Consider the following 57,671-nt stretch of genomic DNA (forward strand, 5'->3'; position numbering starts at 1 on the left):
GGCAAACTGGCCAAACAGGTATACCGATTATCGATGCAGGTATGCGTCAGCTACAAAAAACAGGATGGATGCATAATCGTGTCCGTATGATTACCGCTATGTTTTTGTGTAAAAACTTACTCATCGATTGGCGAATAGGTGAACAATGGTTTATGCAGCATTTAATTGATGGTGATTTAGCAGCGAATAATGGTGGTTGGCAATGGTGTGCATCGACTGGAACTGATGCTGTACCCTATTTCCGAATTTTTAACCCTATTGCTCAATCTAAGAAATTTGACCCAAATGGTGACTATATTCGTCAATGGGTGGATGAGTTAGCTCATCTAGACAATAAAATGATTCATGAACCCTACTCAACCAAAACAACTCTTCAGTTGAATTATCCAAAGCCAATTGTTGATTTAAAAGAAACTCGTATGAAAGCAATTGAAACATACAAGAACATTTAGATGCCACTTCAGTCTTTTATGTTTATTTTTGATTAAAAAAATACGAGAAATTTGACTATATTGTGACTTTAATCTAAATATAATTCTAAAGGGATTTATAAAAGGACAAACACAACAATAATTTCAAAAGTCATCACAGTTCATTATAAAAGTATAAAAATTAACATTACAAAATAGGCGCATATCTCGCATGCAACAAAAAAACCCGGGAAGAACACTCATCTTATGGATTATCGCAGCTCATCTATTTATGGGCATGGTGGCATATGAGTGGTTGCCTGTGAGTTTTAGAGGAAGCTGGATTTTTATTCTCATTCTTTTAATTTCTGGCGCTTTTTTAGAAGTCGGTGCTTCTTTAATTGTAGGTTTAATCGCTTTTGTAGGCGTTGCAGTATATTTTCTACTAGATTTAGGTGCACAAACCCATATTGAACGGCAGCTTCTTTTACTTTTTATTATTCCTCTGATTCCTCTTTTTCTTAGTGCTGTACGCCACAATATTGAAATTAATGTCCAAAAATACCGTGATATTCAAAGTTATGACCGTAATTACCGCCGTGATATTTTTCCACTTAGCGCACTAAAGTATTTTCAACGTAGTTTCTTTAAACTTCTGGATCATCATCAAATACAAGATTATGAAGTCTTTGAAATTAGGATTCTCAATCGAAGCTTAATTAAAGAAATGTTAGGCGATGATGTATGGAAAACCACTCAAAATGAAATGATTAAAATTTTGAGTCAGCATCTTCCACAAGAAATTATTTTCCAGTTTGCTGATGATGATCTTGAAAAGATATACAGTATTGTCATTCGTAAACAAAAAACGGAAGAAGAACCCGATTTTATTAAAAAGCTAAGAGAAATTACGACGTTACGGCTTGAGGTAGAATATAAGATTATTCAGATTCCACCTGAAGAGGAGACTACTTAATGTCTAACCTTCTTAATATTTGTGGAATTATTATTGCCTCTAGCCAATATCCGGATGGCACTTTACAGCAGTTCTATCGTCAATATTATCATTGTGAAATTAAATCTGAACAAACAAAAACCGAGGTTCAGAGTATTAACGACCTTTCCATGTTTTTCCCCTCGCAGGACACATGGTGGCCGATTTTTACAATTGACCAAATTAGTTCGGACAGCTTTCAAAGGCTTATTCATAAAGGGATAAAGCCCGGTATTATACTACCGGATGAAGTTTTTAGCTTTTCTCATTATTTCTTATTAAAAGAAGCAGTCAGTCAAGGTGCAATTCCTATTGCGCATTTTAAATCGGAACAACCCCAATATTTTGCGGCCAAAGCGACTTTCTCGACTGCAATTGGATTACGGCCTATGGCCGCTTTTGTTTCTACAGGTTGGGATGAAAACTTAATTTCACAAACCGCTGGCAGCTATATTATTCAGTTTAATCCACTAGAACTTCCTCTACCCTCTAGAGAGATTAAACAAAAGCAGCACTTATTTTATTCAGCTAAAAGTTTGAATGGTCATGTTTCGGGTTATGAAATTATTATTAACCCTCCTGCTGATCTACCAACCACAAATATTCGATATCCTCAACTCGGTATTTCTTGGAAATTTAACAATATTAATTACATAAGCACACCTGAACATGTAAAAACTAGTTTTCTTGGGTATCTTTTTATTGGTTTAAGCACAGTCGTGGTTCCACTCGATCTGATTTTAACCACGACCTATCCTGACCTTCTGGGTACCTTCGGCAGCTATATTTCATGGTTCTCGTTGGTCATCGGGGTGATTTTATTGTTATTGCTGATCTCATCTATTATTAGGAGGGTTAAATCAAATGGCTCCCATTGATATTCTCTTCCTATTTGGATTTTTAGGAATCTGGATTCCTCAAGCATTTTGGGCATGGTTAAGTTATCAGGCTTGGAAATATTCAAAAACAGCTGAGAAAGAGTTACAGAACCTGCCTGTGCCAGATAGATGGCCCGTTTTGAGTGTATTAATTCCTGCCTATAATGAAGGCATAGTCATTGAAGATACTTTACATGCAATCGCTCAACAGGATTATCCTGCCGAAGCATATGAGGTTTTACTTATTAATGACGGCTCTAAAGATAACACCCTAGAAATAGCCGAAAATCTAGCGCAGATTTACCCTTGTATAAAAATTGTCAATGTTCCTAAAGGAATGGGAGGCAAAGGTAAGTCTAGAACACTTAATAATGGCCTACCCCATGCCACAGGTGAACTCATTGTCGTCTATGATGCAGACAGTACACCTGAACCCGATTGCGTAAGGTTATTAGCTCAAACCTTACTTGCCGATAAAAAATTAGTGGCTGTAAATGGCAAAGTCAGAACCCGTAATTGGCAAGATAGTATTTTGACTCGATTTATTGCCATCGAATTCATCTTTTTCCAATGGATTTTCCAAGGGGGTCGTTGGCAACGATTTGAGCTCTCCACATTAATGGGTACTAACTATGTTATTTGGCGAGATGCATTAGAAACCTTAGGTGGTTTTGATGAGAAGTCATTGGTCGATGACACTGAAATGAGCTTTCGGATTTTTATCGGCCAAAAACGAATTAAGTGGGTTCCCTATGCAATTGGTTGGCAGCAAGATCCACCATCGTTGAGTGTATTTGTTAAACAACGCTCACGTTGGACTCAAGGAAATTTCTATGTGACTCGTAAATATTTACCTGTCGCGTTAAGAACACCTTTTCCAATTGGCATTGAAATTCTAAATAATATTATGTGCTACATACTTTTCGTACCCGCTTTATTCTGGAGTCATATTACTTTAACGCTCGGGTTACTGGGTATAGCCGGCATTTCAGTTCCGGGTCCATTTACCACCTTGTGGGGTCTCTCATTTTGCCTGTACGTTGCGCAAATGTGGTTTACTCTTTCTTTAGAAAAGGTCAAACCAGAACTCTACTTTTACTCTGTTTTATCTTATGTAAGTTACTCACAAATTTTTCTATTTATTGTTTTTAAAGCCGCATATGACATGCTTAAAAATAAAATACAGGGCAACTCCCTTCAATGGTACAAAACGGAACGTAGCAAGGAGAAAAAATAAATGAAATACCCTTCAAATTTCTACCAAATGGTTCAAGTACTCCTTGCCAGCACCAGTTTTATATTTATTGCTCCTAGTTATGCAAATACATGGAAACTGGATGATATTAGTACCTCAACCAAATATACGGTCGAGCCACATTTTTTCTATATTGGAAAAGGTGCCCAATGGGAAAAAACGCAGTTTTCAAGTGATTATTCGACTGAAAGTGATACAACCTTATTAGTTAAATATGATGATAAGCTCATCTATAACACAACGCTGAGTGGCGATGGTCAATTTAAATTTGATATTCCCCCAAGTCAAAGTGGTTTCCACCGTCTAGATTTTATTATTCAGCAATATTCTAAGCCTACCTCTTTAAATCAAACCAAAGAAACATTCTGTACAGAAGATATTGATCATTTAACTTATTTAAGTAACTCTCAAATCGATTTTACGCCTATTCGCAACGAATACCGCTTAAAAGACTTACCCGATGCCTTATTTAACCCGCAAGCAAGGCGACCTACCCCATTTGTTGGCATCTTAAAATATAATCGTAAAGAAATTACAGAAGCTTCCATGCTTGCTAGGCTAGCTAGTTCGTGGAGTTCTATAACACCAATAGAATGGGTCGATTCAGGACAAATCAACTTAAATCCTGAAACCAATTTTATTATTGAAGTGAACCACTCAGCTACTCCACTCAAAGGAGGTGCTTTAGTCCAAATTGCAAAACCAGCAGACGGCGTGGCAACTCTTTCAATTACTTACCACACCCAACAAGAACTCACTGCTGCCATAAATGGATTAATTAATCCTTCTTATGTCCAGCAACTTAATACAGGAAGTGCAATTTTCCCTACAACAATCTCTAATCCAGCTTGGGCCCAATTTAAAAAAATTAATACACTTGCAGACTTAGGTATTGAAGATTTCAGATTAAATCACGCTGAAAAGAACTTATTTCTTGATTTCCCAGCAGTATGGCAACCCACCGATATCTTGCAAGGACAAATTGCACTTCGAATTCAAAGTGGTTTATTGCAAGGTTCGAATATTACGGCTTGGATTGATGGCGGTCTCGCAGGAAGTATGAAAACAGCCGACCTTGCTTCAGATCCGGTAAACCGTCAATTCAATATTTTTGCCAAAGCGATTTCAAATACGACTAATTTTAGTCTAAAGCTTGAGAATTCAGTCATTGCTAACTCTCAGTGTTTACCCAATGCCCATGGGTCACTCTGGATTGATACAGCCAAATCTACTTTAAAACTACCGCATAAACTCAAAAATGGCGTAGCTGCAATTTCAATGACTTTGGCAACAACCCCAACCATCGCGATTGATGATCAATCTGGTGCCTTAAATATTGCTATTGTGTTAGGACAAGTTGCTAAAAAAATGCTTTTAACACAAGCACCAATGCCTTTGAATCTAGTTCGTTATACACCCAATGCCCCACAATCAATAAATGTTCGAGTGAATAAAGATATTTATAAACAGCAAGTACTAATGCATCAAGATATTATTTATGCACCTGCCGCTGTGAATGGGTTTATTGTGAGTTATAACAATAACCGTTTTGATGTTATTACCGATTCAGAAGGTGGTGCACAAAGCTTTATGCATCTTTGGGAAAAAATACAGCATAAAATTCCAAATAATGTGACCAAAATGTTGGTTTCAGAAAATGGCAATATTTATGTTTTACAAAAACTCATTGTCGGCAATCAAAAAGCACCTTTAGTTCAACAATCTTCGTTCTTCTTATTGGTTGTGATTATATCTGCCATTATGATAATAATTATCTTCTTGTGGTACTGGTTAAGACGAAATAATGAAAAAACAGATACCAATTAAAATAGCTGCTTTTATTATTTTAATTATATGTAGTGTCATGGTTTACGCGGGGTTGTTCAAACATCAAGGACAAGCCCCGCGTATTGAAGGAATTTTTTGGCAGCCTGACAATAACACTAGTCCACCAGAGGGAAACTGGCATTACTTGGGTGTCAATACATTTGTTCCTCAGTGGTCTGTTGTTGAGTCTAAATCATGGTGGAAAGAATCAAACTTTCCTCAATGGGAAAAAGCCATTAATTTAGAAAAAATTAAACAAGAGCCATGGGCTAAAAATGTAATTTTGGGCTTAGCAGGCGAATATAACGAACCTAAAGCTCGAGCAAATGTAACTGAATTAGGGGAAAAATCTGCTCAAATTATAAAAGAGCAGAAAACAGCGTTTAAAGGTTATTATTTTCCAGTAGAGGCAGATCCAACTTGGTTAAGAGTAAGTGCTTTAGGTCAGGTTTTAACCACGCTCCCAGTACCAGTTTGGGTGAGTATTTATAGTGGTGAAAGCGAACCCGAACATTATGATTTATGGGTTAAAAGCTGGTTACCGGAACATAACGGCGTTTTCTTCCAAGATGGGGTTGGCGTAGGTGTAAGATCACCTAAGCAAGCCAAACATATTTTAGACCAACTTGAACAAAGGCTTGGAAAAGATAAAGTCATTATAGTGCTAGAAGCTTTTAGAGTGAAAAATAATGGGCAATTTAGAGCCGCATATCCTTGGGAGATTATTTCTCAACTAAAAGCATATGAAGGTAAAACCGTCTATATTTTTGATGGTCCACACTACATGAATCGCTGGTGCGTTAATATTGTGAGCTTGTGGTACCGACTCACTTATGGGGGTAAAAGCACCTCCATAAATGAGAATAAATCCTTAGCTCACAATTATGCTAATTCATAAGATTTAGCAATTTGATCGAGAATACGCCGAGCAGCTTGCCCATCACCAAATGGATTTTCTACATGTGCCATTTTTTCATAGTGCTGCTGATCGGTGAGTAACTTTTCAGCTTCTTCAATAATTTTTTGCTGGTCTGTACCCACCAAAACACCTGCTCCAACTTCAACAACTTCAGGTCGTTCTGTAGTGTCTCGCAAGATTAAAACTGGCTTATTAAATGATGGACTCTCTTCTTGTAAACCACCTGAATCCGTCAATATAAAAGTAGATCGATCTATCACTGCCAATAAACTTGGATAATCTAATGGTTTAACAAGATGGATTTGAGGATGATCTTTAAACTTATTATGGACAACATCATGTACTGCTGGATTTAAATGGACTGGCCAAATAAAATGTAAATTAGAATGATTGTTAGCTAAATGCTCAACCGCATTACAAATATTTTGAATTCCTTCCCCAAAGTTTTCACGGCGATGAGCCGTAATAAGTACAACTTTGTCATTTTGTTTTAACTGAATTCCATAGGGTTCAAGCTGATTTTTCAAACCCGATTTTTCAGAAATTAATTTGCGTCCTAAATATACGGCATCAACAACGGTATTGCCTGTAACAGTAATGAGCTCTGATGGAATTTGTTCATTAAGTAAATTTCTTTTTGATTGTTCAGTCGGGGCAAAATGCCATTTGGTAATACGAGAAACTAACTGACGATTTCCCTCTTCTGGAAAAGGATGATCTAAATCATAAGAACGTAAACCAGCTTCGACATGCGCAACAGGAACTTTCATTGAAAACGCAACTAAACCTGCCGCTAAAACAGTTGTTGTATCTCCCTGAATAACAATTGCATCTCTTTTTTGCCCATCAGTGTATACATTCTCGATTTGGCTCAAACCATGTATTAATAGCTGATTTAAACTTTGTCCAGCATTCATAATTTTAAGACGGTGATCAATTTCAACCCCAAAGAAATCTATCGCATCTCTTACCAATTCGTCATGTTGCCCAGTAAAAATGACTTCAACTTGAAAGCGAGGGTCTTGTTTTGCCAATAAAATAACAGGAGCAAGTTTGATTAATTCAGGGCGGGTTCCAAATACAATAGATATAAAAACTTTCTTCATTTTAGAAATCCTTATAAAAGACGAGTTCTACTCGAGTATTGTTGTAATGATCTTTTGTATTTACTGGCACATCTTTAAAGTAATTGCCATATAGTCGTTCTACACGTAATTTTATAGGTTGATAATTAAAAGGCTGCCATGAAATGCCTGGGCCATATTCGAATAAGTTATTGTAATATTCATCTTTACTGTCAGCCAAGCCATGCAACTTCACATAAGCCTGTACATTTCCATTTTCGCCTTTATAGACATTTAAACCCGTACGTAAGCGCAAATCGCCAATAACGTTATAATCTTCTCTAGAATAAGTCGCTGCATTGCCATATAAATCGGTGAAGTAATCATTAAAGCAAAGTGACTGATTACAATTATTTTGAGAATACCATTCTTGATAACCTGTCACCCCACCGACAACACTTTCACGAAATTTATCTCTATTTCGATCAATCAGATCGTAGCTTCCCCCTACTTCTAGATACATGCGCACAGGTATAGATGTCCAAGGCTGATAATTAGCACCCACACCTAGAGTTACTGCATTTTCATCAATAATTTCAGGTCGTACCCCACCTTGAGACTGGGTATCACGGTTTAGGTTTAAAAAGCCATACACCTGTGCTCGACCATTATCAAGATTCTTACCATAACGGGCTTTCAGTGGGAAAATCACATCGTCATAACGCGACTCATATGAAGGTGCAAAATAAATATCGCGGAAATAAGTTTTGACCTCCCCACCACTCAGATTTTTTACAGCTTGTGTCGCCTTATTGGCAATATCAGCATCTTTAGATTGCGTAAGCTCCTTAAAAACTACTAAAGCTTCTTTATTATTTTTCTGAGAATTAAGCAGATACGCTTCTTGTAATTTCAAATTATCGTCAGCTGGGTCTAATGCCTCTGCTTTTCTTAAACTTTGTAAAGCGGCTTCTTGTTTCCCTATTCTAATCTGTAAATAAGTTAAACTTTTCCATACCTTAATATCTTGTGGAGTCATATCTCCGATTTCTAATAATAATTTCTCAGCATTTTCCGGTTGAGTCTTCTCAATTTTATAAAATTGATCCCATTTATCATAAATTGGATTACCTGGTTTATATTCTTGATTAACAATCTCTTGGGCAAATGTAGTCTCCATATTTAAGAGGCCTAAAGCTGGACAGATTGAACCGATAACGATAAAGGAACGGGTTAGAGATTTTATTGTTTTGCTATTCATCGAGACCTCTAGAGTAAATTGGATAGAATCTAAGCGTAGAAATAAAGTTAAAATTTAATCAATAAATATTATAGTCAAGCTCATAAATTACACGATTTAGGTAAATGGATGAGTCCCATAAGTTAGACATTTTATCTCCTTTTATATTATGTTTTAAAAGTACTTATCTGATTGTTTTTCCTATAATGACACATTTTTTAATCGTATTATTGTAAATAATCTTATAGGATAAGATAAAAAGTTATAACTACAATTAGGTAAAATCATGTCCTTTTCTCAACATCCAGAACATCATTTTATTCACCGCTCAGGTTGGTTAAGGGCAGCCGTTTTAGGGGCTAATGATGGAATTATTTCCGTTACTAGTTTAATTATGGGAATGGCTGCAAGTGGTGCTTCTGCTCATACTCTTTTTATTGCCTGTATTGCAGGTTTAATTTCTGGTGCAACCTCCATGGCCGCCGGAGAGTATATTTCTGTAAAATCCCAAGAAGATATTGAAAAAGCTGACTTAAAATTTGAAGCACAAGAATTAAAAAAACATCCTCAACGTGAACTAGATGAACTCACTCAAATTTATATAGCCAGAGGGTTAGCACCTGATTTAGCTCGACAGGTTGCTACTGAACTTACAAATCATGATGCCTTAGGTGCTCACGCACGTGATGAAATTGGTATTCATGAAAATACTGCAGCAAATCCTGTTCAAGCCGCACTAGCTTCAGCTGGCTCATTTTCATTTGGGGCCTTGTTTCCTATGCTCGCTATTTTACTCAGCCCAGATATTTGGGTTGAAAAAATGGTCTTACTATTTGGCATTATCTCATTAGCTTTTTTAGGAGCGCTATCAAGCCATTTCGCGGGCACTTCTAAGCTTAAAGGAAGTTTACGCATTACCTTGTGGGGAATTTTAGCAATGGCTTTTTCAAGCTGGATCGGCTCTTTGTTTCATGTTACTCCACTTTAAAAAACCAGAACTTTGAATTATTTAAGAAATAAATATTTAAAAACTAAATGCCCAATATTATTTGCTCTTGGTTCAGATTTCACGTTATGGTGAAGAGAAAGAAATGAGGTGAATAAAATGACCCTGTTACAACAACTTGAAATTAAACATCCGATTTTTCTTGCCCCAATGGCGGGCGTATCTACACCTGAACTTGCTGCAGAAGTTTCTAATCAAGGTGGACTTGGGTCGTTAGGACTCGGCGCAAACACGGCACAAAGTGCTCGAGAACAGGTTTTAAAAACCCAAACACTTACAGAGAAATCATTTCAGGTTAATTTTTTCTGCCATCAACCCGAGCAACTTAATCCTCAAACTTCCGCACAGTGGATTGAATATTTACGACCACAATTTGAAAAGTTCGGTGAACAGCCTCCTCAAAATTTAAACTGTATTTACCCAAGTTTTCTTGATAATGATGACTTTTTAAATGTTGTATTAGAAACCAAGCCTAAAGCTGTTAGTTTTCATTTTGGCATTCCCCATCCCCATCAAATTCAGGCATTAAAAGATGCCGGAATTATAACGATGGTTTCTGCTACCAATTTGGTTGAAGCACAAGCCATTGAAGCAGCGGGTATCGATATTATTATTGCTCAAGGGATTGAAGCAGGTGGACACCGTGGAATCTTTAACGAGACCTTTGATGCAGCAATTAAAACCAGCGATTTAGTACATCTTATTGTGAAACATTGCAAACTGCCTGTGGTGGCTGCTGGCGGTATTATGAATGGTGCACAAGCACGACATATGTTGAGCGTAGGAGCTACAGCTGTTCAACTCGGAACTGCTTTCGTTCAATGTCCATCTTCGAACGCATCGAGTGAATATCGCAAAGCTCTATTTAATGAGCCAGTAACACAAATCAGTGCTAGTCTTTCTGGACGTCCGGCCCGTGGATTGCTCAACCATTGGCACACACAAATTGATTTACCTAATCGCCCTCCTCAACCAGAATATCCATATACTTATGATTTGGCTAAGCAACTCAATGCAATTGCAAGCAAAAATAAAGACTATGGCTTCGGTGCTTTTTGGGCGGGTAGTAATGTCTCACAAATACGTGAATTAGCTGCTGCCGATTTAGTTAATCAGTTAGTGGTAGAAATGCTAGAAGATGAGTAAATTTAAAAAAGCCAGTAAACATTTACTGGCTTTAATGAGTTTCTAATAAGTTAACTTGCTCGACTTGCACATCACTCATCAAATTGCCTTCAGCTAATAGCTGATTAAAATAGTTTTCGACCACTAATGCTTGTTCAGCAGTACTTTCAACTTTATACATATTTTGGCGGAATTCGTTACTTGAGCGTAATCCTTTTGTGTACCAAGCAATGTGTTTACGGGCAATACGGCAACCTGAATATTCACCATAAAATTGATATAGTTCTGATAAATGTCCAAGCAGCACATGCTTCACCTCTTCAATATTAGGTGCGGCTAAGTGCTCTCCAGTTTTTAAATAATGAGCAATTTCACGGAAAATCCATGGTCGACCTTGAGCAGCGCGACCAATCATGATTGCATCAGCACCTGTATAATCGAGCACATATTTTGCCTTTTCAGGACTATCAATATCACCATTCGCAATAAGTGGAATATTAATCAACTCTTTGACATGTTTGATCAAATCATAACGTGCTGTATTTAAATACATGTCTTCACGGGTGCGACCATGTAAAGCCAATGCAGCAATTCCCGCTTCTTCTGCTCTTTTTGCGACTCTTAAAATATTTTCTTGACCATTTAAAAAGCCCAAACGGGTTTTTAATGTCACAGGAACATCAACAGCAGTGACCACCGCATCAAGAATTCGTGCCACTAAATCTTCATCTTGTAATAATGCTGAACCAGCAAGTTTATTACATACTTTTTTGGCAGGACATCCCATATTGATATCAACAATTTGTGCGCCATTTGCCACTTGATAACGTGCAGCTTCTGCTAATTGCTCAGGATCAGAACCTGCAATTTGAGCAGAAATTGGAGCGAGTTCGCCATCAAAATTTGCACGGTAAAGGCTTTTTTTACTCATCCGCAAAGTCTTATCGGCAGTCATCATTTCACTGACTGCATGGCCTGCGCCAAAATACTTGCAGAGCGTTCTAAATGGACGGTCAGTGACCCCAGCCATAGGAGCAACGATTAAATTATTTGACAGTTGATAGGGACCAATATACATATATATTCATACAATTGATGATCAACATAGTATACTTCATCCGCTTAATCGGCTCATCTTTTTATGCAGGTGCTTTCCTCGCCATGAACAAACCGTTGTCTTCCCGTTTTTTATTAAAATCATTCGGTATGGTCGCCGTGTGCATGAGTTTAGCTGCTTGTGGTGATAAAGCTTGGTGGTCAAACAATGATGAGCCTGAACTAGAAAACCAACAAATTAAACGACTGATCCCATCGCGTGTGCATGACCGTGAGTCATGGGCTAAAGATATTGACGACATTATGAAAGACTTGGATATTCCTAAAACCAAGAAAAATGTTTGTAGTATTGTGGCAGTAGTTGATCAGGAATCTAACTTTGTAGCTAATCCTCAAGTACCGGGATTAGGCCAAAAAGCAGTTGAAGAAGTTAGTACCCGTTTAAATGAAAAATTTGAAGATAAGCTTGGCAAAACTATTGGTGGAACAATTGCTGGTTATTTTGAAGAAGTGCTAAAAACCCAGCCCTCTCCTGATAACAACTATATGAGTCAAATGCGTAAGGTTAAAACCGAGAAAGACCTCGACTTACTTTATCGAGAAATTTTCGATTTTATGGCTAAGCATTACCATGTGAGTGCATTAACAGGTGCAGCCAAATTAGTTGGTCAAGATATTGGCGAGAAAATGAACCCTATTACGACCTTGGGTTCTATGCAGGTTCACATTAATTATGCGAAAGCCAATAAACGCTCAAGCATGAGTACTGCTGCTCTTCGTGATGATCTATATACCGAATATGGCGGCTTATATTACGGCATACATCGTTTAATGGTTTATCCAGCTAATTATGACAAAGCTATTTATCGATTTGCAGACTATAACTCAGGCATGTATTCTAGCCGTAATGCTGCTTTTCAAAGCATGTTAAATGACTTAACCGATACAGGAATAAGTCTTGATGGTGATCTACTTCTTTACACAAAAGATGGTGATCCACGCCCGACTCAAAGCCAGTCAGAAAGAGAGCTCATTACGGTATTTGCAAAAAATAATGTATTAGTTACCCCAAGACAAATTCGTGATGATCTTAAATTAGAAAAAGAGAAAAAGTTTGAAAGTACACAAACCTATATTGCCCTGACTAAACTTTATAAAGCGAAGAAAGGTAAAGAACCGATCTACGCCATTATGCCGCAAGTCGTTATTTCTGGGCCAAAATTAAGTCGTGACTATAATACTAACTGGTATGCAACCCGCGTAAACGGACGATATGAATCATGTATGCAACGAGCGAAACGAATAAGACTATAAAGAGTCTCGCCCTGTTCGATTTTGATGGAACCTTGTGTAGCAAAGACAGTTTTACAGGGTTTATCTTTTATGCTTTATCTAAGCGCCACATTGTTAAACAAGGCTTAAAAATTCTGCCATGGATTCAAGCCTACTATCTTAATTTTTATCCAGCCCATGCTATGCGCGCCAAGTTATTTCGCAGCATGTTCAAAGATACCCCCGCAATTGAATTGCAAAGATTAGGTGAAGAATATGCACAAGAGTTAGTCTCTGCGCTTTCACCTGAACTTTTCGCACAGTTACAACACCACCAGTTACGTGGTGATCGGGTGGTACTGGTTTCGGCTTCAATTGATGTTTACCTTGCCCCACTTTGCAAGTTACTAGATATCGAATTAATTTGTACCGAAACTCAAATTAAAAACGGTTTGATGACGGGTTACTACTCCACCCCAGATTGTAGTAGTGAACAAAAAAAGTTAAGAATACATCAGCAATATACGCTACAGCATTACCATCAAGTTTATGCCTATGGTAATAGCTCAGAAGACCTAGATATGCTGAGTCTTGCGACACATCCATATATGGTGGGTGAAGATCGTGTTCTACCTCGTTTAACGCCAGAAAAAAAGCTCGCATAAAGCGAGCTTTTTTAATTTCACAACAAACTAGTAAATCGCCATATGATCACGATGAATCATCTCAAGTGAACGAGCTTCACCAAGTACTTGATAAACCTTATCAGAGGCTAAACCTTTAATAATTTCAGCAGATCGCGAGCTAAAGTTCACTCGCCCCACTGCAATACGTTTACCTTGTTTATCTACACATTCAACTACATCGCCACGATCAAAATGTCCTTCAACAGTCTTAACTCCAACAGGGAGTAAACTGCGATGTTTCAATTTAATCGCTTCAATAGCGCCATCATCAATCACAAGACGACCTGCTGTCTGCAAATGGGCAGCAAGCCACTGTTGATGAGCAGTCATACGGTCTTTATCTGTAGTAAACAATGTACCTAGCATTTCACCTGCCATAGCACGTGACAAGACATTATCACTTTCACCACTCGCAATGAGTGTTGGACAACCTGATTTAGCTGCTAAACGTGCGGCACGAACTTTAGTGACCATACCACCACGCCCGAGTAAACCGCCGCCACCGGCCATTTCGAATAAATCATCATCCATGGCACGAACAGTAGAGAGTAATTTAGCATCAGGGTTATGACGTGGATCTGAATCAAACATCCCTTGCTGATCCGTTAAAATGATCAGCAATTCTGCATGAACCTGACCTGCGACCATCGCAGCTAAAGTATCATTATCGCCAAAGCGAATCTCATCGGTAGATACCGTATCATTTTCATTAATGACTGGAATTACACGCCAATCAATCAAGTTTTGCAAAGCATCACATGAGTTTAAATAACGACGGCGATCTGCCAAATCATCATGTGTCAGTAAAACCTGAGCAGTACGAATGCCATGTTTTTCAAGCACACTAGACCAAGTATGAATTAAACCCATCTGCCCAATCGCAGCACAGGCTTGTAGACTGGGTAGATCGGTGGGTCGACTCGCAAGCTTCATACGAACCATACCTTCTGCTACAGCTCCAGAAGACACTAAAATAATTTCGTGTCCAGCATTGTGTAGATCTGCAATCTGTTTCGCCCAAAGCGAAATAGCATCCAAATCTAAACCTTGCCCATTGGCTGTGAGTAAAGATGATCCGATTTTAACAACGATTCGTTTACACTCACTGAGCTGACGTTGCCCATCGACCACTTCTATCATGTTTTCCTCGGTTTTCTAGTCACGAACGTAGATGATTTCTACATCATTGTCGTCGTCTTCATCATCGTCAAAATCATCATCATCGCCCAACATGCCTTCAAGACGTTGTGCTCGACGCATAGCACGATATGCTTCTTTTGCCGCAATGGTTTGTTCACGTGTTTCAACTTCAAGTTGTTCACGGAAAGCTTTTACTTCTGCTGCATATTCAGGATCTTCAACTTCGCGTTCACGTTGTTGTTCAATCTGATCCATGAGGTAATACACAACCTCTTTTGTTCCTTCACTTAATAAGCCTGATGTCTTAAAGACAGGTCCAGTCCACTCTAGTTCATCTAGAATATGCTGACACCACTCTTCACGACTTTCTTCAGCAATCTGATCAAGTTTATTGAGTACTAAAACAATCGGTAGTTTCGCCAAAGTAGGTGAAAACTTAGCTAACTCGTTCATAATTGCTTTGGCATTATGAGCAGGATCTGAACCATCAATTGGTTGCACATCAATAATGTGTAAAAGGATACGCGTACGTGCCAAATGCTTAAGGAAACGAATTCCCAAACCAGCACCTTCTGCTGCACCTTCAATCAACCCAGGAATATCGGCCATTACAAATGAACGATGACGGTCAGCATCTACAACACCAAGGTTCGGAACCATAGTTGTAAATGGATAATCTGCTACTTTTGGTTTTGCAGCACTTACAGCACGAATAAAGGTTGATTTACCAGCATTTGGCATGCCCAATAAACCAACATCTGCTAATACTTTTAATTCAAGGCGAATTTCACGGAATTCACCTTTGATGCCTGTCGTACATTTACGCGGAGCACGGTTAGTTGATGATTTAAAGTGGGTATTCCCCAAACCACCGTCACCACCACCTGCAACCAGAATTCTTTGGCCGTCTTCAACCAAATCGCCAATAATATCGCCTGAATCTGTATCAACAATTGTTGTACCAACGGGTACTTTTAAAACCACATCTTCACCACCACGTCCGGTACAGTTAGCGCCTGCACCATTCTTTCCGCGCTCAGCACGGAACTTACGTGTGTAACGGTAATCGACTAGCGTACTCGTATCATCATCAGCTTGAATATAGATACTTCCACCACGTCCGCCATCACCACCATCTGGGCCACCAAATGGTACAAATTTTTCACGGCGAAAACTGGCTACGCCATTGCCACCGTCGCCAGCCTCTACGGTAATGACTGCTTCATCAACAAAGCGCATCTGCCAATCCTCTAAAAACTCTAAAACCGCCTATTCTGCCATATTTTCATAAAATTCTCGAATAGAAAATGGGACAATTCCCATATATAACGAACTGTTTTTATCTTTAAGTCATCAAAAGCATTTTAGATTCACAAATATGAGCTTTACCCAAAATAAAATGCAGTATGACTATTTAATTTTTAAGGATGAACATTGCGTAAAGGTAAAGTCATTTGCATATCAAGATTCGCTTTTGTTTTTGGAACCGAATTATACATAATGGCATTAAATGAAGAGATATTTCCCATTTCCATAGGGTCATTCACTTCTAGGCTTGGTTTAAACTGATGTTTAACCGATAAATTTACTGGCTCATCAAATTCAAAATAAACAGGACCATCAAAAACAATTTTAACTGGAATGGTATAACTACGTTTTAAATTAAAAGGAACGTCCAACTTGATAGGAATATCCAGTTTAAGTGGAAATTTTGGTAAAAATTTACTTTGATAGATCAAATCAGTCGTTGTTTCGAGAGGCATAACCTGATCAATCTTTAGATTCGTTGAATAATCAACACTTACCGTAATGGGCGTCTCTACAGCAAAACTTAAATCTGCTAGATATTTCCCTTTTAAAGGTAAAGTCAGTTGGCGATCTATATCTAATGTTGTATCAAGTTTACCAATAGACTGAACCTGCAGAGTATTGCCAACTTGGATTTTTGTTTCTAAAGAGTCAGGTAAACTAATATCTGCATTATGAGCCGACACGACTAAATTAGCTTGAATATTGAGGTATACCCAAAACATAACAGCAGCAAGTATCATCATTAAAAAGAAACTGATGAGCATACTTTTGAGTGAACGAAACATTAGCATCCACCCTATTGATCAGTTGTTGTCTGCGGTGTTTCTGAACCTACTACCCGATTTAACCGCATAGTGGAGAGAGGAATCTTTAACTCACCATTTGCAATCTTCACAGGCAATGTATTTTTCACATCAACCGAAGCATTTAGTGCTGTTTTAACAGGAACATTTAAATTACCCTCAATTGGAATATTAGTATCTAATCTTGCCTTTAGAGGAATATGTAAATTTTCTTTTAATACTGTCCGTACTGGTGCATCGAATTTTAAATGAACCTTTTGTTCAAGCGGAACATTAATATCAATCGGAACATCAAGTTTTAAGGGTATTGATCCCTTTAACGGCAACGTAATGTCACGCCCTAAAACTCTTACCTGAACCTTCGTATCGATTGGTAAATTTTGCTCAACTTTTAGTGTTTCTTTAACCGGAATTGTTGTGCTAATTGGCACCATATTATCGAAATAAACACGCGGAGTTAATGTTTGTGTTAATGGAATATTCAGTTTCTCATCAATTGGAATACTGGCATTTACCCGCCCTTTTACATCCACATTTAAAGCATCTTGCACTTTAACCTTAACTTGTAGAGGCTCTTGCAAGTCAATAGCAACTGCTTGATTTTTCAATGGAATATAAATATTGAAATGCTTAAATACCCATATTGCAATGAGTACACCACATAGATTGGCAATAATGATGAATATAAAAACGACCAATAAACGTTTAAACTGCGACAATTCCTATCCCTTACTATATTCTTTTTTTCCTTAATTCCTATTCTCATTTATTTACAAAAAATAGTCAGCATATATTTTGTACGGTTGTAAAAAAACCCAGTCTAAACTGGGTCTTTTTGTGAAAATCTTTTATCGATCGTTAAATGATCTTAAGCATTCAATTCTGCTGGGATTTTTTTGTAGCTTACGCCGCACATTTGTTCAGCAATACGTAATACCTGACAGCTATAACCAACTTCGTTATCGTACCAAACATAAGCAGTTAAACGGTTACCAGAAGTAATCGTTGCTTGAGCATCGTATACCCCTGCTGTACGAGAACCGATAAAGTCACTCGATACAACTTCAGTCGAGTTGGTATAACCAATTTGACCTTGAAGGTTAGAGTTAATCGAAATTTGACGAATGTATTCATTCACTTCTTCACGATCAACTTCTTTATCAAGCGTTAAGTTCAAGATTGCAAGAGATACGTTTGGAGTAGGAACACGTACAGAGTTACCAGTTAACTTACCTTTTAATGCAGGTAATGCTTTAGCAACTGCTTTAGCTGCACCAGTTTCTGTAATTACCATGTTTAAAGTAGCAGCACGACCACGACGATCTGCTTTATGGTAGTTATCGATCAAGTTCTGATCATTTGTAAATGAGTGAACAGTTTCAACATGACCGTTAAGAACTTTATATTTGTCATCCAATACTTTAAGAATTGGAGTAATCGCATTTGTTGTACAACTTGCAGCAGAGATGATTTTGTCTTCATCTAAGATGTCTGAGTTGTTTACGCCAAATACAACGTTTTTCATTTCGCCTTTACTTGGTGCAGTCAATACAACACGTGCAACGCCTGGGCATTTCAAATGTTGGCTTAGACCTTCAGCATCACGCCATTTACCAGTGTTGTCGATTAAAAGTGCATTTTCAATACCGTATTCAGTATAGTCAACTTCACTTGGGCTAGACGCATAAATCACTTTAATGAAGTTACCGTTAGCAATAATTGCTTCATTTTCTTCATCAACAGAAATTGTACCAGCGAAAGTACCGTGAATAGAGTCACGACGAAGTAAAGAAGCACGTTTTGCTAAGTCACCGTCAGAAGACTTACGTACAACGATTGCTTTAAGGCTTAAACCACGACCTAAACCTGATTGGCTAATGATTAAACGAGCCAAGATACGGCCAATACGACCAAAACCGTAAAGAACTACATCTTTAGGTTGTTCAGAAGTTGCGCTTCCTTTGATTGACTCAACAGATTGAGCAACAAAAGCGTCAATATCACCGCCTTTTTCTTTATATTCAACAGCAAGTTTACCAATATCAACTTCTGCAGAACCAATATTTTCAACTTTTGCTAAAGCTTCTAAAATTGGGAATGTATTTACAACAGAAAGCTCAACGTCTACAACACGTGTACGGCGGTGAGTTTTCAAAATTTGGATAACAGAACGGTTAATTAAAGAGCGACCGTAAACAGATACGACAATATTTTTTTCACGGTATAATTGACCGATTAATGCAATCATACGTTCCGCGATTTCTTCACGGTTTTTCCAACGGCCTTGGTGTTCAGCATGCAGGGCGATGATAGTGTCTTTGCTCACAGATACGTCCTCTAATTAATTATATCTAGGCGTGATTTTTTAAACCCCGTAATTGTAATGGAATTATTAGCAAGAATGAATCAAAAGCTGACGTTAGTGATTAGATTTTCCTAAAATTCATCATAAATTCATAAAATACCTATAATTATTTTTTATTATCTTATTGTTTAAAGCAGCTAAATTTTTGCTTTTTCTTACTTTTTAGATTCTGATGCTCTAATTCTAAGCATCATTTTTTAATCTTTTTTGATATTTTGCGATATTTAGCTGCAAATTCTTGGCTTTTTGACGTTGTTGATAAAGGTGAACTGCGCCTTCTAAAACCAACACAAATACTGCGCACCAGATCGGAATATAAGTGAACCACTCTTCTTGACCAATACTCTCCCCTAAAACTAGAGAAGCTAAAGCAAGTAAGACAGGTTCTAAATATCCTAAAAGACCAAACACGACTAAGGGTAAAAAGCGGCTTGCCAGGATATAACTTCCTAAACCAATAGCACTTAAAATTCCAAGCCCAATAATGACGAATGTAAGACTCGGTTGGTCCATAAATTTGCTATAAGGGAGTAAACCTGTATGGGTCAAATAAATTGCAATCGGCAGAATAATGACCAAATCCCACCAGAAGCCGCCTAAATTGTCTGTTTTAATTGTTTTACGTAATAAAAAGTAGGCAGAATAGCCAACCGCAACCAGTGCTGTTTCCCAAGCAATACTTCCTAAACGCCAGATTTCATGACCCACGCCAATAACAGCAAGAATAATGGCGACCCATTGAAATTTTGATATTTTTTCGCCATACAACACACTTCCAGCCAAGACAAGAACAAGTGGCAATAGAAAATATCCTAAAGATACTTGTAGGCCTCTCCCATGCATAGGTCCCCATAAAAAAAGCCAAAGTTGGACTGAAGTTAAAACGGAGGTTGTGATTAACAACAATAATAAAGATGGCTTAGCCAAAATACGCTGATAGATAGTTTTGATATACGCTAAATCACCACTCCACCACATAAACAAAGTTAGAAATGGGATTGTTGCAATAATCCGCCAGCCAAAAGTCTGTTCACTATCAAGCTGACTTAACAATTGAGTATAAAAATAAAGTACACCAAAAGTGACAGATGCCATGACAGACAAGCTCACGCCCTTAAACATCATCACCCTCTTAGACTTTAGTAAAAACAGCTCATCACAATACTTGATTTATCCACTATAAAAAAGAAAAAACCATGTGAAAACATGGTTTTTTCTTAATCAGACGTATACAGTTATTCTGTATGCTCTGTACGGATAACATCACGAATATCAAAACCTAATGTTTTTGCATAATTTAGATATTCGTCAACCACTTCTTGTTCAGGATGAGGCGTTCTTGATAAAACCCAAAGATATTTACGAGAAGGTTCCCCGACTAAAACAGTTTGATAGTCTTCATCTATTTTTAAAATCCAGTAATCTCCACGAATAACTGGAATCCATCTCACAGCTTCCGGTAAGAAACTCACCTTCAATTTCGTATTATAGGGTGGGTTAACCACGAAGGCTTCACCGATAGATTGCTGTAATTGTTTTCTATTGTCATAGCAGCGATTATCTACAACAACATTTCCATTTTCATTTAGGGTGTAAGTTGCAGATACGTTATAAGCACATTTTTTTTGGAAAAATGCAGGCTTACGGGCGGCTTCATACCAGACACCTAAATATCGGTCCAGTTCAACTTTATAAACAGTTTGCAAGGGTTTCGGCTGAGCATAGACATAGGTTCCAACAGCTAAACCAGCCAAAACGACACCGCCCAACGCAATTTTAGCCAAACGCCAACTGGCTTGCGGAACATTATTTCGAAATGCCATTGTTGCCCTCAACGATTAGTTGTGAATACAAAAGAACTCAAACATCTACAGTAGCTTGTTTTTTAAACACATTATGTAGCGTTATGTATTCGTTTATTGCAACATTTGCGCTTTTAATCGAATGATTTCATCACGTATCCGCGCTGCTTGCTCGAACTGTAAATCTTTCGAGGCCTTTAACATATCTTTTTCAAGCTTAGTGATATGTTTACTAAACAATTTTGGATCTGAAAGAATATGTCTTTCATCGGCACTCAATGCTTGTGCTTGTTCAAGTACTTTTTCATCAATCTCGTCGTCTGAAAGTACCTCACCCGAGTCAATTTCTTTGATAGCCTGACGAACAGCACTACGTGGTGTAATACCATGCAGCTCATTAAATTCGATTTGTTTGGCTCTACGGCGATCAGTTTCATCTATTGCTTTTTGCATAGAGTCGGTAATTCGGTCAGCATATAAAATTGCTTTACCTTTCACATTACGCGCCGCACGACCAATCGTCTGAATGAGTGAACGTTCAGAACGTAAAAAACCCTCTTTATCTGCATCTAAAATAGCAACTAAAGAAACTTCTGGCATATCCAGACCTTCACGGAGCAGGTTAATACCGACTAAAACATCAAATACACCTGTACGTAATTCATGAATAATTTTGACACGTTCAACTGTATCAATATCTGAGTGGAGATAAGCAACCTTGACGCCATATTCTTTCAAATAAGAAGTCAGGTCTTCTGCCATACGTTTTGTTAAGGTCGTAATTAATACCCTTTCATTCAAATTCTTACGAATATTAATTTCAGAAAGAACATCATCTACTTGGGTTAAAACAGGACGAATCTCAATTTCAGGGTCGATTAGACCTGTTGGACGTACCACTTGTTCAACAATTTGATCTGACTTTTCTAATTCATATTTAGCAGGTGTTGCACTTACAAAAATGGTAGTCGGTACAATACGCTCCCATTCTTCAAACTTCATTGGGCGGTTATCAAGCGCACTTGGCAAACGGAACCCATAATTCACTAAGTTTTCTTTACGTGAGCGGTCACCTTTATACATTGCCCCAATTTGCGGAACCGTAACATGTGATTCATCAATAATGAGCAAAGCATCTTCTGGAATATAGTCGAATAAAGTCGGTGGTGCTTCACCAGACGGACGTCCAGACAAATGACGTGAATAGTTTTCGATACCATTGGTATAACCCAACTGTTGCATCATTTCCAGATCGTAACGTGTCCGTTGCTCAATACGCTGTGCTTCGAGCAATTTGTCATGTTCACGGAAGAATTTGAGCTGATCTTGTAACTCATCCTTAATTGTATCGATGGCACGAGTTAAATGATCTTTTGGTGTTACATAGTGGCTTTTCGGATAAATCGTAACTCGAGAAACTTTACGAACCATTTTACCTGTTAATGGGTCAAACCAACGGATTGAATCGACCTCATCATCAAATAGTTCAATGCGAATGGCATGTTGATCGGATTCAGCTGGGAAAATATCAATAATTTCGCCGCGAATTCGATAAGTACCGCGTAAAAATTCAAGTTCATTACGCGTATATTGCATTTCAACCAAACGGCGGATGATTTCATCACGGCTTACTCGGTCACCTTCAACCACATGCAGTAACATTTGCATATAAGCATTGGGGTCACCCAAACCATAAATTGCAGATACCGATGCGACAATAATTGCATCACGACGTTCTAATAAAGCTCGTGTTGCAGATAATCGCATCTGATCAATGTGATCATTGATGGCCGCATCTTTTTCGATAAACGTATCCGAAGATGGAACGTAAGCCTCGGGCTGGTAGTAATCGTAATAACTTACGAAATATTCAACCGCATTATTAGGAAAGAAAGATTTAAACTCACCATAAAGTTGGGCCGCCAAGGTTTTGTTATGGGCCATCACAATTGTAGGTCGCTGTGTTTGGGCGATCACATTTGCCATGGTATAGGTCTTACCCGAGCCAGTTACCCCTAGCAATAACTGATTACGAAAACCCTGCTCGATACCATTGACCAGCTTTTCAATTGCCTGTGGCTGATCACCTGCTGGCTGATAATGTGTGACCAAATCAAAAGGTTGATTTTCGTTCAAAGTTATCTCTCTTTATGAAAAAATTGAATTTAACGTCTCCCTCATTAATGGGGATTTTTATCTTAATTTAAAGTGCAAATTGAGTTGGAAATTCAATGTAAAAGATTAAGCATCTTAACACTTGACCAATACTCTAATCAGTTGCAACATGAAGCTATCCATTAAATAAAAAGCATAACCATGACCTACCAATATCATGATGAAAGTATTGTAACCGAACTTCCCGAAGATACAGTTTTTGTGTTTGGAAGTAACCTTGCTGGACAGCACGGTAGCGGTGCAGCACGCGTTGCCAGACAACACTTCGGAGCAGTTGAAGGTGTAGGTCGCGGCTGGGCTGGTCAAAGCTTTGCAATTCCCACCTTAAATGAACATATTCAACAAATGCCTCTTTCTCAAATTGAGCACTATGTTGAAGACTTTAAGATATATGCAAAAAATCATCCTAAAATGAAATATTTTGTCACTGCTTTAGGTTGTGGCATCGCAGGTTATAAAGTTTCTGAAATTGCACCACTGTTTAAAGATATTCATCACAACGTTATTTTTCCCGAATCTTTTAAACCCTATGTTGAAGATAATGCAGTTTCTCAATTTCCGACATTAACTGAAAAGATGGTAAAAAGTTTCATTAATGATGAAGTTATTTTTTACTTTAATCATGGAAGTGAATCTTTTGAAGAAGCCTTAGATAAAACAGATTTATCAGGTGCCGAAAAAGCCATTGCTCTTATTGTGTTAAATGAAGAGCTATACCCTCGTGATCGTTATGGACGAGGCCGTGATCATGAGCTTCGTGATATTTTAGGTAAACTCAATGGTAAAATTTTTGACCTTCATGGAAACTCTGAAGGCGCCATGATTTTTGTGAGTGCTATTGTTGCCCTCATGGAACTTTACGATTTTGACGAGCAAGATTTTATCAAATTATGGCGTGGTGAAAAAAATATTGATCACCCCATTAATCGTTAAACTCTCTTATAAATTTATGAGCTAAGCAGAGCATTTCTGCTTTCTCATTATTTTATTTTATTTTACTTACATTTAATGTTTTTATTTTTAATTATTCTAATAAATTTAAGTTCTTTATTTCCCAAATCTTAATTTTTCTCATTATACTTTAAGACAAACTGAATACTTAAAGAAACATATGGAAACTTTAGATTCTTCAATTTTTGACCTTAGCCCAATTCCAATGTGGATTGAGGATTTCAGTGAAGTTAAAAAACAATTTGATTTATGGAGAAATCAAGGCATTGAAAACCTGCATGAATTTTTAAATCAAAATCAAAATTTAATTATTGAATGTGCTCATAAAATTAAAATAATTCGCGTTAATCAAAAAACATTAGAACTTTTTGAAGCAGAAACACAAGAAGAATTATGCTCCAGTTTAAATTTGATTTTCAAAAAGGAAATGTTTGAATCACATATTTATGAGCTAGAAGAACTTTGGAATGGTAAAACCCATTTTTCAAGTACTACGGTGAATTACACTTTATCAGGCAAACGCATTGATGTTCAGTTAAGAGGCTCAATTTTACCTGGCTTTGAATCTAACTTTGAACGTGTATTAATTACCACTGAAGATATTACGCCCTATCAAAATGCACTCCGTCAGGAAGAAAAAAATCGTCGCCTAGCTGAATCTATGTTTATCTACTCACCGACTTCTCTTTGGGTCGAAGATTTCAGTCGTATAAAAAATAGAATTGATCAACTTAGACTATTAGGAATTGAAGATTTTAGAACTTTTCTAGATGTGCATCCTGAATTTGTCCGCCAGTGTGTAGAAGATATTCTGATTTTAGATGTTAATCAGGCCACTATAGATTTATTTAAGGCGCCGGATAAGTCTACCCTTCTTAGAAATACACATAAGATTTTTGCTGAAGAAATGGTTGAAACCTTTCGAGAACAACTCATCGAGTTATGGCAAGGTAATATCCATCATAAACGTGAAGCCATTAACTATGCTTTAGATGGCCAAATAAGAAATGTCTTACTTCAATTTACCGTTTTTCCCGGTTATGAAGAAACTTGGGGACTGGTACAAGTTGCACTTACTGATATTACCGCGCGAAAAAAAGCAGAAAACTATCTTGAATATTTAGGACAACATGATGTTCTTACCAAACTATATAACCGCGCTTTTTTTACAGAAGAACTTAATCGTTTAAACCGAAGCATTATTCGCCCTGTTTCTTCAATTTTCTTAGATATGAACGGATTAAAAGAAACCAATGATCAGTTTGGTCATGATATTGGGGATGGGTTATTACGTCGCGTTGGAAATATTCTAGGTCAAGCTATTTTAAATACAGCCTATACGGCTTCTAGAATAGGTGGCGACGAATTCGTGATTTTAATGCCAGGGGCAGATAAGGCGAATGTTCTCATTATGCTTCAAACCATTCAGGAGCTTTTTAATATCGACAATCAATATTACTCAAGCCACCCAATTAGCATCGCAATTGGACATGCGACTACGCAAGTCAATGAACAAATTGAGGACATGTTAAAACGAGCAGACCATCACATGTATCAAAGGAAAAAATCTTATTATCAGGAAATTTTATTTAATCAATAAAAAACAGGCATATTGCCTGTTTTTCAAAATTAGCGTTTTCCCATAGAACGACGAGTACCACGTGGCGGCATCCACGTTCTATCTGCGTATTGCTCTGGTTTAGGACGTACTTGGTTGTGTACCGCATCGTCGGCTTGATTGCTATCATTCGGCATTGGGAATGGCAATTTCACCAAAGCCTTTTTCTGTTTTGGCTGTTGCTCAGTCATGATTCTTTCTCGAAATTTCGATTGCGAGCTATTATAAATGATTTTCTCATTTCTTTCTAAAAAAGCTTCAATTGAATAAATCTTGTTTAAGATAATTACTAAACTAAACTTTTTTACATCTGAAAAGGTTCACATCCGCAAATTGCTTAATTTTTGCGATAAGATAGAGTGCTTTTTATTTTTAATCCCATAAGAGGAATATTGCCGTGGACGTACGTCTTTCTGATCGTGTCAATGCCATCAAACCGTCCCCTACACTTGCTGTAACCAACAAAGCTGCTGAACTTAAAGCTGCTGGCAAGAATGTGATTGGTTTAGGTGCTGGCGAACCAGACTTTGATACCCCTCAACACATCAAAGATGCTGCAATTGAAGCGATTAATAATGGTTTCACCAAATATACGGCTGTAGATGGTACTCCTGGGTTAAAAAAAGCAATTATTGCTAAATTTAAGCGTGATAATAATCTTGATTATCAAGCGAATCAGATTTTGGTTTCATGTGGTGGTAAGCAAAGCTTTTTTAACTTGGCACTTGCACTATTAAACAAAGGCGATGAAGTTATCATTCCAGCACCTTTCTGGGTAAGCTATCCAGATATGGTCATTATTGCTGAAGGTACTCCAGTCATTGTGAAATGTGGTGAAGACCAACGTTTCAAAATTACTCCTGAACAATTAGAAGCTGCGATTACGCCTAATACTCGTTTAGTTGTATTAAACAGTCCATCTAACCCAACAGGTATGATCTATAGCAAAGCTGAATTAGAAGCTTTAGCTGAAGTTTTACGTCGTCACCCACAAGTATTTGTTGCATCTGACGATATGTATGAACCAATTCGTTGGGAAGATGAGTTCTACAACATCGCAACTGTTGCTCCTGATTTATATGATCGTACGATTGTTTTAAATGGTGTTTCTAAAGCATATGCAATGACAGGTTGGCGTATTGGCTATGCGGCCGGTCCAGCAAAAATCATTGGTGCAATGAAAAAGATCCAATCACAATCAACTTCAAACCCAACGTCTATTTCACAAGTTGCTGCTGAAGCTGCTTTGAATGGTCCACAAGACGTTTTACAACCGATGATTGAAGCGTTTAAACGCCGTCATGACTTAGTTGTAAATGGCTTAAATGATATTAAAGGTATCTCTTGCTTACCTGCTGACGGTGCTTTCTATGCTTATGCAAACATTCGCCCTCTTATTCGTGCAAAAGGCTTAAAGTCTTGCACAGAGTTCTCTGAATGGTTACTAGAAGAAACTGGTGTAGCAGTCGTACCTGGTGATGCATTTGGTTTAGGCGGCTTTATGCGTATTTCATATGCAACAGCTGACGAAGTACTTGTTGATGCGTTAGCACGTATCAAAAAAGCTGCTGACTCAATTGAAGGTGTAGATGCTGCTATCGCTTCAATTGAAGCTGAAAAAGCTGCGAAATAAACTGCATTTTTACATAAAAAGGGTTCTCTTAAGAGAGCCCTTTTTTAATTGACCTATACGTTACCTTTCTTCGGCGTCATATAAATAACCAGCAAAATTCCAAACAAAACCATAAAACTAGACAAAATCACTCGTCCTGTTACAACTTCATTTACAAACAGGCTTCCACCTATAATTGCCAAACATGGCACACTCAACTGTACGGTACTGGCCGTCACGCGATCAATATGCTTCAAAATTGCATACCAAGCTACATACGCCCCACTTGAAGTCACGCCACCAGACAAAATTGCTAACATCCAACCTTGCAAATCAATATACTGCTCTTGATTAAACAATATATTTACCAATAAAACGATTGGTACAGCCAATATAAAATTTGCCAATGTACTGCCAACAGGTTGCGTCATGTTACGGCCAGCAATACTGTATCCTGCCCATGCCAACCCAGACATCATCATAAGCAAAGCATAGTTCCAATGAGGCGCTTGAGCACCAGGTAATAACAAAACAATAATTCCGGCTAAAGCTATACATAAACCTATGCCACGGTATATGCCAATCTGTTCACCATGCCAATAACCGTAAAGCACCATGGTCAGTTGTACAACACCAAATAAGAGTAAAGCACCAATGCCAGCATCGATTTGAAGATAGGCACAAGAAAATGCCAGAATATAAACCGCTAGAAAAAATGCATTCTTAAAATTCCAATGAATAAGAGTTTGAGACGATCTGGAATAAAAAAACAGTCCGAATAAAACAACTGCACCACTCACTACTCGTACGAGGCTAAAACTCATTGGGTCAATATGATGTCCTGCTAAAGCCAAACGGCATAACACAGAATTTGCTGCAAAAGCCCCCATCACAAGCACAATTCTAAAAAGCATTATCCTTATGCTCCTGTTATTTTTTATAGTGTATAAGAAGAATTACTTATCTATCTAATTCATTATGCAACTAATTTAATTCTATTTTTATCATAAAGACATTTTATATTAATAATTAAGCTTCTGATATTTTACTTGTCAGTTCAATCTTTAACTCATGGAATTGACATATCGATGACTTAATAATAGGCTAATATCAAGTTCCGTTTTAGAACTTAATAATTAAAGGACTCAAAAATGAAAAATCCTATGGAAATGACTGGTCTCAAATTTTTACAAGCTATGATAGATGGCCATATTCCAGCAGCAAGTATTAGCAAAACTATACCTATGCAACCTACTGAAATTTCAGAAGGATCTGTTACGTTTAAAGCCCAAGCAGATCATAACCATTTAAACCCACTTGGTGGAGTACATGGTGGCTTTGCTGCTACAGTTTTAGACTCTGTAACTGGGTGTGCAATACATACGATGTTACCTGCGGGTGTAGGCTACGGAACAATCGATCTTAACGTAAAAATGTGCCGTCCTATTCCAAAGAACCATCCTTTAATTGCAACAGGTAACGTCATTAACTTAAGTAAAAATTTAGGTATTTCCGAAGGAAAGATTATTGATGAGGAAGGTAAACTGTATGCCTATGCAACAGCAACCTGCATGATTATTCGTCCATAGTCATCAAAGGCAGCCTTAAACCGCTGCCTTTTTTATTGAGTAATCTTGATTATCTGGACGTTCACAAGTTTGTGCAATCACATACGGTGCCCAAATATTTTTAAGTTGAAGTTCTATAATTTCTTGATGTTCAGTAGACCAAGCGAGAACTTTATTTTTGCCCAACAATAATTCCCCTTCTAACTGAAAAATATATAACGGTTTAGAGGAATTTAATACTTTTGAACTTTTTAAAACTTTTAGTGAGCTATGTACATTCCATTTAGAACTGAACCAAAGCTGCAATAAATCGCCTAAATATAAATCTTGTTTTTTGAAAGGAAAAGCATCAATCCATGCATCTTCTACAGGCGTGTAATAAGACTCTGAATGACTTAAGATATTGAGATAATTACGTTGATAAAAATCAAAATTAGAAAAAATAGAGGCAACAGTAAGTGTTTTCATACTTATCTCCGATTTAGCCATTTTAGTGCTGGCAAGTTGGTTTAAATCCACACTGTTTGAATTTCTTCAAACGTTTGTTCTGTCTCGAATCTAGCAATTGATTTTTTAAAGTGCAAGTAATTTCTCAGCTCACTACTTAACTGATCAAATAAAAAGCATACAACACAAAAATGAAGTAAACATGACAATTTAGACTTGACCCTTCTCAAAATCTCCTTATAATCGCATGCAGATTCTCCCATAGCTCAGTCGGTAGAGCGACGGACTGTTAATCCGCAGGTCCCTGGTTCGAGCCCAGGTGGGAGAGCCAAATACTAAAAAGCCCGCAGCATTAAAGCGGGCTTTTTTTTGCCATCAATATATCCCCATCTATAAAAAATCCCCTATCAGCACATAGAGGATTAGAGTTTAATGCTTAGACTATTCGCTTAATTTAATGACCTAATTCAAGTCTAAAAGATATATCACCCTCTATCCTCTTCTTAGATCATTTTAAAACCCATTATTCTACCTCAACCACTTTTAAAGGATTAAAAGACTGGGTGGTCGGCATCATTTCAATACGGTTAATATTAATATGTGGAGGTTGTGAAGCAACCCAAGCTACCGTATTTGCAATATCTTCAGGCAAAATTGGGTTCTTTTTATCATAGAGACTATTCACTTTCTCTTGATCGCCTTTAAAACGTACCAAAGAAAACTCTGTACCACCACAAAGGCCTGGTTCAATGTTAGTTACTCGAATGCCTGTACCAGACAAATCCGCACGAAGATTTAAACTAAATTGCTCCACGAATGCTTTGGTTGCACCGTAAACGTTACCACCCGGATATGGGTATGTACCTGCAATTGACCCCATATTGATAATTAAGCCAGACTTTTTCTTTACCATGCTTGGCAAAATTAGTCGGGTAACAGTAATAAGTCCCTTAACATTGGTATCAACCATGGTGTACCAATCATCTAAATTTGATTTATCTGCTGACTCCAACCCTAATGCCAATCCGGCATTATTAACCAATAAATCAATTTGACTAATTTGAAATTCGGCGGGTAAATCAACCAATGCCTTATTTATATTTTCTGCCGTATCCGTCATATCAAATACTAAGGGATAGAATTTTTCACCAAGCTCTTTTTTTAATTCTTCTAGTTTTTCTGCCCGTCGTCCACAGCCAATAACTTTATAGCCTAACTCGATCAGTTTTTTTGAAATGCTATAACCAAAACCTGCCGATGCACCTGTAACTAATGCTAACATTCTTATATCCTTAGAAATGATTAACTATTTCAGTTGAATTCATGATGAACATATCAGCCTTTATATTTACACAATATTTATTATTAGCCTAAAAAAATAAAAGTTTTTTTAAAAAATTTAAGAGAAATTAAAATCTATAAAAAATATATTTATTAAATAATTATATGCATTAAAAAACTAAAAGCAGAAGATGCCTACCGTCGAAGAGATAAAGCTCACCTAATAAAAAAAGTTTACCGTGAAAGGTAAACTTTTTTAACTTGAAGCGTTCAAAATTATGCAGGTACGCCACTGTGAAAACGAAAGGTATCATCAGGCGTTAGAATCAGATTCTTTTCTACCTCACGAATATGATCAATGCGCTGCTGAATATCCTCTTTAGGATTTTTCATTTTTGCAGTTTTTGCAACATCAAGTGCAAGTGCCAAATAGTCCTCGAAATGACGAGACTCTGACTTAAGTAAATAACGATAATAGCGTCCCAACTCTTCATCTACGCGCGGGGCAAGTGCATGAAAACGTTCGCATGAGCGAGCCTCAACAAAAGCACCTACCACAAGCACATCAATTAAAGCTTCCGGCTCATAAGTACGAATTTCTTTACGGAGCCCACCAGCATAGCGCCCCGCACTTAACCCATCCCATTTCTGACCACGCTTGGCCATAAGCTCAAGCACTTGCTCATAATGGAGCATTTCTTCCCGTACCAATTGTGCAAGCTTTACTTGTAAATCAGGGAAAAAACTATAACGGAACATTAAGTTCATTGCTGTACTAGCTGCTTTTTTTTCGCAATTAGCATGATCTTGCATCAAGATATCTAAATTATTGATTGCCTCATCTAACCAAGCGTTTGGTGTTTGACACCCCAAAAAAGCCAAGACAGGTTGCATTAATTCATCGTAATTGATACTCGACATAACCGATTAACCTGCCACCTGAATTGCTGCTTTCATATCTTTAACAGCTTGAACCAGACCTACAAAAACACTTTCAGCAATAATTGAATGCCCAATATTTAATTCATGAATTTGTGGAATAGCTGCAATTGGCACAATATTTTTAAGATTAAGGCCATGACCCGCATTTACAACTAAACCTTTTGAAGCTGCGTATTCAACACCTTTGATAATACGCGCCAACTCAGCCTGTTGCTCTTGCTCTGTTGTTGCATCTGCATATGCACCGGTGTGCAACTCAATCGTAGGTGCGCCACATGCAACTGCTGCATCAATTTGAGCTAAATCAGCGTCAATAAATAATGATACGTCGCAACCAATAGCCGCCAAAGTCTGAGTTGCAGCTTTAACTTTTTCAAAGTTACCGACTACATCTAAACCACCTTCAGTTGTTACTTCTTGGCGTCTTTCAGGAACAAAGCAGACATGCTGTGGTTGAATTTCTTTCGCAAACTCGACCATTTCATCAGTAACAGCCAACTCTAGATTCATACGTGTTTTTAGTAATGGTCGCATACGACGCACGTCATCATCTTGAATATGGCGACGATCTTCACGCAAATGCAAGGTAATCCCTTCTGCACCAGCTTGTTCACAAATAAGAGCAGCTTCTACAGGGTCTGGGTAAGTAGTACCGCGCGCCTGTCTTAAAGTAGCAACATGGTCTATGTTTACACCAAGCAATGCAGCCATAAATAAATCCTAATTACGATTGAGTTTGAGTATTTTGAATCCACAATTGTCGACTTTTTAGGGGACGGTCTCCTAAAAGCGATGTAATCATTTGACGGTATAGTTTACCTAATAATTGCAATTGTTCGTGAGAAAAATCCTGCCCTTGCTCATAATCCAACATAGACAAAATTGCTTTCCCTGACAAAGAAGAACGACCCGCTTGCACAACAGGAGCGAAGCCTTCTGTCACTTGAAATTGATAAAACTGATGAGCCTGAATCGGTTGTTGTTGGGTATCAATTGAGAAATCAATCGCGTATCCAAGTTCAGGAAGTAAAACATGCTCGAATTGGCGCAAAATCTGCCTAAGAAAAAGGTCAGGATTTTCATGAGAAGATAATTGTTGTAATTGAAGTAACGTTAACTGATATTGCTCAAAAGTTTGTGGCATTGTCTCTTCTAACGGACAAAGTCTAAGAACAACTTCATTTAAATAAAATCCGGCAAAAAAAGCATCACCAAAAAAGAAAACTGGCTGATTTAAGATTTCAAGCTTAGTAAAATTCTTTAATTCACTTTTACCCGTTGCCTGCAATCGGATAGGTTGATACTGAGGGGGCGGAGTCTGTCTTAAAATACCATCGACTCGCCCATACTCCTGAGTAAAAAGATGCACAATATGACTTTTCTCACGGTACTTACGGTGGTGAATCATATATCCATGAAGGACTTCATTGCGCATCATAAAAAGAAACTATTCCTCAGATTCTTTTTCTTTTTTGTCATCCTCATCATCGCCATCAGGAATTACCGCCCCTACAACCGCTGCTGTACCTTTGACAACACCTTTTGTAGTTTTATAGGCGATACCTACTGGTACGGTTACAAGCTTATATACACAACCTTGCAACATCAAAGTACATCCAATTATAGCGACCAATGATGTAATTGTTTTCATACCAGTATCCTTATCCTTTAGATATCACTATATCCTAAGCTTTTTAAAGCACGCTCGTCATCAGACCAGCCACCTTTCACTTTTACCCAAAGTGTGAGCATAATTTTTTGCTCAAACATCTTTTCCATGTCTTTACGAGCATCCATACCGATTGTTTTAAGCTTGGCACCTTTTTCACCAATCACAATCGCTTTTTGGCCAGCACGATCTACAAAAATCGTTGCATCAATATAAGTACAAGCTGGTTTTAAACGACCCGTTTTTTCATTAACAGTCTCTTCTTCCGTTTTGAAAGATTCAATTTGTACTGTTAAATCATAAGGTAGTTCTTCACCTAACTGACGCATGATTTTCTCACGAATAATTTCGCTAGCTAAAAAGCGTTCAGAACGGTCAGTAATCTGATCAAATGAATACAAAGGTGCTTGATAAGGAAGATACTTTTCAATTGTTTCGCTCAAGTGTTCCAGATTTGCTCCGCGTAATGCAGATACAGGAACGATCTCGGCAAAATTCATAAGCTTGGCGCGCTCTTGAATTAAAGGAAGAATATCTCTTTTATCTTCAAAAGTATCAGCCTTGTTAATCACCAAAATAACTGGCATTTCAGCATTCTTGAGTTTTTCAAGCACTAAGTCGTCATTTGGAGTCCACTTATAGGCATCAATAACAAATAAGACCAAATTGACGTCACGTAATGCAGAATGAGCTGCACGGTTCATCATTTTATTAATAGCGCGTACTTCTTTTTTATGCATACCTGGGGTATCTACATATACCGCCTGCATTTTTTCACGCGAATCAATACCAATAATTTTATGACGTGTTGTTTGAGGTTTACGCGAAGTAATAGAAAGCTTTTGACCTAATAAATGGTTCATGAGGGTAGATTTACCCACATTTGGACGTCCTACAATCGCCACAAATCCGCTCTTAAAATCCGAAGGAATTGTCACGCCTTTGGAACTAAAAAATTGATCAATCAGATTATTAGGATCTTGGTTCTCATTTGAATCTGGATTGATTTGATCAGAATGCATCGACATGCAGGTTATTGCTCCAATAACTTTAAAATTTCCGCCGCTGCTGCCTGCTCGGCAAAACGACGACTTGAACCCTCACCATGAATCTTTGATAAACCATCTATCAAACATTCAACTTTAAAGTGCTGGTGAGGTGCATCACCCTGAATATCTACAACCTCGTAAACAGGGAGAGGTTTTTTACGTGCTTGTAGATACTCTTGTAAACGTGATTTCGGGTCTTTAAGTTGATCCGTAGGTTCGATATGGTCTAAATAGGGTACATACCATTTTAGCACAATATCGGTAAGTAAGTTGAGATCACCACTATCAATATAAATTGCACCAATAATAGCTTCTACCGTATCAGCCAATATTGACTCACGATGATGACCGCCAGATTTCAATTCGCCCGTACTTAATATTAAACACCGGCTAAGTTGCAAATCGGTTGCAATCTTACCTAAAGCTTCCTGACGTACTAAAGTCGCTCGCATACGCGTTAAACGACCTTCGTTTTCATTTGGATAGGCATGATATAGATAATTGGCAACAATCATGCCTAGTAATGAATCGCCTAAAAACTCCAAGCGCTCGTAATTGTATTTATGACTCACCGAACGATGAGTCAAGGCTAACTGTAACAATTCAAGCTGCTTGAATTGATATCCGATTCGACTCAATAAGCGAGGATCACTTAGTTTGAACTGATGTTTTATCAAAACTCTTCTCAAATGTTAAAACTAAATCAATATTTGATAAGAAGGGTTTTCTTACCTCATATTTCTTTTGGACTTTTAGACCAGACTCATTAAACACTTGCGCAATCTCTTTGAAATGAAGATCACGAATATTGTTCATTTCCAGTCGCTGATCCATTTGTGTCATAAACTTCTGCGGGGTGATGTCAGAAGAGCTTTCTTGTAAAAGCTCTTCTATTTGATTATTAATCAATCGATCATCCCAATATGCTGGCCAAACTGCAAGTACAGCTTTTACTGCAACCGCAAATATAACCACCCCAAATAAAATTGCTAAATACGAAGTACCTTGTTGTGCCTTACGCATTTCTTTTTTTCCTAATGGTTGTTTTTAATCTATTTTTCCATTTCGGCCAAAGTTAGGAAGATGTAAACCCGGTTCTTTATGCATCCAGACATAGAATGCTCGCCCTGTTAAATTTTCTTCAGGAACGAAACCCCAAAAACGACTGTCTGCACTTTGATCACGGTTATCCCCCATTGCAAAGTAATGTCCTTTTGGAACAGTCACTTCCCAATATAAACCGTCTTGGTTGGCATATTTACCATTTTCAACATAGTTGATAAACGGTGCTTGACGCGCCACATTTACGCCTTCAAGTTCACGCATCGTAAAGGTGTGCGTACCAATCGTCTCTTTATGATAAATAGACGTTGGGGTATCTAACACATCTTTTTCACGACTAAACTGTGTTGATACTTTCGGTACTTTTTGTCCGTTAATAGTCAATTGTCCATGATCATAAACAATATGATCACCTGGCAAACCGATTACACGTTTAATATAGCTGATGGTAGGTTGAGGTGGATAACGGAATACAATCACATCACCACGTTTTGGTTCTCCTACATCAATAATTTTCTTATTGACGATAGGTAAACGCACACCATAATCAAATTTATTAACCAAAATAAAATCACCAGTTTCTAAAGTAGGTACCATAGAGTCTGATGGAATATTAAATGGTTCATAAAGAAATGAACGAAGTACAAGAACTACAGCTAAAACTGGCCAAAAGTCATAGGCCCATGTAATAACAAAATTTTCGTTCCCGCGCCCTTTATTTGCACGCTGTTTGAATACAAGTTTATCTAACAACCACACTGCAAATAGAATCAGCGTAACCGGAACAAGAATTAAATTAAAATCAAAATCCACACGACCTCACTCGCAGCCTAGCTGCTTGTCTCTTAAAGTGGGGAAAAGCAATATCTCACTTCCCCCACCCTCATTTCTTATCTTTCTACTTTCAATACAGCCAAGAACGCTTCTTGTGGAATTTCAACACTTCCCACTTGTTTCATACGTTTCTTACCTTCTTTTTGTTTAGAAAGTAGTTTTTTCTTACGCGAAACGTCACCACCATAACATTTTGCTAATACGTTTTTACGCATCGCTTTTACAGTAGAACGAGCAATAATTTGTGCACCAATAGCCGCTTGAATAGCAACGTCGTACATTTGGCGAGGAATCAAATCTTTCATTTTCTCAACCAATGCAATACCACGATGACGCGCGTCATTACGGTGACAAATCATAGCCAAGGCATCAACCTTGTCACTATTAATTAATACATCAACCTTAACTAAAGCTGAACTTTCGAAACGCACAAAGTTATAGTCAAGCGATGCAAAACCACGAGAACATGATTTTAATTTATCAAAGAAATCCATAACGACTTCAGCCATCGGGATTTCAAAGGTAATAGAAACTTGATTACCCAAGAATTTCATATCTTTTTGAACACCACGGCGTTCAATACATAGGGTCATTACATTCCCTAAATATTCTTGCGGAACAAGGATATGACATTCTGCAATCGGTTCACGCAAATCTTCTACAGTAGATCCGTCTGGCATTTTTGATGGACTATCGATATAAATCGTTTCGCCTTTCTTGGTTAATGCTTCATAAATTACGGTAGGTGCAGAACTGATGAGATCAAGATCATACTCACGCTCTAAACGCTCTTGTACAATCTCCATGTGTAGCATCCCTAAGAAGCCACAACGGAAACCAAAACCTAGTGCATCAGAACTTTCTGGTTCAAAGAATAAAGCCGAGTCGTTGATCTGCAATTTTTGTAGCGCTTCACGGAATGGCTCAAAATCACTCGCATCAATCGGGAAAAGACCAGCGTAAACCTGTGGTTTAACCTTTTTAAAACCCGGTAAAATCGCAACATCAGGTGTAGATGCAAGCGTAATAGTGTCACCTACTGGTGCACCAAAAATATCTTTAATACCCGCAATAACAAAACCTACTTCACCAGCTTCAAGAATATCTGTTTCAGTATGCTTAGGATTAAATACACCTACTGAAGTTACCGGATGAGTTTGTCCTGTCGATTTAACCAACATTTTGTCGCCCTTACGGATACGACCTTGTTTAATACGAACAAGAGAAACTACACCTAAGTAGTTATCAAACCATGAGTCGATAATTAATGCTTGCAATGGAGCATCACGATCGCCTTCAGGCGCTGGAATAACATCGACTAAACGCTCTAAAACACCTTCAACACCTAAACCAGTTTTTGCCGAACAGGTTGGTGCATCAGTTGCTTCAATTCCGATAATTTCTTCAATTTCATGAATTACACGTTCAGGTTCAGCCTGCGGTAAATCAATTTTATTTAAAATAGGAAGAACTTCGAGACCTTGTTCAATTGCTGTATAACAGTTTGCCACTGATTGTGCTTCTACACCTTGTGCAGCATCTACAACCAATAGCGCACCTTCACATGCAGCTAATGAACGAGAAACTTCATACGAGAAGTCTACGTGTCCAGGAGTATCAATAAAGTTAAGTTGATATTCCTGACCATTAGGATGGGTGTAATACAGCGTGACAGAAGCGGCTTTAATGGTAATCCCACGTTCGCGCTCAAGCTCCATTGAGTCTAAGACTTGAGCTTGCATTTCACGATCTTGTAGACCACCACACATCTGAATAAAACGGTCAGCCAATGTAGACTTACCATGGTCAATGTGAGCAATAATCGAGAAATTTCGTATATTTTTGATATCGACGGATTTTTTAGCTTGCGCCATGGGTTACCTTGAGAAAATATAGAGTGCTATGTAGCTTGTTTTAATACACAGCCAAAGCAGTTAAATAAATTGCGTGAGATTATAACAGATGGATATTTTAAAGTATCCAAAATAATCATGAGCTTTGTACATATGTTTTAACAAGGACAATCACCGCGAGCATATTGCTTTAGGTTATCGAGCATATGAAACGGTAAAATCATAAGGGTTTATGCTTGAATCAAGCGGCTTATATGCATGAGTAAAAGTTGGAGACATTCGTTTTGGGCGTCCTGTAGCAATTTCAATACATGCCCATTTGGTATTTCCAACAAATAATACAGCCTGATCGAATGGACGGAAAAATACATACTGGCGGAACGAATAAAGAGCGTTAATGTCATCTAACCATGTGCGCAATACAAGTTGTTCGCCTTCAAATGCAGCTTTACGATATTGCACATGATGCTCAACCGCGACCATTGCATGTTTTAGCTCAAGATATTTAGTTACCCCTACTCCTAATGTTTCAACATGAGCAGCAGCGACATCTTGCATCCACTGTACATACATCACATTATTTACATGTCCTAACGCATCAATATGATGTGGCTGTACCTGAATATGTAAATCAAAAATACTACTCACAAATGTTCACTCTTATTTATTAACTTTTAAACTGAAAGAAGTGTAGGTAGATATCACTATACGCTCAAGATAAATAACAAAAAACCACCCATGTTTAGGGTGGCTCATTGTTGCTTTTTTAAGTTTATTGGATACGTAAACCTAGCATTGCACGTTGTCCTTGACGAATAATGGCAACACGAGCTACCGTATTTTTTTGCAAATTAGAAACAACTTTTGCAAAATCCTGACTATTTAAAATCTGGTTATTGTTGACTTGAACAATCACATCACCCGGAATGATATTTGACAATGATGCTAAGCCACCACGGCGAACATCTTGTACGTAGATACCACCTTTTACACTTAAAGCACTTTTCTCTGGTTCAGCCAAATCACGAATACTCATTCCTAAAACTGGTCCTTTAGATACAGCACTTTGCGCACCTGTGGCAGGTGTTTCATCTGGAGCGGTCGTTAAGGTCGCAGAAATATTACGGGTTTTATCATCACGTAATACTTCAAACTGAACAGTTTGATTTGGCTGTACTTTATTTAACGCATAGAGTAAATCACTCGTACGAAGTACAGATGCACCATTTAATTTTAAAATCACATCCCCAGCTCTAAGACCTGCTTTTTGTGCAGGCGAGTTCGGAGAAATTTGAGTAATTAAAGCACCTTCAGGTTTTGGTAATTTATAGGCCTCTGCAAGGTTTCGGTCAATATCTTGCATCATCACACCAAGATAAGAGCGTGTTACCTTACCTTTAGTTTTAAGCTGTTCGGCAACATCCATCGCTACGTCAATCGGGATAGAGAAAGACAAGCCCATATAGCCGCCAGTACCACTAAATATTCGAGAGTTTACGCCGACCACTTCACCATTTTGGTTAAACAATGGACCACCAGAGTTACCCGGGTTTAACGCAACATCAGTTTGAATAAATGGTACCGAAGTTTCACCACTCATATTTCGTGATTTAGCACTGACAATACCTGCCGAAGCTGAGTAGTCAAAACCAAAAGGCGAACCAATGGCTAAAACTGGTTCTCCGACACGTAAACGGTCAACATTCCCTACTCTTAAAGCTGGGTAGCTATTTCCGGTCACCTTTAATAAGGCAACGTCTGTACGCTCATCACTACCAACCACCGTTGCATCAATTTCACGGCGGTCATTTAAAGTAATACTGATGCGTGAGGCATTTTCAATCACATGGTGGTTTGTAAGTAGGTAACCATCTTTACTAATAAAGAATGCACTACCATATGCGGTTTTTTCTTGTGGACCTTGTTGCTGTGGAATGATGACCTGATTTCCAAAGAAACGTTTTAAAATTTCAGGAACTTGCTGCTGCAATAATTCATCCTGAGTCATTTTTTTTACGACGTTTACACTCACCACTGCTGGACTAACTTGTTCAACGAGGTTTGAAAAATCAACAGCAGCATTTGCCTGAACAGCAGCAACTGTAAATACCGCTGCATACATTCCTTGTTGTAAATAGCGAGTTTTCATTCGGTGCTCACCCACAATTGGTCTACGAGAATAAGAATAAAACTGTTGTATCACAACGCTTTGGGGTTGTGCGTAACAATATGTTTATTTGTAAGACATCATCACAATCATTATTTTACGCATTGCAACTTTTTAAGCCAATTGCAATTTTTCTCTGAGTTAGAGCGCTTAGGCTCTTGCCTTTTTAGATAAAAAGGGGTGTCATTAGCGGACGTTTTAGATTGTTGCGAATGGACATGCCTAATTTACAGACAATTCACCACTTTGACGTGATTATTGTGGGCAGCGGCGGTGCTGGTTTAAGTCTGGCTTTATCGTTACCAAATCATTTTAATATTGCAGTTTTAGCCAAAGCTGCTTTAACCGAAGCAAGTACCTTCTATGCTCAAGGTGGTGTTGCTGCTGTTCTGGATGAGACCGACTCTATTCAACAGCACATTAATGACACTATGATTGCAGGTGCTCATTTATGTGAAATGGATGCGGTACAACATACCGTAGAAGGAGGTCGTCCTTCTGTTGATTTTCTTTTAAAGCAAGGCGTGCAATTTACTCTCGATGAAGATGAGCAACTTCACTTAACTCGCGAAGGTGGTCACTCTCAGCGCCGCATTATCCATTCAGCTGATGCAACAGGTAAAGCCATTTCAACCACCTTGGTTGAGCGTGCCAAAGAACGTAAAAATATTACTATTTTTGAAAACTATATTGCGATTGATTTAATTACTTCGCATAAAGTAGGCCATACCGACCAAGCGAATCGCGCTATTGGTTTATATGCATTAGATGAAAATACTGAAAAGGTTCATACCTTCCTTGCACCATTCACCGCGCTAGCTTGCGGCGGTGCAATGAAAGCTTATCTATACACATCTAATCCGGATATTGCCACAGGTGATGGTATTGCAATGGCCTTCCGTGCAGGTTGCCGTGTAGCCAATATGGAATTTAATCAGTTCCATCCAACTTGCCTGTACCATCCACAAGCCCGCTCTTTTTTAATTACCGAAGCTATGCGTGGTGAAGGTGCTTATTTGCGCCTACCTGATGGCGAACGTTTTATGTTGCGTTTTGACGATCGTGCAGAACTGGCTCCTCGCGATATTGTCGCACGTACAATTGACCACGAAATCAAGCGTCTCGGTATTCGTCACGTGTGGTTAGATATTACCCACAAATCACCTGAGTTTATTAAAGAGCACTTCCCTACACTTTATGCACGATTGCTTGAGTTAGGTATCGACATTACCAAAGACATGATTCCAGTGGTGCCAGCAGCTCACTATACATGTGGTGGTGTTGTAGTTGACTCAAATAGCCAGACAGATATTGAAGGCTTATATGCGATTGGTGAGACTTCTTATACGGGTTTACATGGTGCAAACCGTATGGCAAGTAACTCATTACTTGAGTGCTTCGTTTATGGTATGAGCGCAGCAAAAGATATTGAAAATAAATTTGATGAAAAATTCAAATTACCAGAAGTGCCAACTTGGGATGACTCTCAAGTAACCAATCCAGATGAAGATGTGGTTATTTTACAAAACTGGGATGAGTTACGTTCGACCATGTGGAACTACGTTGGTATTGTAAGAACCACGAAGCGTTTAGAACGTGCTTTACACCGTATTGAAATGTTAAAGCGTGAAATCACTGAATATTATCAAGACTACCGTGTTAGTAAAAATCTGATTGAACTACGTAACCTTGTTTTAGTATCGGAAATGATTGTTCGCTGTGCTATGCAACGCAAAGAATCACGCGGTCTACATTACACCCTCGATTATCCAGAAACGTCGAGTGAGATTCGTAAAACAGTTCTAACACCGCCAAATTTTGCAGTAGAACAGCCATTGGTTAATACTGATATTTAAGCTGTTTTTCTATAAAAAAGCACAGTTCAGACTGTGCTTTTTGTTTACTTTGATATTTATGATTTAGGTGGAATTGAATAAGTCGCGGTCACATGCGCAACGGGTTCATCCAACCCTACTGAATAAATCCAGACCTCACCTACCACCAAGCTCTTTCCGACTTTCATGAGTTTACACTCACTGCGTAAGTCTTGATCACCTGCGGGCTTTCTTAAAAAATTAATATTAAAGTTGGTGGTTACGGCTAAACCAACAATGCCGATTTCCCCTAATATCGCAATATATAAAGCAAAGTCTGCCAAAGTCATCATGGTTGGGCCAGATATGGTGCCACCAGGACGTTGATGTCTTTGATCGACATGATAATAAACAACCGCTGCTTTGGGTGTGACTGATTCAATCGTGCAATGTTCAAGACTTGGTGGAAATTCCTTTTCAAGAAATGCCACGATTTCTTCTTTTGAGCTTTTCATCCTTGTTATTCTTCAATCTGTAAATCATATGTAAGATAGCATAAGAAAATAACAGATATTTTCTATGACGTTTTAAATCAGAATTAACGTCATTTTTCACCACTCCCGTAAAATATGAGAGTGGCTCACCCACTTGCTTAGCCTAAATATTGCAAAGCTTGCTCAAATACCTGATCAGGGCTTTGTGTTGCATCTAATCGCTTAATACGCTCCGGTTCAGCTTTCCACAAGGTTTCATAACCTTCACGGACCTTAGTGAAAAAACTTAACTTTTCTTGTTCAAAACGGTCTAAAGCTCCGCGTTCACGTGCACGGTCCATCCCGAGTTCAATTGGTGCATCTAACCAGAAAGTCACCTCTGGCATGCGTGAAACAAAGTTCTGATTTAAAAGCTGTAATTTATGTTGGCTTAAACCACGACCAGAACATTGATAAGCAAAACTTGCATCAGTAAAACGATCGCTTAATACAATTTTATTAGATTCTAGAGCTGGCAAAATGACCTGTTGTAAGTGTTGAGCACGTGCCGCATAAATGAGTAGTAACTCTGTATCATGACTCATATTTTCGTCATGGTTCACTGCCAAAAGCATCGAACGAATTTGTTCAGCTAGCGGTGTGCCGCCCGGCTCTCGTGTTAAAACAACTTGTTTACCTTGCTCTTCAAAATACTGATGAATTTTTCGAATGAGTGTAGTTTTACCTACCCCTTCCGTGCCTTCAAAGCTAATAAACATCTCTTTTCCTTATTTCTTCGATCTCAACACGGATAAATAGTCCTGCACCGCTTGATTATGCGCTTGCAAACTTGCCGTAAATTTATGCCCACCATTACCAGTCGCTACAAAGTAGATGTTGTTTGAGTCATCTGGATGTAACGCTGCTTCAATAGCTTTTTGGCTTGGTAAAGCAATTGGAGTTGGCGGTAAGCCATTAATTGTATAAGTATTATATGCTGTTGGAGTACGGAGATCTTCTCGGGTAATGTTGCCTTTATAGTTATTACCCATTCCGTAAATAACAGTTGGATCTGTTTGTAAACGCATACCGAGTTTTAAACGGCGAACAAAAACGCCAGAAACTTGTGTAAGTTCACTGTCTAAACTTGTTTCTTTCTCAACAATAGAAGCCATAATTAATGCTTCATATTTATCTTTATAAGGTAAATTCGGCGCACGATTTGCCCAAGCTGCATCGAGAGCTTTCATTTGACGGTGGTATAAATCGGTCAGAATTTTCTTGTCATTCTCGCCTTTAGCGAAGAAATACGTATTCGGTGCAAATAATCCTTCTGGATGACCATAAGGAATGCCAAGTGCTTTCATCAGCTGATCATCTGGTAAATCTAATATTGTATTTTTTACGTTTTTATCATTTTTGAGTGCAGTAATAAGCTGTTTAAAAGTTGTACCTTCAATCACCAAAACACGGTTCATCTGAGCATTATCCGCATCAGATAACATCTCTAATACTTCTCTTACACTCATTCCCTGTTCAATTTCATACACACCAGCTTTCATGCTGTCATGAATCATAAATTTCTGATAAAGCTTCAATACCACTGGAAAGCTAATTTTGCCTTCTTTCGCCAAACGATCAATAAAACCAGAATAGGTTTCACCAGATGTAATCGATAACATCTGTTTTTTGCCTTCAATAGGATAAGCTTTAAATAGACTCGACCATAAAATGGCAAAAGTAGAAATTAAAACAATAAAAAGGCCAATTAGAACCAATCGCTTAGAAAATTTTGGAGCTTGTTTTTTGTTATTTTTCTTGGCGTTTTTTGCTTTCGCATTCACAGGTGGCTTCGGCATATTAATGAATCTGATTTAAGTTAAGGAGATGAAATAAATCTATGCATGCCTGTGTTTCTAGCATTTTATCCCCTAAATGAGTGACTACTCGCATGGGGTTTAAAGCATTACAAAAGAATAGACTTTGTATTTCAGATACTTCATCTAATTCAATTACACGTACTTCACAGGCAATATCATGGTGCTGCATGCGCGCCAAAATTTCTGCCCGCATTACACCGTGGACGCCATTATAGCGAAGTTCCGGAGTAATCCATCTATCATTTAAACGAATAAAACAATTACTGCTGATCCCTTCAACAATATAACCTTGTACATCAGTAACTAATGCTTCAGCCCACCCTAGTTGGTCTGCTTCTTTTTTTAGCAATACTTGCTCAAGACGGTTTAAAGATTTAAGCCCAACCAAGCTCGGCATGGTTAAACCTAAAGCCTGATTTAAAACTCCGCACTGGATAAAGTCTGGCTGAAATTGCTCTAAAGCTTTCGGATAAAACCAGATATAAATATCGGCGTCATGCTTTGGCAAACTATAACCACGTTCACCTTCACCACGACTAATCACAATTTTTAAAGTGCCGTTCAGCACGAGATTCTGCTTTTGTAGTTGTTGTAAGCTCTGCTCTATTAATTCAAAATCCGCAGTTAAAGACAGTTTTTGACATGCAAGTTTTAGACGCTCCCAATGTCTTTCTTGAAGCTCAATTTTATTTTCAAAAACACGAATTGTGGTAAAGCATCCATCCCCATAATGAAATGCTCGATCCAGTAAAGGAATGGTTTCAACAGGTTGCCCATTTTTAAAACACCACATGTTTAATTCACCCTTTGCTAAAAACCACCCAACAATACAACACCTTTCATTTAAATAATAAATGACTGATTTTAAAAAATTATACCGATTTCATATCTACTTTTGAAACTTGTTCTATATCAAGATTTAAGAATTACTTATCTCTTTTTACTATTTCTATTTTTTTCATATTAAATTCGTTTTTTATTATTTTTTTAGAATAAAGACTAGCGCTATTCTGCGTTCATGTTTTGAACATTTCATATTTTTTGAGGACTTATCTCATGCGTTTTTCTCAATTAAAAGTCGGGGTTATCGCTGCACTTCTATCTGTTTCATCATTTGCAGCTCAAGAATTTTTAAACGTTTCTTACGACCCTACTCGTGAGTTATATACAGATTTCAATAAACAGTTCGGTACTTACTGGAAACAACGTACTGGTCAAGATATTGAGTTCAAACAGTCACACGGCGGTTCTGGCAAACAGGCTCGTGCAGTGATTGATGGCTTAAATGCAGATGTAGTGACATTAGCGCTTGCAGCTGATATTGACGAAATTGCTGAAAAAGCAAAATTACTCCCAACTGACTGGCAGAAAAAACTGCCACAAAACTCTACCCCATATACCTCAACAATTGTGTTTTTGGTACGCAAAGGTAATCCAAAGCAAATTAAAGACTGGGCTGATTTAATCAAACCAGGCGTAGAAATTATTACACCAAACCCGAAAACCTCAGGTGGTGCCCGTTGGAATTATCTAGCAGCGTGGGCTTGGGCAAAACATCAACCAGGTGGCAATGATGCAAAAGCACAAGAGTATGTCCGTCAAATTTATAAGCACACTAAAGTTCTAGATTCTGGTGCACGCGGTGCAACCACAACTTTTGCTGAACGTGGTATTGGTGATGTATTACTAGCTTGGGAAAATGAAGCTCATTTAGCTCTTCGTGAACAACCAGGCAAATTCGAAATTATTACCCCGTCTCTTTCAATTTTGGCCGAACCTCCAGTCGCAATTGTAGAAAAGAATGCAACTAAAAAAGGCAACTTAACCATTGCTAAAGGCTATCTCAACTACTTGTATTCACCAGCTGGCCAAGAAATTGCAGCACGTAACTTCTACCGCCCGCGTAATGCAGCCGTTCTTAAGAAATACAGCAATGTATTTAAGCCATTGAAACTCGTTACGATCGACAAAGAGTTTGGTGGTTGGACGAAGGTACAAAAACAACACTTCGACAATGGTGGTGTTTTCGATCAAATCGTGAAAATCAATAGTGCAGAGAAGTAATTCTTTGTACTAAAGATAAGGAGAACAGACATGATTCACACTGTAATTGTTCCGGGTGTAGGTGGAAGTGAACAACAGCATTGGCAATCTTGGTTGCAGCGTAAACTCGTGTCTAGTTCTCGTGTTGAGCAAAAAAACTGGGATAGACCCGTATTAAGCGAATGGGTTGAGCAATTCGTTAAAACAGTTCAAGTAGCGCCAGCTCCTATACAAATTGTTGCTCATAGCTTTGGTTGCTTAACAAGTGTGGCTGCTCTAGCAGAGTATCCAGAGTTAAAAAACCGAGTTAAGAAACTTATTTTAGTCGCTCCAGCAAATCCAGCACGCTTTGGGGAAGCAGGATTTGCTCGACATAGTTTGACCGACTTCAAAGCGTATTTTCATCAGTTAAAGATTGATGTGCCAACATCTCTTCTCATTAGTGAAAATGATCCGTGGCTCGGCTTTTTTGATGCTTTACAACTTGCGAATGCATGGAAATTAAATCCGGTTAACCTTGGTGAAGTCGGCCATATTAATGTTGCCTCAGGTTTTGGACCGTTTCCGGATTTGCTGAATTATTTGATTCCAGAAGATTCGATGTGTAGTCACTCATCTATCGACCCGGTAAAGACTCATTTCTCTTTGAAATTTGCTTAATACCCATCCTTATATTGCATCGTTTATCTTTATTTATTCGCTTACTGGTTTCAGCAGGCTTTTCTCTTTGAGGAAATATCATGTCGCAGCGATCCCGAGTGCTGCCTGGGTTTGGTCTATCTTTGGGCTTCACCCTCGCCTATGTATCTTTTATTGTGCTTATTCCATTAGCCGCAGTCTTTATCAAATCATTTGGAATCGGATGGGACGGGTTATGGGAAATTTTAACGTCTGAGCGTATTTTAAAATCGCTTCAACTCAGTTTTAGTTCAGCTTTAATAGCAGCCTTTATTAATGTTGTGTTTGGCCTACTTCTGGCTTGGTGCCTTGTACGCTATAACTTTCCTGGAAAACGTCTGGTTGATGCATTAGTTGATCTACCTTTTGCTCTTCCAACCGCAGTTGCAGGTATTGCACTAACTTCGCTCTATGCCCCTACTGGCTGGCTTGGACAATATTTAGAACCCTTGGGCATTCAGGTCGCATATAGTCCAATTGGTATTACATTGGCATTGGTCTTCATTGGTATTCCATTCATTGTAAGAACAGTACAGCCTGTACTTAGTGATATTGAAACCGAGCTTGAAGAAGCAGCTTCGGCACTTGGCGCGAATCGCTGGCAAACTATTACTAAAATTATTTTACCGATATTACTACCGGCTCTATTCACAGGTTTTGCTTTAGCATTTGCCCGCGGCGTCGGTGAATACGGTTCAGTTATTTTTATTGCGGGTAACCAGCCGTTTAAAACAGAAATTGCGCCACTTATGATCATTTCACGCCTTGAAGAATATGATTACGCAGGTGCAACCACTATTGCTGCGGTCATGTTAGTTCTCTCTTTCATTATTTTATTTGCCATTAATTTACTTCAAGCGTGGGCGAACCGTCGTACAGGGAGAAATGTCACATGAACCTACATACAGACAGCAATGCACTTGCCTTGAAATTGCAATCTCGTGACGCGACACGTGAGCCGACTTGGGTACGTTATACCCTAATTACCATTGCACTGATTTTCTTTCTCAGCTGCCTGATGTTGCCACTTATTTTGGTTTTCGTTGAAGCATTTAAACAGGGACTTGAAGTCTATGTTCAGGCTTTGATTGATCCAGATACATTATCAGCAGTGAAGTTAACATTACTCACCGCAGCAATTGCAGTTCCGATTAATGTGATATTTGGTGTGGCTGCAGCTTGGGCTGTCTCTAAGTTTCAATTTAAAGGTAAGGCAATTTTAACCACCATCATTGATATGCCTTTTTCGGTTTCACCCGTTATTGCAGGTTTAATGATCGTATTGATTTTTGGTGCACAAGGTTGGTTAGGCGGCTGGTTAATGGACCACGACATTAAGATCTTGTATGCCGTGCCTGGAATTGTTTTAGCCACTATCTTTATTACGGTTCCCTTTGTAGCACGTGAATTAATTCCACTCATGGAAGCTCAAGGAACTGAAGAGGAAGAAGCAGCAATTGTACTCGGTGCATCAGGATGGCAAACCTTTTGGAAAGTGACACTTCCAAACATTAAATGGGGTTTGATTTACGGCGTGATTCTGTGTAATGCCCGCGCAATGGGTGAGTTTGGTGCAGTATCGGTAGTTTCCGGCCACATCCGCGGTGAAACTAATACCCTGCCACTTCATGTCGAAATTTTATATAACGAGTACACCTTTAGCGCAGCGTTTGCCGTGTCCTCATTACTTGCTTTCTTAGCCCTATTAACACTGATATTGAAAACGTGGTTAGAACTACATCAAGACAAACCAGAACCGCATTCAACTGATTCGTAAGGAATGAAATCATGAGTATTCAAGTTAAAAATATTGAAAAACACTTTGGTGCATTCCATGCGCTTAAAAATATTTCCCTAGATTTCCCGGAAGGTGAACTGGTTGCCCTACTCGGCCCATCTGGTTGCGGTAAAACAACTCTACTTCGAATTATTGCAGGTCTAGAATCAGCTGATGGCGGTCAAGTGTTACTTGAAGGTGAAGATGCAACAAATGTACATGTGCGTGAGCGTCAGGTCGGCTTTGTATTTCAACATTATGCTTTATTTCGTCACATGACTGTGTTTGACAATATTGCCTTTGGATTACGTGTTCGTCCTCGTGCAACACGTCCTTCAGAAGCTGAAATTAAAAAACGTGTTACTCGTTTACTTGATCTAGTTCAACTTGGATTTTTGGCAGATCGCTACCCTGCTCAACTCTCGGGCGGACAACGTCAGCGTATTGCTTTAGCCCGTGCCTTGGCAGTCGAACCACGAGTATTATTACTTGATGAACCATTTGGTGCTCTAGATGCCAAAGTCCGTAAGGAGTTACGTCGCTGGTTACGCAACTTGCACGATGAATTGCATATCACTTCAATTTTTGTGACCCACGATCAAGAAGAAGCACTTGAAGTTGCAGATCAGATTATTGTCATGAATAAAGGTAATGTCGAGCAGATCGGTTCACCGCGTGAAGTTTATGAAAAACCATCAACACCATTTGTATTTGATTTCTTGGGTCAGGCAAATCGTTTTGAAGGTGAAAACACAGACGGTATTATCCGTATTGGCAATGACCTTATTCAATTACCAACGTTAGTTGAAGCGCCTCAAGGAAAAGTGATTGCTTTTGCCCGTCCAGATGAGTTACATATTCACTCGCAACCGCAAGCGAATACGATTGAAGCGACGTTTGTACGTGAAATCTGGATTGCTGGAAAAGTTGTGGCGGAATTACAAGACCGTAATGGACGTTTAATTGAGATTGCTCTGAGCAATGAAGCTGCAAAATTACATGCGTTTAAACCAAATCAAACTGTTTGGGTGAGTGCATCTCAACTGCACTTATTTGCAGATCAAGTTGCTTAAGAAATATATTTGGTGAGGAAATATCTGGCGGAACTAAAGCCCGTCCTCACCTCTTTTGAGGAAAAGAGTTAATGAACTTTCAACAATTAAGAATTATCCGAGAAACTGTACGCCAAAACTTTAACTTAACCGAAGCATCGGCTGCACTCTACACGTCTCAATCGGGTGTAAGTAAGCATATTAAAGATTTAGAAGATGAGCTAGGTGTACAACTTTTTATACGAAAAGGTAAACGTCTTTTAGGTTTAACCGAACCAGGTCAATCTCTTCTTGGCATCGTTGAACGCATGTTAGTTGATGCTGAAAATATTAAACGCCTTGCAGAAGACTTTAATAAAGTTGATGAAGGAACATTAACGATCGCGACTACCCATACTCAGGCACGTTATGTACTGCCTCCGATCGTCAATCAATTTAAGAAGTTATTTCCTAAAGTTCATTTAATTTTACAACAAGCTAGCCCTGTTGAAATTTCAGAAATGCTCTTACAAGGTGAAGCAGATATCGGAATTGCGACAGAGTCTTTAACAACTGAAGAAAATCTAGCAAGTATTCCTTACTATCAATGGCAACACAGTATTATTACACCGCAAAATCATCCTTTAGTGCAGGCAGAAAAAATTACGCTTGAACTTTTAGCGGACTATCCACTTATTACTTATCATGGCGGTTTTACAGGTCGATCTAAAATTGACAAAGCCTTTGAAGAAGCTCAACTTGATGCCGATATTGTAATGTCAGCTCTTGATGCGGACGTGATCAAGACTTATGTCGAGCTCGGCATGGGCGTTGGGATTGTCAATGATGTGGCCTATGACACAGAACGTGATCATCGCTTAAAACAAACTAAAACTGATATTTTTGGTGTCAATACAACATGGATTGCGGTTCGTAAAGGCCATTTACTACGCGGCTATGGTTACGAGTTTATTTCTTTATGCTCACCTGATGCTGATATTAAAGCACTTAAGAAAATTGCTTACCCAGATGAATAAAGATTAAAAATAAATAAAAGAGCTTTTTAGCTCTTTTATTTTATTAGACGTAAAAAAAAACGAGCCGTAGCTCGTTTTTTTTTAAGATCTTACCAGTAGAAGTTCACGCCAACTTTACCAACTGGTAACCATTGGTATTTATCGTCATTCGCGATTTTACGAGCTTCCGCATTTACTGCTTCTTCAAGTGATTGATCACCAGTAGTAGTCGCTGAACCTGTTGAAACAAGTTTAACTGTTGGGTTACCAGTGTAGTAAGCACCTACTTCACCAAATACGCCCCAGTTTTTATTAATTTTAGGTGCAAAACCAAAACCTAAATATGGAGCAATGTCATTTTTATAAGACATTTTACCATTAATTTTTACTCCGCCTTCATTAGCAAGGAAGTCTTGATTATTGACACGGAATGAACGAGTCGCATCAACATTACGAGATAAATCGTAATCATTATCAAGATATGCTGCACCAGCCGCTACATATAGGCCTTGAGCCCAACGGTTAGTACTTGCACCCCATGGACGAATCTCGGCATTTAAATAGACATTGTTATTGTCCATATCTAGATCATAAGTTGAACCGTTGACTTTCACATCATCAGACCAAGAAATGTCACCACCATTATAACCAAGTGCCAAACCTACATATGGGTTTGCTTGCCACAATAAAGCACCGCCGTAACCAGTTGTACCTACCTCAGCACGCGCCCCCACAGGAATTAATTGGTTTTTGTCAAATGCGTAGCTGTCATGAACAACAGCTTCATCTGCCATTACAGCACCAGCAGCGAATAAAGCTGTTGTTGTTACTAATACACGTAATGCTTTCATAGTTTTCTCCTCAAAAGGCTCTGTTTTTAATTTATTCATCTTGTGACTGAAATCATAATAAAGAGAGCTTAGTGTCTTTTTTATACAAAAAGTGCTAGATTTCTGTTATTTTTTGATACAAATTGAGTTAAATTTTTATTTTCAAATCATTTTTGTGTAAAAAACACTTGATTATCTAATAAGCTTATTTTGATTTAACCTATTTATATCCTCAATTAAACGTAACACGTTTTTTCAAAGATTCTTGTCACAAATTAGTGTAAAATCTTTAAAATTTTTTATGGAAGGAAGATCATGTCTCAGCTTTCTACGATCATTGAGCAAGCATTTGAAGACCGCGCAAATTTTACTGCAGCAGATTGCTCAAGCGAAATCCGCCAAGCTGTTGAAGAAGCAATTGCTGGTTTAGATAACGGTACACTTCGAGTTGCTGAAAAAATCAATGGTGAATGGGTTGTTCATCAATGGTTAAAAAAAGCTGTTTTATTATCATTTAAACTAAATGACAATAAGCCAATCGAGTCATGTGATCTTCGTTTCTACGACAAAGTTGAAACTAAATTCTCTGGTTGGACTGAAGAACAATTTAAAGCTGCAGGTGTTCGTGTTGTTCCTCCTGCTGTGGCACGTCGTGGTAGCTTCCAAGCTAAAAACGTAGTGTTAATGCCATCTTATGTCAACATTGGCGCTTATGTAGATGAAGGCACAATGGTTGATACATGGGCAACTGTAGGTTCATGTGCACAAATCGGTAAAAATGTTCACTTGTCTGGTGGTGTAGGTATCGGTGGTGTTTTAGAACCATTACAAGCGAATCCAACTATTATTGAAGACAACTGCTTTATTGGTGCGCGTTCAGAAATCGTTGAAGGTGTGATTGTTGAAGAAGGCTCAGTAATTTCAATGGGCGTTTTCATTGGTCAATCAACTAAGATTTATGACCGTGAAACTGGCGAAATCCATTATGGTCGCGTTCCAGCAGGTTCAGTTGTTGTAGCAGGTAGCCTACCTTCTGCTGATGGTAAATACAGCTTATACGCTGCAATCATTGTGAAAAAAGTTGATGCACAGACACGTGCAAAAACTAGTTTGAACGATTTGTTACGCGCTGACTAATTTCAGTTTGATCAAACATCTCTACGGTCAACACTGATCGTAGAGATTTTATTTTTTATATAGTGTGGTATTTCTAGAATGGCTTCCTTACGTTCCTCTGCAATTCCTGTCTCAGACCCTGCGTCCGGTTTACGCATTACCGAGATTTTTTACTCGTTGCAGGGTGAAGCAAACGCCTCTGGCCTACCGACTGTATTTATCCGTCTAACAGGCTGTCCGCTACGTTGTAGCTATTGTGATACCACTTATTCTTTTGAAGGTGGTGAACGCTTTTCACTTGAACATATCATTGAAACAGCTACACAATTTCAAACGCCTTATATTTGTGTAACGGGTGGAGAACCTCTTGCACAGCCAAACTGTTTGATTTTATTACAACGTCTATGTGAAGCAGGCTTTGATGTTTCTTTGGAAACCAGTGGCGCGCTCGATGTTTCAAAAGTAGATTCGCGTGTTTCTAAAGTTCTCGATTTAAAAACTCCAACTTCTGGTGAAGAACATCGCAACCTCATCAGTAATCTTGATCATTTGACTGCACATGACCAAATTAAATTTGTCATTTGTAATCGCGAAGACTATGAATGGTCAAAGCAACAAGTTGAAAAATATCAACTGCATAAAAAAGTCAGTACCGTTTGGTTCTCCCCTGCCTTTGCAGTTGAAAAAGGTGCTGTTGGCCTGCCGCGTTTAGCACGTGATCTGGCACAGTGGATACTTGATGATAAACTCCTTGTTCGCTTCCAACTCCAGTTACATAAACTGCTCTGGAACGATGAATCAGGACGTTAATCATTCAATAAAATAAATTATTCCGAATATGGAGAAAAATATGCGCCCTCGTGCCATTGTTTTACTTTCAGGCGGCTTAGACTCAACCACTTGCCTAGCTTGGGCACAAGCACGCTATGAATGTATTGCTATTAGTTTTATGTATGGTCAACGCTCAACCACTGAACTTGATGCAGCAAAAGCATTAGCTCAACGTGCAGGTGTTGAACATCGTGTAATTAATATCGATTTGGCTAATTTAGGTGGATCTGCACTTACAGATCACAACATTGCCGTACCAGAACAGTTACAAGAAGGTATTCCTGTAACTTATGTACCAGCGCGTAACACTATTTTCCTCTCTTATGCTCTAGCGGCAGCCGAAGTATTTAATGCCGAAGCGATTGTTATTGGTATCAATGCTGTTGATTATTCAGGATATCCTGATTGTCGTCCTGAATTTATTGATGCTTTTGCCAATATGGCACGCTTAGCAACTAAAGCTGGCGTAGAAGGAAAACCACTTAAGTTTGAAACACCCCTGTTACATTTATCCAAAGCGAATATCATACGTTTAGGGATTGAACATGGCGTAGACTATAGTCAAACGGTATCTTGCTATCAAGCAGATGCTCAAGGACGTGCGTGTGGCAAATGTGACAGTTGCCGTTTGCGTAAAGAAGGCTTTATCGAGGCTGGTGTTGCCGACCCAACACGCTATATACCGTAATAAGTAGGTAAAATTTATGAAGTTGTTAAAATCAAATCTTATTCTTTCATCTTTGTTTTCAACAGTTGCTCTTATGGCTGGTGCAGCACATGCTGCCGAAAACCCAGTTCAAGCAGCATATAAAAGTACTAATGTTAAAGGTGCATTAGTTAACGTTTGTAAAGATCAAACAGCTAAAGGTGGCAAACTAAGCTCATCTGAAGTGAGCAAATTCTGTAGTTGCCAAGTTGAAGCACAAGGTAAAGTGACTGAAGCACAAAAATGGGAAATCCAAAGTGCAATCAATGCGAAGAAAAGCCCAAGCTCTCTAGGATTTGTACAACAACAAAACCGTGATCTTAAAGCATGTTTCGGCCCTCAGTTAACAACTAAGCTTGAAAAATTAACTGAAGATGCAATGAAAGCAGCTCAACAACAAGCTCCTAAAAAATAATTTTTAGTTATTTCAAATTAAGCCTGCATTTATGCAGGCTTTTTTGTACCTCTGTTAAAATGATATCGATTTGACCAATTCATTCGAAATAAACCATGCAAGAACAATGGAAAACCAACGCAATAAACAAAACGTCTATTGTCTCATTCAGTGGTGGTAAAGACAGCTCCCTTGCACTTTACCATGCAATGAAAACTGGCACGGTGAGTGGACTCATTATCATGCTTGAAGAACAAGGCCAACGCTCTCGTTCGCATGCTATGCCACTTGATATTATTCAAGCTCAAGCTGAAGCAGTTGGCCTACCCATATTTATGGCTTCATCAAGCTGGAATGACTATGAAGCTAAATTTATTGAATTACTCATTCAAGCCAAACAACTAGGTGCCGAGGTACTTGTTACAGGCGACCTAGATATGCCTGAACATGGGTGTTGGCATGATCGGATTACTCAACAAGTGGGTCTTCAATTAGGAATGCCTCTTTGGCTCCGTCCACACCGTGAGGTTGTTGAAGAATTTATCAATCTTGGTTTCCGTAGTGTCATTGTGACAGTAAATTTAAAACTAGGAATGACAATTGAAGATTTAGGAAAAACTTTAACTCTAAAATATATCCATGAACTTGAAAACCGTGGCGTTGATCCATGTGGTGAAGGTGGTGAGTTTCATACGACTGTGATTGATGGCCCAATTTTTAACAAACCAATTCCTGTAAGAAAGCTCGATATTGTTTATCATGAAGAATATGCTTTTTTACCACTTGAATTAGATCAAATTTAGCTTTTTGAAGGATGAGAAATGACTGAGAATATCCAATTACCAGATCAGGTGTTCCCAACAACACAAGGCGAAGTGAACTTGACTGAGGTCGAAAATGAATGGTTAATCATTTACTTCTACCCTAAAGATTCAACTCCAGGATGTACAACACAAGCAGTTGGATTCTCTTGTTTGAAAGATCAGTTTGATGCTTTAGGTGCACGTATTTTTGGTATTTCACGTGACTCAGTAAAAGCACATCAAAACTTTACTGAAAAGCAAGCGCTTACGATTGATCTAATTAGTGATAAAGACGAAGTATTGTGTCAGCACTTCGATGTAATTAAAGAAAAAAATATGTATGGGAAAAAAGTAATGGGTATTGAACGCTCTACTTTTATTTTCCATAACAAAACTTTAGTTAAAAGCTATCGCAAAGTTAAAGCTGCTGGGCATGCAGAACAAGTTCTAGAAGACTTAAAAACCCTCCAGACGGCTTCATAAACTTAACAAACAAAAAAGCGAGTTTCTTGCTCGCTTTTTTGTTTGCAAACTATTACCCAACAATTTGACTTTGGCGTATCATAAAAATATTAGAATAATTATTTTATGGCATTGATATGAGTCTACTCAAAACCTGCTCTTTACTGCCTGCTACTCTTTTTATTGGTGCATGTAGTGCAAATACTTTAATCATACCAATTAACACCACCCCATCAATTGCTCAAATTCAAAAAAATTCCAATGAAATAAGCTGCCAAGATTTACAAAATTCAGCCTACCAACAAGCTGTACTAAACACAATTAATCAGATCCGACAGCAATCACGCCAATGTGGTCAGCAGTATTTCCCTGCAACCAAACCACTAAGTTGGAGTAACAGTTTATATAAAGGAGCACTTTCTCATAGCCAAGATATGGCAGCACATAACTTTCTCGGGCATGTTGGCTCAACGGGTCTAGACTTAAAATCACGCTTAAAACTTTATAATACACTCGGTAAAGCCAATGGTGAAAATGTCGCTAGTGGCCAGAAAACTTTAGGGCAAGTTATGTCTAAATGGCTGTCGAGCCCTCTACATTGTAGTAATCTAATGAATCCAAAATTCACAACTTACGCAATCGCTTGTGCTTCTGATCAGTCTGTAAAGCAAAAGAGTTATTGGACTCAACAATTTAGTACACGTTAAAAGGAAAAATGATGCAATCTGGTTCAATCACTCCAATTTTAAGAATTTTTGATGTTGATTTAGCTCAATCATTTTATCTTGATTTCTTAGGTTTTCAGCTTGATTGGCAACATCAATTTGAAGATAACTTTCCGTTATATTTACAAATTTCTAAAGATGATTGTGTCATTCATTTATCTGAACATTTTGGAGATGCAAGCCCACATAGTGCAATTCGTATTTATTGGGAACCTATTTATGAGCTGCATAGTGAATTGAGTGAAAAGGAATATAAATTTTCTAAACCTCAGATTGAAAAAACCGACTGGGAAACACTTGAACTCAGTATCACTGATCCTTTTTCCAACCGAATTATTTTTTGGGCAGATGCTTAATCGATATAGATTTATTCAAATCTCATCGAGATTAGAACGGTCATCTTCTTCAAATCTTTGCTGTAGTTGCTGATAAGTACGTGTTTTTTTAAATTCATCCAAAAATCGAATGGTTCCTACAGGGAAAAATTCTGTTTGGATTTGACCCCGATAATAAGCTTCTCGCATTGGCGTTGCCGAAATTGAATCTTTTAAGCTATCAAGCTCAACCATAATCCATTCAGGAAACAGTCTCAAATAATAGGAAGACTCATCTTTAAAATGCCCAATCAAACCAACTTTTGAGTTGGGTTCAATCACACCATTCACTAAAGTTTTGACTTGTTTGACCCACTTTTCGTCGTTATAAACATCC

Annotated in this window: 62 protein-coding genes and 1 tRNA gene (2 of these 63 running past the window's edge); 30 read left to right on the top strand and 33 right to left on the bottom strand. The window is 38.3% G+C overall.

All coding sequences use genetic code 11. The annotated features are described in order from the left end of the window. From OD757_RS03770 to OD757_RS03795, 6 genes are all read left to right on the top strand, one after another. A protein-coding gene (locus OD757_RS03770; RefSeq protein WP_263030899.1) for a cryptochrome/photolyase family protein crosses the window boundary here: on the top strand, positions 1-452 show its 3' end. Its footprint begins 991 nt before the window's first position; the window shows 452 of its 1,443 coding nt (coding positions 992-1,443); its start codon lies beyond the left edge, outside the window; its stop codon occupies positions 450-452. Positions 453-642: 190 nt separating this feature from the next. Next, entirely contained in the window at positions 643-1,386 is a 744-nt protein-coding gene (locus tag OD757_RS03775) for a hypothetical protein (protein ID WP_263030900.1), read from the top strand. Then, a complete protein-coding gene (locus tag OD757_RS03780; protein ID WP_263030901.1) occupies positions 1,386-2,282 on the top strand; it encodes a hypothetical protein in 897 nt (298 codons plus the stop codon). Before OD757_RS03775 ends, OD757_RS03780 begins: the two co-directional genes overlap by 1 nt. Beyond that, on the top strand, positions 2,269-3,519 hold the full coding sequence (locus OD757_RS03785; RefSeq protein ID WP_263030902.1) for a glycosyltransferase family 2 protein: 1,251 nt from the start codon (positions 2,269-2,271) through the stop codon (positions 3,517-3,519). Before OD757_RS03780 ends, OD757_RS03785 begins: the two co-directional genes overlap by 14 nt. Beyond that, positions 3,520-5,364, top strand: a complete 1,845-nt coding sequence (locus tag OD757_RS03790; protein WP_263030903.1) for a hypothetical protein — start codon at positions 3,520-3,522, stop codon at positions 5,362-5,364. After that, positions 5,342-6,262 carry a hypothetical protein gene (locus tag OD757_RS03795; protein WP_263030904.1) on the top strand — a complete coding sequence of 307 codons (921 nt, stop codon included), beginning with the start codon at positions 5,342-5,344 and terminating at the stop codon, positions 6,260-6,262. The genes OD757_RS03790 and OD757_RS03795 overlap by 23 nt, the downstream gene beginning before the upstream one ends. Here OD757_RS03795 and wecB read toward each other — a convergent pair. Continuing rightward, on the bottom strand, positions 6,247-7,389 hold the full coding sequence (gene wecB, locus OD757_RS03800; RefSeq protein ID WP_263030905.1) for a non-hydrolyzing UDP-N-acetylglucosamine 2-epimerase: 1,143 nt from the start codon (positions 7,387-7,389) through the stop codon (positions 6,247-6,249). The two genes, OD757_RS03795 and wecB, sit on opposite strands and share 16 nt — an antisense overlap. A 1-nt stretch (position 7,390) precedes the next feature. Next, complete coding sequence (locus tag OD757_RS03805; protein ID WP_263030906.1) at positions 7,391-8,608, bottom strand: tetratricopeptide repeat protein; 1,218 nt, start codon at positions 8,606-8,608, stop codon at positions 7,391-7,393. 265 nt (positions 8,609-8,873) lie between these two features. Here OD757_RS03805 and OD757_RS03810 point away from each other — a divergent pair, with 265 nt between their 5' ends. After that, complete coding sequence (locus OD757_RS03810) at positions 8,874-9,575, top strand: VIT family protein (protein WP_009393429.1); 702 nt, start codon at positions 8,874-8,876, stop codon at positions 9,573-9,575. 117 nt (positions 9,576-9,692) lie between these two features. Next, on the top strand, positions 9,693-10,739 hold the full coding sequence (locus OD757_RS03815) for an NAD(P)H-dependent flavin oxidoreductase (protein ID WP_263030907.1): 1,047 nt from the start codon (positions 9,693-9,695) through the stop codon (positions 10,737-10,739). 31 nt (positions 10,740-10,770) lie between these two features. Here the strand turns inward: OD757_RS03815 and dusB are convergent, their stop codons facing one another. Next, the gene (dusB, locus tag OD757_RS03820) at positions 10,771-11,796 is read right to left on the bottom strand and encodes a tRNA dihydrouridine synthase DusB (RefSeq protein ID WP_049837228.1); all 1,026 of its coding nucleotides are present in this window, start codon (positions 11,794-11,796) and stop codon (positions 10,771-10,773) included. An 83-nt stretch (positions 11,797-11,879) separates the two neighbouring features. On the opposite strand from dusB, the gene OD757_RS03825 reads away from it, so the two are divergent. Beyond that, the gene (locus tag OD757_RS03825) at positions 11,880-13,088 is read left to right on the top strand and encodes a DUF1615 domain-containing protein (protein WP_009393680.1); all 1,209 of its coding nucleotides are present in this window, start codon (positions 11,880-11,882) and stop codon (positions 13,086-13,088) included. Next, a complete protein-coding gene (locus OD757_RS03830; protein ID WP_263030908.1) occupies positions 13,055-13,711 on the top strand; it encodes an HAD-IB family hydrolase in 657 nt (218 codons plus the stop codon). Before OD757_RS03825 ends, OD757_RS03830 begins: the two co-directional genes overlap by 34 nt. Positions 13,712-13,738: 27 nt before the next feature. Here the strand turns inward: OD757_RS03830 and proB are convergent, their stop codons facing one another. From proB to uvrB, 8 genes are all read right to left on the bottom strand, one after another. Continuing rightward, entirely contained in the window at positions 13,739-14,872 is a 1,134-nt protein-coding gene (gene proB, locus OD757_RS03835; RefSeq protein ID WP_009393721.1) for a glutamate 5-kinase, read from the bottom strand. Positions 14,873-14,887: 15 nt separating this feature from the next. Beyond that, positions 14,888-16,111, bottom strand: a complete 1,224-nt coding sequence (gene cgtA, locus OD757_RS03840; RefSeq protein ID WP_009393540.1) for an Obg family GTPase CgtA — start codon at positions 16,109-16,111, stop codon at positions 14,888-14,890. A gap of 182 nt (positions 16,112-16,293) precedes the next feature. Beyond that, entirely contained in the window at positions 16,294-16,968 is a 675-nt protein-coding gene (locus OD757_RS03845; RefSeq protein ID WP_263030909.1) for a hypothetical protein, read from the bottom strand. Positions 16,969-16,979: 11 nt separating this feature from the next. Then, on the bottom strand, positions 16,980-17,705 hold the full coding sequence (locus tag OD757_RS03850; protein ID WP_263030910.1) for an MFS transporter: 726 nt from the start codon (positions 17,703-17,705) through the stop codon (positions 16,980-16,982). A 149-nt stretch (positions 17,706-17,854) separates the two neighbouring features. Continuing rightward, a complete protein-coding gene (locus OD757_RS03855) occupies positions 17,855-19,312 on the bottom strand; it encodes a glyceraldehyde-3-phosphate dehydrogenase (RefSeq protein WP_009393547.1) in 1,458 nt (485 codons plus the stop codon). 222 nt (positions 19,313-19,534) lie between these two features. Beyond that, complete coding sequence (gene rarD / locus OD757_RS03860) at positions 19,535-20,476, bottom strand: EamA family transporter RarD (RefSeq protein ID WP_263030911.1); 942 nt, start codon at positions 20,474-20,476, stop codon at positions 19,535-19,537. A gap of 110 nt (positions 20,477-20,586) precedes the next feature. Continuing rightward, positions 20,587-21,174, bottom strand: a complete 588-nt coding sequence (locus OD757_RS03865; protein WP_009393636.1) for a lipocalin family protein — start codon at positions 21,172-21,174, stop codon at positions 20,587-20,589. Positions 21,175-21,267: 93 nt separating this feature from the next. Beyond that, positions 21,268-23,289, bottom strand: a complete 2,022-nt coding sequence (gene uvrB / locus OD757_RS03870; RefSeq protein ID WP_009393438.1) for an excinuclease ABC subunit UvrB — start codon at positions 23,287-23,289, stop codon at positions 21,268-21,270. A 180-nt stretch (positions 23,290-23,469) separates the two neighbouring features. Between uvrB and OD757_RS03875 the strand changes: the two genes are divergently transcribed. Beyond that, on the top strand, positions 23,470-24,261 hold the full coding sequence (locus tag OD757_RS03875; protein WP_263030912.1) for a hypothetical protein: 792 nt from the start codon (positions 23,470-23,472) through the stop codon (positions 24,259-24,261). A gap of 178 nt (positions 24,262-24,439) precedes the next feature. Beyond that, a complete protein-coding gene (locus OD757_RS03880) occupies positions 24,440-25,879 on the top strand; it encodes a diguanylate cyclase domain-containing protein (RefSeq protein ID WP_263030913.1) in 1,440 nt (479 codons plus the stop codon). Positions 25,880-25,908: 29 nt separating this feature from the next. On the opposite strand, the gene OD757_RS03885 is transcribed toward OD757_RS03880, so the two are convergent. After that, positions 25,909-26,088 carry a hypothetical protein gene (locus OD757_RS03885; protein WP_009393483.1) on the bottom strand — a complete coding sequence of 60 codons (180 nt, stop codon included), beginning with the start codon at positions 26,086-26,088 and terminating at the stop codon, positions 25,909-25,911. Positions 26,089-26,294: 206 nt separating this feature from the next. Between OD757_RS03885 and OD757_RS03890 the strand changes: the two genes are divergently transcribed. Continuing rightward, a complete protein-coding gene (locus tag OD757_RS03890; RefSeq protein WP_002118408.1) occupies positions 26,295-27,530 on the top strand; it encodes a pyridoxal phosphate-dependent aminotransferase in 1,236 nt (411 codons plus the stop codon). 53 nt (positions 27,531-27,583) lie between these two features. On the opposite strand, the gene OD757_RS03895 is transcribed toward OD757_RS03890, so the two are convergent. Next, positions 27,584-28,423 carry a DMT family transporter gene (locus OD757_RS03895; RefSeq protein ID WP_263030914.1) on the bottom strand — a complete coding sequence of 280 codons (840 nt, stop codon included), beginning with the start codon at positions 28,421-28,423 and terminating at the stop codon, positions 27,584-27,586. Between the two features lie 237 nt (positions 28,424-28,660). Here OD757_RS03895 and OD757_RS03900 point away from each other — a divergent pair, with 237 nt between their 5' ends. Next, the gene (locus OD757_RS03900) at positions 28,661-29,098 is read left to right on the top strand and encodes a PaaI family thioesterase (RefSeq protein ID WP_263030915.1); all 438 of its coding nucleotides are present in this window, start codon (positions 28,661-28,663) and stop codon (positions 29,096-29,098) included. Between the two features lie 15 nt (positions 29,099-29,113). Here OD757_RS03900 and OD757_RS03905 read toward each other — a convergent pair whose 3' ends face one another. Then, complete coding sequence (locus OD757_RS03905) at positions 29,114-29,545, bottom strand: hypothetical protein (RefSeq protein WP_263030916.1); 432 nt, start codon at positions 29,543-29,545, stop codon at positions 29,114-29,116. Positions 29,546-29,586: 41 nt separating this feature from the next. Continuing rightward, the gene (locus tag OD757_RS03910) at positions 29,587-29,733 is read right to left on the bottom strand and encodes a hypothetical protein (protein WP_081400212.1); all 147 of its coding nucleotides are present in this window, start codon (positions 29,731-29,733) and stop codon (positions 29,587-29,589) included. Positions 29,734-29,779: 46 nt separating this feature from the next. On the opposite strand from OD757_RS03910, the gene OD757_RS03915 reads away from it, so the two are divergent. Next, positions 29,780-29,855 (top strand) — tRNA-Asn (locus tag OD757_RS03915). A gap of 192 nt (positions 29,856-30,047) precedes the next feature. Here the strand turns inward: OD757_RS03915 and OD757_RS03920 are convergent. From OD757_RS03920 to OD757_RS03975, 12 genes are all read right to left on the bottom strand, one after another. Then, positions 30,048-30,806, bottom strand: coding sequence for an SDR family NAD(P)-dependent oxidoreductase (locus OD757_RS03920; RefSeq protein ID WP_263030917.1), 759 nt, complete (start codon positions 30,804-30,806; stop codon positions 30,048-30,050). A gap of 275 nt (positions 30,807-31,081) precedes the next feature. Continuing rightward, the gene (locus OD757_RS03925; protein ID WP_009393638.1) at positions 31,082-31,726 is read right to left on the bottom strand and encodes a tRNA-(ms[2]io[6]A)-hydroxylase; all 645 of its coding nucleotides are present in this window, start codon (positions 31,724-31,726) and stop codon (positions 31,082-31,084) included. 6 nt (positions 31,727-31,732) lie between these two features. Then, positions 31,733-32,458 carry a pyridoxine 5'-phosphate synthase gene (gene pdxJ, locus OD757_RS03930; RefSeq protein WP_263030918.1) on the bottom strand — a complete coding sequence of 242 codons (726 nt, stop codon included), beginning with the start codon at positions 32,456-32,458 and terminating at the stop codon, positions 31,733-31,735. 13 nt (positions 32,459-32,471) lie between these two features. After that, positions 32,472-33,185 (bottom strand): DNA repair protein RecO, encoded by a 714-nt coding sequence (recO, locus tag OD757_RS03935; RefSeq protein WP_034679079.1) that lies wholly within the window; start codon positions 33,183-33,185, stop codon positions 32,472-32,474. Between the two features lie 9 nt (positions 33,186-33,194). Beyond that, positions 33,195-33,398, bottom strand: a complete 204-nt coding sequence (locus OD757_RS03940; protein ID WP_004790744.1) for an NF038104 family lipoprotein — start codon at positions 33,396-33,398, stop codon at positions 33,195-33,197. A gap of 17 nt (positions 33,399-33,415) precedes the next feature. After that, positions 33,416-34,438, bottom strand: coding sequence for a GTPase Era (gene era / locus OD757_RS03945; RefSeq protein WP_263031015.1), 1,023 nt, complete (start codon positions 34,436-34,438; stop codon positions 33,416-33,418). Positions 34,439-34,449: 11 nt separating this feature from the next. Next, entirely contained in the window at positions 34,450-35,142 is a 693-nt protein-coding gene (rnc, locus tag OD757_RS03950) for a ribonuclease III (RefSeq protein WP_034679083.1), read from the bottom strand. Further along, entirely contained in the window at positions 35,114-35,488 is a 375-nt protein-coding gene (locus tag OD757_RS03955; RefSeq protein ID WP_005307477.1) for a DUF4845 domain-containing protein, read from the bottom strand. The genes rnc and OD757_RS03955 overlap by 29 nt, the downstream gene beginning before the upstream one ends. Before the next feature lie 24 nt (positions 35,489-35,512). After that, on the bottom strand, positions 35,513-36,340 hold the full coding sequence (gene lepB, locus OD757_RS03960; protein WP_263030919.1) for a signal peptidase I: 828 nt from the start codon (positions 36,338-36,340) through the stop codon (positions 35,513-35,515). A 77-nt stretch (positions 36,341-36,417) separates the two neighbouring features. Next, positions 36,418-38,235, bottom strand: a complete 1,818-nt coding sequence (gene lepA, locus OD757_RS03965; protein WP_009393568.1) for a translation elongation factor 4 — start codon at positions 38,233-38,235, stop codon at positions 36,418-36,420. Positions 38,236-38,409: 174 nt separating this feature from the next. Next, the gene (locus tag OD757_RS03970) at positions 38,410-38,862 is read right to left on the bottom strand and encodes an acyl-CoA thioesterase (protein WP_263030920.1); all 453 of its coding nucleotides are present in this window, start codon (positions 38,860-38,862) and stop codon (positions 38,410-38,412) included. 124 nt (positions 38,863-38,986) lie between these two features. Next, positions 38,987-40,363 (bottom strand): Do family serine endopeptidase, encoded by a 1,377-nt coding sequence (locus OD757_RS03975; RefSeq protein ID WP_009393584.1) that lies wholly within the window; start codon positions 40,361-40,363, stop codon positions 38,987-38,989. A 230-nt stretch (positions 40,364-40,593) separates the two neighbouring features. On the opposite strand from OD757_RS03975, the gene nadB reads away from it, so the two are divergent. Continuing rightward, a complete protein-coding gene (gene nadB / locus OD757_RS03980; protein ID WP_263030921.1) occupies positions 40,594-42,237 on the top strand; it encodes an L-aspartate oxidase in 1,644 nt (547 codons plus the stop codon). Positions 42,238-42,293: 56 nt separating this feature from the next. Here the strand turns inward: nadB and OD757_RS03985 are convergent, their stop codons facing one another. From OD757_RS03985 to pabC, 4 genes are all read right to left on the bottom strand, one after another. Next, a complete protein-coding gene (locus OD757_RS03985; protein WP_016137371.1) occupies positions 42,294-42,710 on the bottom strand; it encodes a PaaI family thioesterase in 417 nt (138 codons plus the stop codon). Between the two features lie 137 nt (positions 42,711-42,847). Then, positions 42,848-43,447: a dTMP kinase gene (gene tmk / locus OD757_RS03990; protein ID WP_263030922.1), complete on the bottom strand. Its 600-nt coding sequence runs from the start codon at positions 43,445-43,447 to the stop codon at positions 42,848-42,850. Between the two features lie 9 nt (positions 43,448-43,456). Continuing rightward, positions 43,457-44,527 (bottom strand): endolytic transglycosylase MltG, encoded by a 1,071-nt coding sequence (mltG, locus tag OD757_RS03995; protein WP_263030923.1) that lies wholly within the window; start codon positions 44,525-44,527, stop codon positions 43,457-43,459. A 1-nt stretch (position 44,528) separates the two neighbouring features. Beyond that, the gene (gene pabC / locus OD757_RS04000) at positions 44,529-45,341 is read right to left on the bottom strand and encodes an aminodeoxychorismate lyase (protein WP_263030924.1); all 813 of its coding nucleotides are present in this window, start codon (positions 45,339-45,341) and stop codon (positions 44,529-44,531) included. Positions 45,342-45,604: 263 nt separating this feature from the next. On the opposite strand from pabC, the gene OD757_RS04005 reads away from it, so the two are divergent. The 6 genes from OD757_RS04005 (at position 45,605) to OD757_RS04030 (ending at position 51,114) form a co-directional block, all read left to right on the top strand. Next, positions 45,605-46,612 carry a sulfate ABC transporter substrate-binding protein gene (locus OD757_RS04005; protein ID WP_263030925.1) on the top strand — a complete coding sequence of 336 codons (1,008 nt, stop codon included), beginning with the start codon at positions 45,605-45,607 and terminating at the stop codon, positions 46,610-46,612. A 30-nt stretch (positions 46,613-46,642) separates the two neighbouring features. Beyond that, entirely contained in the window at positions 46,643-47,251 is a 609-nt protein-coding gene (locus tag OD757_RS04010; protein WP_263030926.1) for an alpha/beta hydrolase, read from the top strand. 80 nt (positions 47,252-47,331) lie between these two features. Further along, a complete protein-coding gene (cysT, locus tag OD757_RS04015; protein WP_034679088.1) occupies positions 47,332-48,165 on the top strand; it encodes a sulfate ABC transporter permease subunit CysT in 834 nt (277 codons plus the stop codon). Continuing rightward, positions 48,162-49,046 (top strand): sulfate ABC transporter permease subunit CysW, encoded by an 885-nt coding sequence (gene cysW / locus OD757_RS04020; RefSeq protein ID WP_009393600.1) that lies wholly within the window; start codon positions 48,162-48,164, stop codon positions 49,044-49,046. Before cysT ends, cysW begins: the two co-directional genes overlap by 4 nt. Positions 49,047-49,057: 11 nt before the next feature. Further along, positions 49,058-50,119, top strand: a complete 1,062-nt coding sequence (locus OD757_RS04025) for a sulfate/molybdate ABC transporter ATP-binding protein (protein ID WP_263030927.1) — start codon at positions 49,058-49,060, stop codon at positions 50,117-50,119. A gap of 71 nt (positions 50,120-50,190) precedes the next feature. Then, entirely contained in the window at positions 50,191-51,114 is a 924-nt protein-coding gene (locus OD757_RS04030; protein WP_009393590.1) for a CysB family HTH-type transcriptional regulator, read from the top strand. 89 nt (positions 51,115-51,203) lie between these two features. On the opposite strand, the gene carO is transcribed toward OD757_RS04030, so the two are convergent. Continuing rightward, complete coding sequence (gene carO / locus OD757_RS04035) at positions 51,204-51,944, bottom strand: ornithine uptake porin CarO type 3 (RefSeq protein WP_005307508.1); 741 nt, start codon at positions 51,942-51,944, stop codon at positions 51,204-51,206. A gap of 294 nt (positions 51,945-52,238) precedes the next feature. Between carO and dapD the strand changes: the two genes are divergently transcribed. The 8 genes from dapD (at position 52,239) to OD757_RS04075 (ending at position 57,316) form a co-directional block, all read left to right on the top strand. Then, on the top strand, positions 52,239-53,060 hold the full coding sequence (gene dapD / locus OD757_RS04040; protein WP_263030928.1) for a 2,3,4,5-tetrahydropyridine-2,6-dicarboxylate N-succinyltransferase: 822 nt from the start codon (positions 52,239-52,241) through the stop codon (positions 53,058-53,060). A 78-nt stretch (positions 53,061-53,138) separates the two neighbouring features. Further along, positions 53,139-53,849 (top strand): 7-carboxy-7-deazaguanine synthase QueE, encoded by a 711-nt coding sequence (gene queE, locus OD757_RS04045; protein ID WP_016137359.1) that lies wholly within the window; start codon positions 53,139-53,141, stop codon positions 53,847-53,849. Between the two features lie 40 nt (positions 53,850-53,889). Continuing rightward, the gene (queC, locus tag OD757_RS04050) at positions 53,890-54,558 is read left to right on the top strand and encodes a 7-cyano-7-deazaguanine synthase QueC (protein ID WP_004790702.1); all 669 of its coding nucleotides are present in this window, start codon (positions 53,890-53,892) and stop codon (positions 54,556-54,558) included. 16 nt (positions 54,559-54,574) lie between these two features. Further along, positions 54,575-54,991 carry a hypothetical protein gene (locus OD757_RS04055; RefSeq protein ID WP_003650267.1) on the top strand — a complete coding sequence of 139 codons (417 nt, stop codon included), beginning with the start codon at positions 54,575-54,577 and terminating at the stop codon, positions 54,989-54,991. 95 nt (positions 54,992-55,086) lie between these two features. Then, positions 55,087-55,773, top strand: a complete 687-nt coding sequence (locus OD757_RS04060) for a diphthine--ammonia ligase (RefSeq protein ID WP_263030929.1) — start codon at positions 55,087-55,089, stop codon at positions 55,771-55,773. A gap of 18 nt (positions 55,774-55,791) precedes the next feature. Further along, positions 55,792-56,256 (top strand): peroxiredoxin, encoded by a 465-nt coding sequence (locus OD757_RS04065; RefSeq protein ID WP_263030930.1) that lies wholly within the window; start codon positions 55,792-55,794, stop codon positions 56,254-56,256. A gap of 116 nt (positions 56,257-56,372) precedes the next feature. Next, positions 56,373-56,942 carry a CAP domain-containing protein gene (locus tag OD757_RS04070; protein ID WP_263030931.1) on the top strand — a complete coding sequence of 190 codons (570 nt, stop codon included), beginning with the start codon at positions 56,373-56,375 and terminating at the stop codon, positions 56,940-56,942. 11 nt (positions 56,943-56,953) lie between these two features. Then, positions 56,954-57,316 (top strand): glyoxalase superfamily protein, encoded by a 363-nt coding sequence (locus OD757_RS04075; protein ID WP_263030932.1) that lies wholly within the window; start codon positions 56,954-56,956, stop codon positions 57,314-57,316. 15 nt (positions 57,317-57,331) lie between these two features. Here the strand turns inward: OD757_RS04075 and OD757_RS04080 are convergent, their stop codons facing one another. Next, on the bottom strand, positions 57,332-57,671 hold the 3' portion of the coding sequence (locus OD757_RS04080) for a nicotinate-nicotinamide nucleotide adenylyltransferase (protein WP_263030933.1). Its footprint extends 233 nt past the window's final position; the window shows 340 of its 573 coding nt (coding positions 234-573); the start codon falls outside the window, past its right edge; its stop codon occupies positions 57,332-57,334.

The sequence above is a fragment of the Acinetobacter sp. AYS6 genome, from assembly GCF_025630795.1.
Classification (GTDB): Bacteria; Pseudomonadota; Gammaproteobacteria; order Pseudomonadales; family Moraxellaceae; genus Acinetobacter.

Bases quoted from the DNA above. Each gene is read 5' to 3' on its own strand.
- pabC (WP_263030924.1), bottom strand. From the start codon at position 45,341: ATGTGGTGTTTTAAAAATGGGCAACCTGTTGAAACCATTCCTTTACTG.
- OD757_RS04005 (WP_263030925.1), top strand. From the start codon at position 45,605: ATGCGTTTTTCTCAATTAAAAGTCGGGGTTATCGCTGCACTTCTATCT.
- mltG (WP_263030923.1), bottom strand. From the start codon at position 44,527: ATGCCGAAGCCACCTGTGAATGCGAAAGCAAAAAACGCCAAGAAAAAT.
- OD757_RS03775 (WP_263030900.1), top strand. From the start codon at position 643: ATGCAACAAAAAAACCCGGGAAGAACACTCATCTTATGGATTATCGCA.
- OD757_RS03940 (WP_004790744.1), bottom strand. From the start codon at position 33,398: ATGAAAACAATTACATCATTGGTCGCTATAATTGGATGTACTTTGATG.
- OD757_RS03790 (WP_263030903.1), top strand. From the start codon at position 3,520: ATGAAATACCCTTCAAATTTCTACCAAATGGTTCAAGTACTCCTTGCC.
- cysW (WP_009393600.1), top strand. From the start codon at position 48,162: ATGAACCTACATACAGACAGCAATGCACTTGCCTTGAAATTGCAATCT.
- OD757_RS04070 (WP_263030931.1), top strand. From the start codon at position 56,373: ATGAGTCTACTCAAAACCTGCTCTTTACTGCCTGCTACTCTTTTTATT.
- OD757_RS03785 (WP_263030902.1), top strand. From the start codon at position 2,269: ATGGCTCCCATTGATATTCTCTTCCTATTTGGATTTTTAGGAATCTGG.
- OD757_RS03810 (WP_009393429.1), top strand. From the start codon at position 8,874: ATGTCCTTTTCTCAACATCCAGAACATCATTTTATTCACCGCTCAGGT.
- OD757_RS03875 (WP_263030912.1), top strand. From the start codon at position 23,470: ATGACCTACCAATATCATGATGAAAGTATTGTAACCGAACTTCCCGAA.
- queE (WP_016137359.1), top strand. From the start codon at position 53,139: ATGGCTTCCTTACGTTCCTCTGCAATTCCTGTCTCAGACCCTGCGTCC.
- carO (WP_005307508.1), bottom strand. From the start codon at position 51,944: ATGAAAGCATTACGTGTATTAGTAACAACAACAGCTTTATTCGCTGCT.
- OD757_RS03865 (WP_009393636.1), bottom strand. From the start codon at position 21,174: ATGGCATTTCGAAATAATGTTCCGCAAGCCAGTTGGCGTTTGGCTAAA.
- OD757_RS04010 (WP_263030926.1), top strand. From the start codon at position 46,643: ATGATTCACACTGTAATTGTTCCGGGTGTAGGTGGAAGTGAACAACAG.
- OD757_RS03900 (WP_263030915.1), top strand. From the start codon at position 28,661: ATGAAAAATCCTATGGAAATGACTGGTCTCAAATTTTTACAAGCTATG.
- OD757_RS04025 (WP_263030927.1), top strand. From the start codon at position 49,058: ATGAGTATTCAAGTTAAAAATATTGAAAAACACTTTGGTGCATTCCAT.
- OD757_RS04075 (WP_263030932.1), top strand. From the start codon at position 56,954: ATGCAATCTGGTTCAATCACTCCAATTTTAAGAATTTTTGATGTTGAT.
- OD757_RS03780 (WP_263030901.1), top strand. From the start codon at position 1,386: ATGTCTAACCTTCTTAATATTTGTGGAATTATTATTGCCTCTAGCCAA.
- OD757_RS03795 (WP_263030904.1), top strand. From the start codon at position 5,342: ATGAAAAAACAGATACCAATTAAAATAGCTGCTTTTATTATTTTAATT.
- lepA (WP_009393568.1), bottom strand. From the start codon at position 38,235: ATGGCGCAAGCTAAAAAATCCGTCGATATCAAAAATATACGAAATTTC.
- OD757_RS03975 (WP_009393584.1), bottom strand. From the start codon at position 40,363: ATGAAAACTCGCTATTTACAACAAGGAATGTATGCAGCGGTATTTACA.
- OD757_RS03815 (WP_263030907.1), top strand. From the start codon at position 9,693: ATGACCCTGTTACAACAACTTGAAATTAAACATCCGATTTTTCTTGCC.
- era (WP_263031015.1), bottom strand. From the start codon at position 34,438: ATGCATTCTGATCAAATCAATCCAGATTCAAATGAGAACCAAGATCCT.
- cysT (WP_034679088.1), top strand. From the start codon at position 47,332: ATGTCGCAGCGATCCCGAGTGCTGCCTGGGTTTGGTCTATCTTTGGGC.
- OD757_RS03805 (WP_263030906.1), bottom strand. From the start codon at position 8,608: ATGAATAGCAAAACAATAAAATCTCTAACCCGTTCCTTTATCGTTATC.
- OD757_RS03925 (WP_009393638.1), bottom strand. From the start codon at position 31,726: ATGTCGAGTATCAATTACGATGAATTAATGCAACCTGTCTTGGCTTTT.
- OD757_RS04060 (WP_263030929.1), top strand. From the start codon at position 55,087: ATGCAAGAACAATGGAAAACCAACGCAATAAACAAAACGTCTATTGTC.
- OD757_RS03880 (WP_263030913.1), top strand. From the start codon at position 24,440: ATGGAAACTTTAGATTCTTCAATTTTTGACCTTAGCCCAATTCCAATG.
- queC (WP_004790702.1), top strand. From the start codon at position 53,890: ATGCGCCCTCGTGCCATTGTTTTACTTTCAGGCGGCTTAGACTCAACC.
- OD757_RS03905 (WP_263030916.1), bottom strand. From the start codon at position 29,545: ATGAAAACACTTACTGTTGCCTCTATTTTTTCTAATTTTGATTTTTAT.
- OD757_RS03985 (WP_016137371.1), bottom strand. From the start codon at position 42,710: ATGAAAAGCTCAAAAGAAGAAATCGTGGCATTTCTTGAAAAGGAATTT.
- OD757_RS03825 (WP_009393680.1), top strand. From the start codon at position 11,880: ATGAACAAACCGTTGTCTTCCCGTTTTTTATTAAAATCATTCGGTATG.
- pdxJ (WP_263030918.1), bottom strand. From the start codon at position 32,458: ATGGCTGCATTGCTTGGTGTAAACATAGACCATGTTGCTACTTTAAGA.
- OD757_RS03955 (WP_005307477.1), bottom strand. From the start codon at position 35,488: ATGCGTAAGGCACAACAAGGTACTTCGTATTTAGCAATTTTATTTGGG.
- OD757_RS03845 (WP_263030909.1), bottom strand. From the start codon at position 16,968: ATGTTTCGTTCACTCAAAAGTATGCTCATCAGTTTCTTTTTAATGATG.
- cgtA (WP_009393540.1), bottom strand. From the start codon at position 16,111: ATGCGCTTTGTTGATGAAGCAGTCATTACCGTAGAGGCTGGCGACGGT.
- dapD (WP_263030928.1), top strand. From the start codon at position 52,239: ATGTCTCAGCTTTCTACGATCATTGAGCAAGCATTTGAAGACCGCGCA.
- recO (WP_034679079.1), bottom strand. From the start codon at position 33,185: ATGATGCGCAATGAAGTCCTTCATGGATATATGATTCACCACCGTAAG.
- wecB (WP_263030905.1), bottom strand. From the start codon at position 7,389: ATGAAGAAAGTTTTTATATCTATTGTATTTGGAACCCGCCCTGAATTA.
- dusB (WP_049837228.1), bottom strand. From the start codon at position 11,796: ATGTATATTGGTCCCTATCAACTGTCAAATAATTTAATCGTTGCTCCT.
- tmk (WP_263030922.1), bottom strand. From the start codon at position 43,447: ATGTTTATTAGCTTTGAAGGCACGGAAGGGGTAGGTAAAACTACACTC.
- OD757_RS03920 (WP_263030917.1), bottom strand. From the start codon at position 30,806: ATGTTAGCATTAGTTACAGGTGCATCGGCAGGTTTTGGTTATAGCATT.
- OD757_RS03895 (WP_263030914.1), bottom strand. From the start codon at position 28,423: ATGCTTTTTAGAATTGTGCTTGTGATGGGGGCTTTTGCAGCAAATTCT.
- proB (WP_009393721.1), bottom strand. From the start codon at position 14,872: ATGATAGAAGTGGTCGATGGGCAACGTCAGCTCAGTGAGTGTAAACGA.
- nadB (WP_263030921.1), top strand. From the start codon at position 40,594: ATGGACATGCCTAATTTACAGACAATTCACCACTTTGACGTGATTATT.
- OD757_RS03830 (WP_263030908.1), top strand. From the start codon at position 13,055: ATGTATGCAACGAGCGAAACGAATAAGACTATAAAGAGTCTCGCCCTG.
- OD757_RS03885 (WP_009393483.1), bottom strand. From the start codon at position 26,088: ATGACTGAGCAACAGCCAAAACAGAAAAAGGCTTTGGTGAAATTGCCA.
- OD757_RS04055 (WP_003650267.1), top strand. From the start codon at position 54,575: ATGAAGTTGTTAAAATCAAATCTTATTCTTTCATCTTTGTTTTCAACA.
- OD757_RS04065 (WP_263030930.1), top strand. From the start codon at position 55,792: ATGACTGAGAATATCCAATTACCAGATCAGGTGTTCCCAACAACACAA.
- OD757_RS04030 (WP_009393590.1), top strand. From the start codon at position 50,191: ATGAACTTTCAACAATTAAGAATTATCCGAGAAACTGTACGCCAAAAC.
- rarD (WP_263030911.1), bottom strand. From the start codon at position 20,476: ATGATGTTTAAGGGCGTGAGCTTGTCTGTCATGGCATCTGTCACTTTT.